Annotated in this window: 56 protein-coding genes (2 of these 56 only partly in view); 23 read left to right on the top strand and 33 right to left on the bottom strand. The window is 60.2% G+C overall.

Annotated features, from left to right (window positions below; translation table 11 throughout):
• The 8 genes from hscA to trmJ all read right to left on the bottom strand — a co-directional run.
• A protein-coding gene (gene hscA / locus PSH64_RS05280) for a Fe-S protein assembly chaperone HscA (RefSeq protein ID WP_105340221.1) crosses the window boundary here: on the bottom strand, positions 1-834 show its start. The gene continues 1032 nt to the left of window position 1, outside the view; the window shows 834 of its 1866 coding nt (coding positions 1-834); the start codon lies at positions 832-834; its stop codon lies off the left edge, out of view.
• Between the two features lie 51 nt (positions 835-885).
• On the bottom strand, positions 886-1407 hold the full coding sequence (hscB, locus tag PSH64_RS05275) for a co-chaperone HscB (RefSeq protein WP_018927068.1): 522 nt from the start codon (positions 1405-1407) through the stop codon (positions 886-888).
• 8 nt (positions 1408-1415) lie between these two features.
• Positions 1416-1739 (bottom strand): iron-sulfur cluster assembly protein IscA, encoded by a 324-nt coding sequence (gene iscA, locus PSH64_RS05270; RefSeq protein ID WP_007941391.1) that lies wholly within the window; start codon positions 1737-1739, stop codon positions 1416-1418.
• 34 nt (positions 1740-1773) lie between these two features.
• Positions 1774-2160 (bottom strand): Fe-S cluster assembly scaffold IscU, encoded by a 387-nt coding sequence (gene iscU, locus PSH64_RS05265; RefSeq protein ID WP_003443374.1) that lies wholly within the window; start codon positions 2158-2160, stop codon positions 1774-1776.
• Between the two features lie 85 nt (positions 2161-2245).
• Positions 2246-3460 carry an IscS subfamily cysteine desulfurase gene (locus PSH64_RS05260; protein WP_007941393.1) on the bottom strand — a complete coding sequence of 405 codons (1215 nt, stop codon included), beginning with the start codon at positions 3458-3460 and terminating at the stop codon, positions 2246-2248.
• 50 nt (positions 3461-3510) lie between these two features.
• Complete coding sequence (gene iscR, locus PSH64_RS05255; protein ID WP_003227911.1) at positions 3511-4002, bottom strand: Fe-S cluster assembly transcriptional regulator IscR; 492 nt, start codon at positions 4000-4002, stop codon at positions 3511-3513.
• A 184-nt stretch (positions 4003-4186) separates the two neighbouring features.
• Positions 4187-4963, bottom strand: a complete 777-nt coding sequence (gene cysE, locus PSH64_RS05250) for a serine O-acetyltransferase (RefSeq protein WP_105340220.1) — start codon at positions 4961-4963, stop codon at positions 4187-4189.
• Positions 4964-4965: 2 nt separating this feature from the next.
• The gene (gene trmJ / locus PSH64_RS05245) at positions 4966-5736 is read right to left on the bottom strand and encodes a tRNA (cytosine(32)/uridine(32)-2'-O)-methyltransferase TrmJ (protein ID WP_305480156.1); all 771 of its coding nucleotides are present in this window, start codon (positions 5734-5736) and stop codon (positions 4966-4968) included.
• A gap of 146 nt (positions 5737-5882) precedes the next feature.
• Here trmJ and suhB point away from each other — a divergent pair, with 146 nt between their 5' ends.
• A complete protein-coding gene (gene suhB / locus PSH64_RS05240) occupies positions 5883-6701 on the top strand; it encodes an inositol-phosphate phosphatase (protein ID WP_019693473.1) in 819 nt (272 codons plus the stop codon).
• 314 nt (positions 6702-7015) lie between these two features.
• Here suhB and rplS read toward each other — a convergent pair whose 3' ends face one another.
• The 5 genes from rplS to ffh all read right to left on the bottom strand — a co-directional run bounded on the left by rplS (position 7016) and on the right by ffh (position 10587).
• Positions 7016-7366, bottom strand: a complete 351-nt coding sequence (gene rplS / locus PSH64_RS05235) for a 50S ribosomal protein L19 (RefSeq protein ID WP_003175895.1) — start codon at positions 7364-7366, stop codon at positions 7016-7018.
• 45 nt (positions 7367-7411) lie between these two features.
• Complete coding sequence (gene trmD / locus PSH64_RS05230; protein WP_181150624.1) at positions 7412-8185, bottom strand: tRNA (guanosine(37)-N1)-methyltransferase TrmD; 774 nt, start codon at positions 8183-8185, stop codon at positions 7412-7414.
• Positions 8167-8703 carry a ribosome maturation factor RimM gene (gene rimM / locus PSH64_RS05225; RefSeq protein WP_105340217.1) on the bottom strand — a complete coding sequence of 179 codons (537 nt, stop codon included), beginning with the start codon at positions 8701-8703 and terminating at the stop codon, positions 8167-8169. The genes trmD and rimM overlap by 19 nt, the downstream gene beginning before the upstream one ends.
• Before the next feature lie 5 nt (positions 8704-8708).
• Positions 8709-8960, bottom strand: coding sequence for a 30S ribosomal protein S16 (gene rpsP, locus PSH64_RS05220; protein ID WP_003198088.1), 252 nt, complete (start codon positions 8958-8960; stop codon positions 8709-8711).
• Between the two features lie 250 nt (positions 8961-9210).
• The gene (ffh, locus tag PSH64_RS05215) at positions 9211-10587 is read right to left on the bottom strand and encodes a signal recognition particle protein (protein WP_018927073.1); all 1377 of its coding nucleotides are present in this window, start codon (positions 10585-10587) and stop codon (positions 9211-9213) included.
• A 210-nt stretch (positions 10588-10797) separates the two neighbouring features.
• Between ffh and PSH64_RS05210 the strand changes: the two genes are divergently transcribed.
• From PSH64_RS05210 to PSH64_RS05200, 3 genes are all read left to right on the top strand, one after another.
• Positions 10798-11610 (top strand): inner membrane protein YpjD, encoded by an 813-nt coding sequence (locus tag PSH64_RS05210; RefSeq protein WP_305480155.1) that lies wholly within the window; start codon positions 10798-10800, stop codon positions 11608-11610.
• 12 nt (positions 11611-11622) lie between these two features.
• A complete protein-coding gene (locus tag PSH64_RS05205) occupies positions 11623-12855 on the top strand; it encodes an HlyC/CorC family transporter (protein WP_105340215.1) in 1233 nt (410 codons plus the stop codon).
• Positions 12856-13107: 252 nt separating this feature from the next.
• Positions 13108-14424, top strand: coding sequence for an MFS transporter (locus tag PSH64_RS05200; RefSeq protein ID WP_105340213.1), 1317 nt, complete (start codon positions 13108-13110; stop codon positions 14422-14424).
• Positions 14425-14535: 111 nt separating this feature from the next.
• Here the strand turns inward: PSH64_RS05200 and purT are convergent, their stop codons facing one another.
• The 5 genes from purT to PSH64_RS05175 form a co-directional block, all read right to left on the bottom strand.
• The gene (gene purT / locus PSH64_RS05195) at positions 14536-15717 is read right to left on the bottom strand and encodes a formate-dependent phosphoribosylglycinamide formyltransferase (RefSeq protein WP_305480153.1); all 1182 of its coding nucleotides are present in this window, start codon (positions 15715-15717) and stop codon (positions 14536-14538) included.
• Between the two features lie 89 nt (positions 15718-15806).
• The gene (locus PSH64_RS05190) at positions 15807-16274 is read right to left on the bottom strand and encodes a VUT family protein (protein WP_305480152.1); all 468 of its coding nucleotides are present in this window, start codon (positions 16272-16274) and stop codon (positions 15807-15809) included.
• Positions 16275-16490: 216 nt separating this feature from the next.
• Entirely contained in the window at positions 16491-16712 is a 222-nt protein-coding gene (locus PSH64_RS05185; RefSeq protein WP_105340210.1) for a DUF1289 domain-containing protein, read from the bottom strand.
• Positions 16709-17233: a gamma carbonic anhydrase family protein gene (locus tag PSH64_RS05180; RefSeq protein ID WP_047601386.1), complete on the bottom strand. Its 525-nt coding sequence runs from the start codon at positions 17231-17233 to the stop codon at positions 16709-16711. Before PSH64_RS05180 ends, PSH64_RS05185 begins: the two co-directional genes overlap by 4 nt.
• A gap of 67 nt (positions 17234-17300) precedes the next feature.
• Complete coding sequence (locus tag PSH64_RS05175) at positions 17301-17900, bottom strand: CoA pyrophosphatase (RefSeq protein ID WP_105340209.1); 600 nt, start codon at positions 17898-17900, stop codon at positions 17301-17303.
• A gap of 146 nt (positions 17901-18046) precedes the next feature.
• On the opposite strand from PSH64_RS05175, the gene PSH64_RS05170 reads away from it, so the two are divergent.
• The 7 genes from PSH64_RS05170 (at position 18047) to nagE (ending at position 26798) form a co-directional block, all read left to right on the top strand.
• Complete coding sequence (locus PSH64_RS05170; RefSeq protein WP_105340207.1) at positions 18047-18598, top strand: NUDIX hydrolase; 552 nt, start codon at positions 18047-18049, stop codon at positions 18596-18598.
• Between the two features lie 56 nt (positions 18599-18654).
• Complete coding sequence (locus PSH64_RS05165; RefSeq protein WP_305480149.1) at positions 18655-19158, top strand: murein L,D-transpeptidase family protein; 504 nt, start codon at positions 18655-18657, stop codon at positions 19156-19158.
• Between the two features lie 484 nt (positions 19159-19642).
• On the top strand, positions 19643-20374 hold the full coding sequence (locus PSH64_RS05160) for a GntR family transcriptional regulator (protein ID WP_105340205.1): 732 nt from the start codon (positions 19643-19645) through the stop codon (positions 20372-20374).
• Between the two features lie 15 nt (positions 20375-20389).
• The gene (gene nagA / locus PSH64_RS05155; RefSeq protein ID WP_105340204.1) at positions 20390-21496 is read left to right on the top strand and encodes an N-acetylglucosamine-6-phosphate deacetylase; all 1107 of its coding nucleotides are present in this window, start codon (positions 20390-20392) and stop codon (positions 21494-21496) included.
• Positions 21477-22499 carry an SIS domain-containing protein gene (locus PSH64_RS05150; protein ID WP_105340203.1) on the top strand — a complete coding sequence of 341 codons (1023 nt, stop codon included), beginning with the start codon at positions 21477-21479 and terminating at the stop codon, positions 22497-22499. Before nagA ends, PSH64_RS05150 begins: the two co-directional genes overlap by 20 nt.
• A 34-nt stretch (positions 22500-22533) precedes the next feature.
• Complete coding sequence (ptsP, locus tag PSH64_RS05145) at positions 22534-25050, top strand: phosphoenolpyruvate--protein phosphotransferase (protein ID WP_305480148.1); 2517 nt, start codon at positions 22534-22536, stop codon at positions 25048-25050.
• Between the two features lie 32 nt (positions 25051-25082).
• The gene (gene nagE, locus PSH64_RS05140) at positions 25083-26798 is read left to right on the top strand and encodes an N-acetylglucosamine-specific PTS transporter subunit IIBC (RefSeq protein ID WP_105340201.1); all 1716 of its coding nucleotides are present in this window, start codon (positions 25083-25085) and stop codon (positions 26796-26798) included.
• Positions 26799-26987: 189 nt separating this feature from the next.
• Here the strand turns inward: nagE and PSH64_RS05135 are convergent, their stop codons facing one another.
• Complete coding sequence (locus PSH64_RS05135; RefSeq protein WP_105340200.1) at positions 26988-27299, bottom strand: YqfO family protein; 312 nt, start codon at positions 27297-27299, stop codon at positions 26988-26990.
• Positions 27300-27318: 19 nt separating this feature from the next.
• Positions 27319-31215, bottom strand: coding sequence for a phosphoribosylformylglycinamidine synthase (gene purL / locus PSH64_RS05130; protein WP_305480147.1), 3897 nt, complete (start codon positions 31213-31215; stop codon positions 27319-27321).
• A 274-nt stretch (positions 31216-31489) separates the two neighbouring features.
• Between purL and mltF the strand changes: the two genes are divergently transcribed.
• Positions 31490-32950, top strand: a complete 1461-nt coding sequence (mltF, locus tag PSH64_RS05125) for a membrane-bound lytic murein transglycosylase MltF (RefSeq protein WP_305480146.1) — start codon at positions 31490-31492, stop codon at positions 32948-32950.
• A 126-nt stretch (positions 32951-33076) separates the two neighbouring features.
• Here the strand turns inward: mltF and pdxJ are convergent, their stop codons facing one another.
• The 8 genes from pdxJ to lptF form a co-directional block, all read right to left on the bottom strand.
• The gene (pdxJ, locus tag PSH64_RS05120; protein ID WP_105340197.1) at positions 33077-33820 is read right to left on the bottom strand and encodes a pyridoxine 5'-phosphate synthase; all 744 of its coding nucleotides are present in this window, start codon (positions 33818-33820) and stop codon (positions 33077-33079) included.
• A gap of 50 nt (positions 33821-33870) precedes the next feature.
• Entirely contained in the window at positions 33871-34560 is a 690-nt protein-coding gene (recO, locus tag PSH64_RS05115) for a DNA repair protein RecO (protein ID WP_105340196.1), read from the bottom strand.
• A gap of 175 nt (positions 34561-34735) precedes the next feature.
• Positions 34736-35638, bottom strand: a complete 903-nt coding sequence (gene era / locus PSH64_RS05110) for a GTPase Era (protein WP_007936226.1) — start codon at positions 35636-35638, stop codon at positions 34736-34738.
• A complete protein-coding gene (gene rnc / locus PSH64_RS05105; RefSeq protein WP_030129801.1) occupies positions 35631-36320 on the bottom strand; it encodes a ribonuclease III in 690 nt (229 codons plus the stop codon). Before rnc ends, era begins: the two co-directional genes overlap by 8 nt.
• Before the next feature lie 184 nt (positions 36321-36504).
• Complete coding sequence (gene lepB, locus PSH64_RS05100; RefSeq protein ID WP_305480145.1) at positions 36505-37359, bottom strand: signal peptidase I; 855 nt, start codon at positions 37357-37359, stop codon at positions 36505-36507.
• 5 nt (positions 37360-37364) lie between these two features.
• Positions 37365-39164: a translation elongation factor 4 gene (lepA, locus tag PSH64_RS05095; protein ID WP_105340194.1), complete on the bottom strand. Its 1800-nt coding sequence runs from the start codon at positions 39162-39164 to the stop codon at positions 37365-37367.
• Between the two features lie 171 nt (positions 39165-39335).
• Positions 39336-40397 (bottom strand): LPS export ABC transporter permease LptG, encoded by a 1062-nt coding sequence (gene lptG / locus PSH64_RS05090; protein ID WP_105340193.1) that lies wholly within the window; start codon positions 40395-40397, stop codon positions 39336-39338.
• Positions 40390-41505 (bottom strand): LPS export ABC transporter permease LptF, encoded by a 1116-nt coding sequence (lptF, locus tag PSH64_RS05085; protein ID WP_305480144.1) that lies wholly within the window; start codon positions 41503-41505, stop codon positions 40390-40392. The genes lptG and lptF overlap by 8 nt, the downstream gene beginning before the upstream one ends.
• Before the next feature lie 294 nt (positions 41506-41799).
• On the opposite strand from lptF, the gene PSH64_RS05080 reads away from it, so the two are divergent.
• From PSH64_RS05080 to rlmF, 5 genes are all read left to right on the top strand, one after another.
• Entirely contained in the window at positions 41800-43290 is a 1491-nt protein-coding gene (locus tag PSH64_RS05080) for a leucyl aminopeptidase (protein WP_105340191.1), read from the top strand.
• Between the two features lie 60 nt (positions 43291-43350).
• Positions 43351-43779 carry a DNA polymerase III subunit chi gene (locus PSH64_RS05075; RefSeq protein WP_105340190.1) on the top strand — a complete coding sequence of 143 codons (429 nt, stop codon included), beginning with the start codon at positions 43351-43353 and terminating at the stop codon, positions 43777-43779.
• Positions 43780-43787: 8 nt separating this feature from the next.
• Positions 43788-44171, top strand: coding sequence for a DNA polymerase III subunit chi (locus PSH64_RS05070; RefSeq protein ID WP_105340189.1), 384 nt, complete (start codon positions 43788-43790; stop codon positions 44169-44171).
• A 201-nt stretch (positions 44172-44372) separates the two neighbouring features.
• Positions 44373-47219, top strand: a complete 2847-nt coding sequence (locus PSH64_RS05065) for a valine--tRNA ligase (RefSeq protein WP_105340188.1) — start codon at positions 44373-44375, stop codon at positions 47217-47219.
• A 245-nt stretch (positions 47220-47464) separates the two neighbouring features.
• Complete coding sequence (gene rlmF, locus PSH64_RS05060) at positions 47465-48487, top strand: 23S rRNA (adenine(1618)-N(6))-methyltransferase RlmF (protein WP_305480143.1); 1023 nt, start codon at positions 47465-47467, stop codon at positions 48485-48487.
• 197 nt (positions 48488-48684) lie between these two features.
• On the opposite strand, the gene PSH64_RS05055 is transcribed toward rlmF, so the two are convergent.
• Entirely contained in the window at positions 48685-48966 is a 282-nt protein-coding gene (locus PSH64_RS05055) for an HU family DNA-binding protein (protein WP_007905514.1), read from the bottom strand.
• Between the two features lie 396 nt (positions 48967-49362).
• On the opposite strand from PSH64_RS05055, the gene yejK reads away from it, so the two are divergent.
• Together yejK and PSH64_RS05045 are read left to right on the top strand one after the other, a co-directional pair.
• On the top strand, positions 49363-50367 hold the full coding sequence (gene yejK, locus PSH64_RS05050) for a nucleoid-associated protein YejK (protein ID WP_105340185.1): 1005 nt from the start codon (positions 49363-49365) through the stop codon (positions 50365-50367).
• Positions 50367-50717, top strand: a complete 351-nt coding sequence (locus tag PSH64_RS05045; protein ID WP_105340184.1) for a glutaredoxin family protein — start codon at positions 50367-50369, stop codon at positions 50715-50717. Before yejK ends, PSH64_RS05045 begins: the two co-directional genes overlap by 1 nt.
• Before the next feature lie 100 nt (positions 50718-50817).
• Here the strand turns inward: PSH64_RS05045 and PSH64_RS05040 are convergent, their stop codons facing one another.
• The 4 genes from PSH64_RS05040 to PSH64_RS05025 form a co-directional block, all read right to left on the bottom strand.
• Positions 50818-51753 (bottom strand): glutathione S-transferase family protein, encoded by a 936-nt coding sequence (locus PSH64_RS05040; protein WP_305480142.1) that lies wholly within the window; start codon positions 51751-51753, stop codon positions 50818-50820.
• An 88-nt stretch (positions 51754-51841) separates the two neighbouring features.
• Positions 51842-52162: a GIY-YIG nuclease family protein gene (locus tag PSH64_RS05035; RefSeq protein ID WP_305480141.1), complete on the bottom strand. Its 321-nt coding sequence runs from the start codon at positions 52160-52162 to the stop codon at positions 51842-51844.
• A gap of 40 nt (positions 52163-52202) precedes the next feature.
• Positions 52203-52673: a nuclear transport factor 2 family protein gene (locus PSH64_RS05030; RefSeq protein ID WP_305480140.1), complete on the bottom strand. Its 471-nt coding sequence runs from the start codon at positions 52671-52673 to the stop codon at positions 52203-52205.
• A gap of 122 nt (positions 52674-52795) precedes the next feature.
• Positions 52796-53428: a response regulator gene (locus tag PSH64_RS05025; protein ID WP_305480139.1), complete on the bottom strand. Its 633-nt coding sequence runs from the start codon at positions 53426-53428 to the stop codon at positions 52796-52798.
• Between the two features lie 349 nt (positions 53429-53777).
• Here PSH64_RS05025 and PSH64_RS05020 point away from each other — a divergent pair, with 349 nt between their 5' ends.
• The 4 genes from PSH64_RS05020 to PSH64_RS05005 all read left to right on the top strand — a co-directional run.
• The gene (locus PSH64_RS05020) at positions 53778-54404 is read left to right on the top strand and encodes a DUF1120 domain-containing protein (RefSeq protein WP_105340179.1); all 627 of its coding nucleotides are present in this window, start codon (positions 53778-53780) and stop codon (positions 54402-54404) included.
• A gap of 32 nt (positions 54405-54436) precedes the next feature.
• The gene (locus PSH64_RS05015) at positions 54437-55054 is read left to right on the top strand and encodes a DUF1120 domain-containing protein (RefSeq protein ID WP_305480137.1); all 618 of its coding nucleotides are present in this window, start codon (positions 54437-54439) and stop codon (positions 55052-55054) included.
• A gap of 92 nt (positions 55055-55146) precedes the next feature.
• Positions 55147-55863: a fimbria/pilus chaperone family protein gene (locus PSH64_RS05010; RefSeq protein WP_105340177.1), complete on the top strand. Its 717-nt coding sequence runs from the start codon at positions 55147-55149 to the stop codon at positions 55861-55863.
• Between the two features lie 134 nt (positions 55864-55997).
• On the top strand, positions 55998-57671 hold the 5' portion of the coding sequence (locus PSH64_RS05005; RefSeq protein ID WP_305480136.1) for a fimbria/pilus outer membrane usher protein. The gene runs 810 nt beyond the window's last position; the window shows 1674 of its 2484 coding nt (coding positions 1-1674); the start codon lies at positions 55998-56000; its stop codon lies off the right edge, out of view.

Below are 57671 nucleotides of genomic sequence, written 5' to 3'. Positions count from 1 at the left end.
CAGGGCTTCTTTGGCCGCACAAGCGGTTTGCAACAGATTGCGTTGCTCGCCCGGATCGAGGTCGGCCGACAGACCGGCACTCTCGATAATCCAGCCAGCAATGGCGTGATCGAAGTCATCGCCACCCAACGCACTGTCGCCGCCGGTAGCCAGCACTTCGAATACACCGCCGGTCAGGCGCAGAATCGAAATATCAAAGGTGCCGCCGCCCAGGTCATAAATGGCAACCAGGCCTTCAGCCTGTTGATCCAGTCCGTAAGCCACCGCAGCAGCGGTCGGTTCATTGAGCAAGCGCAGCACGTTCAGGCCGGCCAGCTTGGCCGCATCCTTGGTGGCTTGACGCTGAGCATCATCGAAATAGGCCGGAACGGTGATCACTGCGCCGACCAGTTCGCCACCCAAGGTCGCTTCAGCGCGCTGACGCAGCACCTTGAGGATATCGGCGGAGACTTCGACCGGGCTTTTCGGGCCTTGCACCGTGTCGATGAACGGCATGTGCGACTCGCCGTCGACAAAGCGGTACGGCAGCTGATCGCCCAATTGCTTGACGTCGGACAGACCACGACCCATCAAGCGCTTGACCGACAACACGGTATTCAAAGGATCGGTGGCGGCAGCCAGTTTCGCCGACTCGCCGACTTCGACGCGATCGGCGTGATAGCGCACGGCAGACGGCAGGATAACCCGCCCTTGCGCGTCGGCCAGAGGCTCGGAAAGACCACTGCGCAACGCAGCGACCAGCGAATTGGTAGTGCCCAAGTCGATCCCCACAGCCAGACGACGCTGGTGCGGTTGAGGACTTTGGCCGGGTTCGGCGATCTGCAGTAGGGCCATCGTGATCAGGACTTATCTGTATATCAGGCGTGCGACCGGAGCGGCACTGGGTTAATCGTCGAGGCGCTCTTCTAACTGGCGCACTTCGTAGGTGAGCTTGTCGAGGAACTGCATGCGCCGCATCAGGCGTTCGGCCCGTTCGCGTTGTGCCGCATCGTTCCAGCAAGCTGCGAAGCTTTGGTTCAGTTCATCCTGAGCTGCCTTGAGGCGGCGCTTGAACGTGGCGATACCCGCCATGTCGGCGCTGTCCTGCAGATCCTCAAGCTCTTCACGCAACTCCATCTGCTGCAGAAGAAACTCCGGATCATGCACCGTGACCTCCAGCGGCAACTCGCCACCACTCAATGCGAGCAAATATCGCGCGCGCTTGGGGGGGCTTTTGAGCGTCTGGTAGGCCTCGTTGAGGCTCGCGGATTGCTCGAGTGCCAGCCGCTGCTCGCGCTCGGAAGCGTCGGCAAAGCGGTCCGGATGAACGCCGCGCGCCAACTCACGGTAGCGCGTAGCCAGCTGATCGAGGTCCAGATTGAAACTCGGTTGCAGCTCAAATAGAGCGAAATGACAAGGAGTACCCACGAGTAGCCTCAGATGTTGAAGCTTTCGCCGCAGCCACATTCACCGCGTACGTTGGGGTTGTTGAACTTGAAGCCTTCGTTCAACCCTTCCTTGACGAAATCAAGCTCGGTGCCGTCCAGGTATGCCAGGCTTTTCGGGTCGATGATCACTTTCTCGCCGTGACTTTCGAACACCTGATCGTCCGCGCCCACCTCGTCGACAAACTCCAGCACATAGGCAAGGCCGGAACAGCCCGTGGTGCGAACACCCAGACGAATCCCATCACCCTTGCCGCGCCCGTTGAGGGAGCGTCGCACGTGTTGAGCAGCCGCTTCTGTCATGCTGATAGCCATCGGTGACTCCTTACTCGTCGCCAAATCTTGAAAGTCAGATCAAGCCTTTCTTCTGCTTGTAGTCGCGAACGGCCGCTTTGATAGCGTCTTCGGCGAGTACGGAGCAGTGAATTTTCACTGGCGGCAGGGCCAGTTCTTCGGCCAGCTGAGTGTTCTTGATGGTCTCTGCTTCATCCAGAGTCTTGCCTTTCATCCACTCGGTCGCCAGGGAGCTGGAGGCGATTGCCGAACCGCAACCGTAAGTCTTGAACTTGGCGTCTTCGATGATGCCTTGTTCGTTGACCTTGATCTGCAGACGCATCACGTCACCGCACGCCGGAGCGCCGACCATGCCGGTGCCGACATCAGGATCTTCCGCGTCCATCTTGCCGACGTTGCGCGGGTTCTCGTAGTGGTCGATGACCTTTTCGCTGTAAGCCATGATTCTTAATCCTCACTCATCAGGAGTCGCTCTTGAAACCCTGCAAATCGTGGATTCGCAGGGCCCGGTTGCGGCGACTTGAATATCAGTGTGCCGCCCACTCGATTTTCGAAATGTCGACGCCGTCTTTGTACATGTCCCACAGCGGCGACAGAGTGCGCAGCTTGGTGACGGCCTCGCAGACTTTCTGCGCGGCGTAGTCGATTTCTTCTTCGGTGGTGAAGCGACCGAAGGTGAAGCGAATCGAGCTGTGTGCCAGTTCGTCATTGCGGCCCAGGGCGCGCAGAACGTACGAAGGCTCAAGCGATGCCGAGGTGCAGGCCGAACCGGACGAAACCGCCAGATCCTTGAGCGCCATGATCAGCGACTCGCCTTCGACGTAGTTGAAGCTCAGGTTCAGGTTGTGCGGTACGCGGGCGGTCATGCTGCCGTTGACGTACAGCTCTTCCAGGCCTTCGACCTGTTTGAAGAAACGGTCGCTCAGGGCTTTGATGCGTGCATTCTCGGCAGCCATGTCTTCCTTGGCCACACGGAACGCTTCGCCCATGCCGACGATCTGGTGAGTCGCCAGGGTGCCGGAACGCATGCCACGCTCATGACCGCCGCCGTGCATGGTCGCTTCGATGCGCACACGCGGCTTGCGGCTGACGTACAGCGCGCCGATGCCTTTAGGGCCATAGGTTTTGTGGGCAGAGAACGACATCAGGTCGACTTTCAGCTTCGACAGGTCGATCTCGACCTTGCCGGTGGACTGAGCAGCGTCGACGTGGAACAGGATGCCCCGGGAACGGGTCAGCTCACCGATGGCGGCGATGTCGTTGATGGTGCCGATTTCGTTGTTCACGTGCATGACCGAGACCAGGATGGTGTCGTCACGCAGGGCAGCTTCGACCATTTCCGGAGTGACCAGACCATCTTCGCGAGGATCGAGGTAGGTCACTTCGAAACCCTCACGCTCCAGTTGGCGCATGGTGTCGAGGACAGCCTTGTGCTCAATCTTGGTGGTGATCAGGTGCTTGCCTTTGGTGGAGTAGAAATGCGCCGCACCCTTGATTGCCAGGTTGTCGGACTCGGTGGCACCGGAGGTCCAGACGATTTCGCGCGGGTCGGCGTTAACCAGGTCAGCGACCTGACGACGAGCGTTCTCGACGGACTCTTCGGCTTTCCAGCCGAACACGTGGGAACGGGACGCCGGGTTACCGAAGTTTCCGTCGACCAGCAGGCATTCACTCATCTTTTGCGCGACACGCGGATCAACCGGGGTGGTCGCAGAGTAATCAAGGTAAATCGGCAATTTCATGGACTATCTCCTAAATCAGGCTGGCTGGCGTGCCGCTAGCTCTTTGGCTGTCATTCGACGGCGGACGCTTCAATCTTGTCCAGGCGTGGCGCCTTGCTGTTGCAACGGCGCTGGTCCTGACGCTGGGCTACTTCTTGCACCTCACGGCGAGTTACAAGGTCAGCCAAGCTGATACCGCTCAGAAATTCGTGAATCTGCAGGCTCAGATCGCACCACAAGTGGTGGGTCAGACAGGTGTCGCCGGAATGGCAATCACCCTGTCCCTGGCATTTGGTTGCATCGACCGATTCGTTGACCGCATCGATCACCTGGGCGACCTGGATGCCCTGCATGTCGCGGGACAGTTGGTAACCACCGCCCGGGCCACGAACACTGGACACCAGATTGCTGCGGCGCAATTTGGCGAAAAGCTGCTCGAGGTAGGACAGGGAGATGCCTTGGCGCTCGGAGATATCGGCCAGGGACACCGGCCCGTGCTGCGCGTGCAACGCCAGGTCAAGCATGGCGGTCACGGCGTATCGGCCTTTTGTAGTCAGTCGCATGGACAATTACCACGGAGTTCGGAATGGGGCGAGTATGCAATTCCCGAGTATTTAAGTCAACTATAAGTCCTAGTGCTTTACTCGGGTTTACCCGCAAAAGAGCGCGCGCATCATAGCAGGGTCTGTGGCGTAATGGCACACCAACCAGCGCGGTGCAAATGCCTGAATGCGACCCTGCAGCGAATCAGCCGGCCTTGCTTTCGTCCTTGTCTTTCACACAAGCAAAGTCTTCTTCACGCAGTTCAGGCAGATCCTTGGCACAGTAATTACTGCCCAGATCCTTCAGCGCCCCGCACATCCCTTCCAGACGCCCATCGACCGCCTGCAGGTGATCGAGCAACTGACCGATCGCGCGAGCCACCGGGTCCGGCATGTCTTCACCGACACCGTAGGCATCGAAACCGATCTTCTCGGCCATCGCCTTACGCTTGGCATCCTGCTCGTCGTCGGACTTGACGATGATCCGCCCAGGAATCCCGACAACAGTCGCCCCAGCAGGAACAGCCTTGGTGACCACGGCATTGGAGCCGACCTTGGCGCCAGCACCGACCGTGAACGGGCCGAGCACCTTGGCACCCGCGCCGACCACCACGCCATCCTCCAGAGTCGGGTGACGCTTGCCTTTGTTCCAGCTGGTACCGCCAAGCGTCACGCCTTGATAGAGGGTGACATCGTTGCCGATTTCAGCGGTTTCACCGATGACGATGCCCATGCCATGATCGATAAAGAAACGACGACCCACTTTGGCGCCCGGATGAATCTCGATCCCGGTCAACCAGCGACCGAAGTTCGACACCAGCCGCGCCAGCCATTTCAGCTCGGCGCGCCACAGGACCGACGACAGGCGATGGATCCAGATGGCATGCATCCCCGGATAGCAGGTCAGGACTTCAAAAGCATTACGCGCCGCCGGGTCACGATGAAAAACACTCTGAATATCTTCACGCAAACGCTCGAACATCATTAATCCTTCCGCTTTAGAAGCTCACCACGGGCCGCTTTCTGGGTTTCCGTGAGGATGCCACGCAATATATTCATTTCCGCCCGACTGACCGAGCTGCGTCCGTACAACCGACGCAGGCGCGCCATCAAGTGCCGAGGCTTTTCCGGGTCGAGAAACTCGATAGCCACCAGGGTCTGCTCCAGGTGCTCATAGAATCGCTCCAGCTCATCCATGGTCGCCAGCTCACCACTCTTGGTGGACGCCACTTCTTCCTTCTCGACCTTGCTCGGCTGACCCTGGGCCGCCAGCCAGGACATGCGCACTTCATAGCTCAACACCTGCACCGCCGCCCCGAGGTTCAACGAACTGAACTCAGGGTCTGAGGGGATGTGCACATGATAATGACATCGCTGCAGCTCTTCATTGGTCAGGCCGGAGTCTTCACGACCAAACACCAGCGCAATCTCGGCACCCCGCCCCGCTTCCTCGACCACCTTCACACCGCACTCACGGGGATCGAGCAACGGCCAGGGAATGCGACGATCACGGGCACTGGTACCCAGCACCAGATTGCAGCCGACCAAGGCATCTTCCAAGGTGGCGACGACTTGCGCATTTTCAAGGATATCGCCGGCACCGGACGCACGCGCATCGGCCTCGTGGTGCGGGAACAACCGCGGCTCGACCAGCACCAGCCGCGACAGGCCCATGTTCTTCATGGCACGCGCAGCACCGCCGATATTTCCGGGGTGACTGGTATTGACCAGGACGACACGAATGTTTTGCAGCAAGGGAGGCGCTCTCGAACACGATAATCGGGAGCAGAATCTTACAGAGCATCCTACCGTTAAGCTATGAAAGCGAACGTCGACCTTCTCCTGTAGAAACTTTCTGATAGAATGCCCGGCTTTCTTTAACAACCTTAGGTGACACATCCATGCAGCCCATGCTGAATATCGCGCTGCGCGCCGCCCGCAGCGCCAGTGAATTGATCTTCCGCTCCATCGAGCGCCTGGATACCATCAAGGTCGACGAAAAAGACGCCAAGGATTACGTATCCGAGGTAGATCGCGCTGCCGAACAGAAAATCATCGACGCACTGCGCAAGGCCTACCCGAATCACTCGATCATGGGTGAAGAAACCGGCATGCACGCCGGCACCGGCATCGAAGGCGAAGAATACCTGTGGATCATCGATCCACTGGACGGCACCACCAACTTCCTGCGCGGCATTCCTCACTTCGCTGTCAGCATCGCCTGCAAATACCGCGGCCGCCTGGAACACGCTGTTGTTCTGGACCCGGTTCGCCAGGAAGAATTCACCGCCAGCCGTGGTCGCGGCGCTCAACTGAACGGTCGTCGCCTGCGCGTCAGCGGCCGTACCAGCCTGGACGGCGCCCTGCTGGGTACCGGCTTCCCGTTCCGTGACGACCAGATGGACAACCTCGACAACTACCTGGGCATGTTCCGCGCCCTGGTTGGCCAGACCGCCGGCATCCGCCGCGCTGGCGCAGCCAGCCTGGACCTGGCCTACGTGGCCGCCGGCCGTTTCGACGCATTCTGGGAATCAGGCCTGTCCGAGTGGGACATGGCTGCGGGCGCCCTGCTGATCCAGGAAGCTGGCGGCCTGGTGAGCGACTTCACCGGCGGTCACGACTTCCTCGAGAAAGGCCACGTCGTCGCCGGCAATACCAAGTGCTTCAAAGCAGTATTGACGGCGATTCAGCCGCACCTGCCAGCTTCGCTGAAGCGCTAAGCACCCAGACACAAAACGCCGAAACACCTCAAGCAAACGCCCCGACTGGTTCGGGGCGTTTGCTTTTGTGCAGCCCACCCCTAACGCCGCGACCCATGTGGGAGCGAGCTTGCTCACGAAGGCGGCGTGTCAGTCGACATCAATGTTGCCTGGCGCACCGCCTTCGCGAGCAAGCCCGCCCCCACAAGCTACGCACCCCAACTGAACAGCATTAAATACAGCCATAACGAAAAATGCCCCGCATCTTTCGATACGAGGCATTTTCTTGAAGAGCCAGCCCGGAGAGGCCAGCTTTTCGGCATCGGAAGCCGGACTTAAGCCAGTTTTTCCTTGATGCGAGCTGCTTTACCGGACAGGTCACGCAGGTAGTACAGCTTGGCTTTACGTACGTCACCGCGACGCTTAACGGCCATGCTGTCGATTTGCGGGCTGTAGGTCTGGAAAGTACGCTCTACACCAACACCGTTGGAGATTTTACGAACGGTGAAAGCACTGTTTACGCCGCGGTTACGCTTGGCGATAACTACGCCTTCGAACGCTTGCAGACGCGAACGATCGCCTTCCTTCACTTTCACCTGAACGACAATGGTGTCGCCCGGGGCAAAGGTAGGGATCTCTTTAGTCATCTGCTCTGCTTCGAGTGCAAGGATGATTTTGTTAGTCATGCTGTGCTCCTAAGGTAAATCGTCGGATCTACCATCGATACGTTGTTAACTATCGTCCCGCTCGCGGATGTATTCCTCGAGCAGCTTCTTCTCTTCTCCAGAAAGCGAGCGGCTTTCCAGAAGATCGGCGCGTCGTTCATAGGTCCGACCAAGGGACTGCTGTAAACGCCAACGCCGGATGTGCGCGTGATTGCCACTTAGCAATACGTCGGGAACACGCTGATCCGCATACACCTCCGGTCGGGTGTAGTGCGGGCAATCCAGCAAACCATCCGTAAAGGAATCTTCCTCGGCGGAGTCCGCATGCCCTAAAGCTCCAGGCAGCAGTCGTGTAACCGCATCGATCAGGACCATCGCCGGCAGCTCGCCGCCAGACAGTACATAGTCGCCAATCGACCACTCTTCATCGACATGAGCTTCAATAAAACGCTCGTCAATGCCTTCATAGCGGCCGGCAATCAGGATCAATGCATCCAGATTCGCCAACTCGCGCACCGCCGACTGAGTCAGTTGACGGCCTTGGGGGGACAGGTAAATTACCTTCGCCGCCTCCCCGGCTGCTGCCTTGGCGTGAACCAGAGCATCTTCCAGGGGCTTGATCTTCATCACCATGCCCGGACCACCGCCAAATGGGCGATCGTCCACAGTGTGATGTCGATCCGTCGTGTAATCTCGCGGGTTCCAACAGGTAAGCTGCAACAACCCCTGTTTCACCGCACGACTGGTGATGCCGTACTCGCTGATGGCGGAGAACATCTCGGGAAACAAACTGATCACTTCTACGCGCAGGTTAGCCACGTTTAGAAGTCCGCATCCCATTCCACCTTCATCTCGCCTGCAGCAAGGTCGACGGCCAATACGCATTGCTCGGTATAGGGCAACAGGCGTTCGCGATCATCCAGGCTGCCAGCGCAAGGCTTGACCACCATTACATCATTGGCGCCGGTTTCCAGAAGATGATCGATTTTCCCGAACAATTGCCCGTGAGTATCAATGACCTTCAGACCTTCCAGCTGGTACCAGTAGTACTCGCCGTCGGTCAATTCAGGGAACAGGTTGCGCGGCACGCAGATCTCATAACCAGCCAGAAGACGAGCTTCTTCACGATCATCAAGACCCTTGAGCTTTGCGACCAGGAACTTGTCGTTCCCACGTCCACTGACCAGCTCGACCTGCTTTACGTTACCTTCGCGCTTGAGCGTCCAGGTTTTATAGTCCAACAGGTTTTTAATCGGATCAGTAAAGGAATACACCTTCACTTCGCCGCGAACGCCGTGAACAGAATAAATCTTGCCGATAACGATCAAATCATCAGCAACAGCTGGCGTCGCGTTCATATTGCTCAGGCCGCAGCCTTAGCAGATTCCTTCAACAACTGAGCAACGCGCTCAGAAGGTTGTGCACCAACGCTCAGCCAGTAGGCTACGCGCTCTTGGTTCACGGACAGACGAACTTCTTGACCACGAGCAACAGGGTTGAAGAAACCAACCTGTTCCTTGTGCGAACCGTCACGCGGGTTGCGGCTGTCGGTTACGGTCAAGTGGTAAAACGGGCGCTTTTTGGAGCCGCCAAGGGCAAGACGGATTGTTAGCATGTGAACATCGTTCCTGTAGTCGGTGCTGCAAATCTAAATGCACAGCGGGCATAGGTGCCCGAAAGGCCGCATATTCTAAGGAATATCCGGACTTTTGCAAATGTCTTTTTCCGGCGCCTATCGGCGTGCCATCCAGATTTGCTATAGAGCCATCGTTGAAGATGGCCAGTCAGCTCCCGCCAAGCGCGGGTTTGCTGGAGATCCCACGTCCGTGTGGGTCGGCGCAGGAGCAAGCTCCCGCGCGAATTCTTTACATCTTGGGCATGCCACCGCCGGGCAACATACCGCCCATGCCGCGCATCATTTTGGCCATTCCGCCTTTGGCGGAGAATTTCTTCATCATCTTCTGCATCTGCTTGTGCTGCTTGATCAAGCGACCGATGTCCTGCACCTGAGTGCCGGAGCCCATGGCGATCCGGCGCTTGCGCGAACCGCTGATCAGCTCAGGGTCGCGGCGCTCGGCCGGGGTCATGGAATTGATGATGGCTTCCATCTGCTTGAATTGTTTCTCTGCCGCACCCTGGGCATTGCCCATCTGCGCCAGGTTCACGCCACCGATGTTCGGCAGTTTATCCATGAGGCCGCCGAGGCCGCCCATGTTCTTCATCTGTTGCAGCTGATCGCGGAAGTCTTCGAGGTCGAAGCCCTTGCCCTTCTTCAGCTTCTTGGCCAGTTTGTCGGCCTTGTCCTTGTCGAGGGTCGCTTCGGCCTGTTCGATCAGGCTGAGCACGTCGCCCATGCCGAGGATGCGCGATGCGATACGCTCAGGGTGGAACGGTTCGAGCGCTTCGCTCTTCTCGCCCATACCGATGAACTTGATCGGCTTGCCGGTAATGGCACGCACCGACAGCGCGGCACCGCCACGGGCATCGCCGTCGACCTTGGTCAGGATCACACCGGTCAGCGGCAGTGCGTCGCCGAAGGCCTTGGCCGTATTGGCGGCGTCCTGGCCGGTCATGGCATCGACCACGAACAGGGTTTCGACCGGATTGATCGCGGCGTGCAGCGCCTTGATCTCGCCCATCATCTCCTCATCGATGTGCAGACGACCGGCGGTATCGACGATGACCACGTCGATGAATTTCAGCTTGGCTTCTTTAATAGCCGCTTGCGCGATGTCGACCGGCTTCTGGCTCAGGTCGGACGGGAAGAACGTCACGCCGATGTCGCTGGCCAGGGTTTCCAGCTGCTTGATCGCCGCCGGACGGTAAACGTCCGCGGACACGACCATGACCGACTTCTTCTTGCGCTCCTTAAGGAAGCGAGCGAGTTTGCCGGCGGTGGTGGTTTTACCCGCGCCCTGCAAACCGGCCATCAGCACCACGGCTGGCGGAACGGCGCTGAGGTTCAGATCTTCGTTGGCCGCGCCCATCAGGCTTTCGAGTTCGGCCTGGACGATCTTCACGAAGGCCTGGCCCGGCGTCAGGCTGCGCGACACCTCGGTGCCGACAGCGCGCTCCTTGACCGAATTGACGAAGTCTTTGACCACCGGCAAGGCGACGTCGGCTTCGAGCAACGCCATGCGCACTTCACGCAGGGTGTCTTTGATGTTGTCTTCGGTCAGCTTGGCCTTGCCGGTGACATGGCGCAGCGTCTGCGAGAGACGGTCGGTTAAGTTTTCAAACATTGCGCGATCCTTTCAGGCCCTGTGTAGACCGGGATAATGGCGGCCCAGACCGGAATCAACATGTGCTCGGCGAGCCTGCGGCGTGGGCAGGTCGCGGATTATAGCGAAGACTGCGTCTGGCGGACACCTCGCCGTCAGCTTGCATGGTCTTTCGTGCCACATGGGTTCTATGCCAAACTCAACGCCTTTCGGGCTTGCCTAACAGGATTTATGCTCCCCTTGTCACCCAGTTTGCTTACCACCCTCGCCGCCGCCTGCTTATATGCCGCTGCGACCTTCTATCAAGGCACTCGCCTGGCCTCCGGCGCCAAGGCGAACAAACGCCTGCTGGTCACGCTCGGCGTGCTGGCCGTGCTGGCCCACAGCGCCAGCCTGATCACCTATCTGCTGACCCCGGTCGGCCTGGCGCTGGACTTTTTCAGCGCCGCCAGCCTGATTGCCGCGGCGGTCATCGCCCTGACCCTGCTGGCCTGCTCACGGATACCGGTGGAAAACCTCCTTGTATTGCTGTTCCCGCTGGGCGCCGCAACGGTGTTGCTGGCACAGTTCGCCCCCGCCGGCACGGTACAGGTCATCGACGAAGAACCCGGCATTCTCGCCCACATTCTCCTGTCGATCCTCGCTTACGGCATGTTCACCATTGCGGTGTTCCAGGCCTTGCTGCTGCTGGTTCAGGACCATCAGCTCAAGCACAAGCACCCATCCGGACTGATCAAGAACTTCCCGCCACTGCAAACCATGGAAAGCCTGCTGTTCGGCTTCCTCTGGGCCGGCTGGAGCCTGCTGTCGCTGTCGTTGATCTCCGGCTGGCTATTCGTCGAGAACCTGTTCGCCCAGCATCTGGTGCATAAAACCCTGCTGGCGTGCCTGGCCTGGATCGTGTTCAGCGTGCTGCTCTGGGGGCGCAATCGCCTGGGCTGGCGCGGGCACAAAGCCATCCGCTGGACCCTTGCCGGTTTCTGCCTGCTGATGCTGGCGTATTTCGGCAGCAAGCTGGTCCGCGAATACATTCTGCATATCTGACGGGCGGCATTAATGGACGACTTGCCCATAGGGCCGATGCTCGCGGTGCTGGCCCTGCTGATTTTATGGTCGGGGCTGTTTACCGCCATCGAAGCTGCACAACAGCAATTGCTGGCCCAACGCACGGCCTCGCGCTCCAGCGACAAACCCGTGGCGAAGCTGAGTTTTCCACTCAACAGTCTGATCCTGTGCAACACCCTGTGCCGCGCGCTGGTGGTGGTCATCAGCACCCTGCTGGCGATTTTCACCTGGGCGCAAAACGGCCCATGGATTGCCTGCCTCGGTGCCGGTGCGATATTGCTGGTGTTCGCTGACTACCTGCCACGCACCCTCGCCGCCCGCTATCCGGATGCCGTCCTGACCCTGGGCAACACACTGCTCGGCATACCGTTGAAAATTGTCTACCCGGCCGCATGGCTACTCAATGGCATCAGCCAGCTGCTGATGCGGCCTTTCGCCCGCAAAGCCAGTGTGGTGCAGCAAAGCGAAGATGAGGTTCCGGCAGATCGGCACGACGATCATGAACACGGAGCCTATCGGCCGCTGTCAGGCATCCACGCGCTGGATAACATCACAGTCAACGATATCCTGGTGCCACGCAGCGACGTTGACGGGATCAACCTGGATGACTCCCTCGAAGAAATCATCGAGCAACTGCGCCACAACAGGCGCACCCGCCTGCCGGTATTCCACAGCGACATCAATCAGGTCGAAGCGGTGCTCAACACCCGGCAGATCCGTCATTTGCTGCCCGATTCAAGCCTGACCCGTGAGGCGCTGCTGGCGGCCAGCCACGAACCGTACTTCGTACCGGAAAGTACGCCGTTGCAGCTGCAATTGCTGAACTTCCACAAGCAGCAACGGCGCCTGGGCATGGTGGTCGACGAGTACGGCGAAGTGCTGGGCATCGTGACCCTGGAAGACATTCTCGAAGAAATCGTCGGCGAGTTCGAAAGCCAGCACAGCCTGGATAACCCGCATATTCATCCGCAGGCCGATGGCCGACTGGTGATTGATGGCGCGGCATCCATCCGCGAGCTGAACAAGAGCCTTGGTTGGCACCTGCCCTGCGATGGTCCGAAAACCCTCAACGGGCTGGTGACCGAGGCACTGGAGACGATTCCGGACAGTGCGGTTTGCCTGAAGATCGGCCGATACCGGCTGGAGATTCTGGAGACGGAAGAGAATCGCGTCACACGCGTGCTGATCTGGCATACCAGCTCAGTGCCCGCCCTCGTCCGTTAGTTCGCCTTACTCAATATCTATGCCCTTGTTCGATCGTTAGCGACCTTCCTATAATCGAACCGCTTACCCAAGCCCCGCCGCACCACGTGCTTACCCCGCACGGAGCAGGTTCCGGCCAGATCAGCGACAACATCCGCATCACTGCGGCGACTGTTCCTACCTTGAACAGCGACCGTGTCTCAACCCACATCCCTGGGTATTCGACCATAATAATTCGCTCCACTGGGGCACATGACTGTCAGGGATAACCGCATGACGACCAGCACAACGTTCAGCGACACCGCACCTACCCAACCGACCAACTCTGCCACCCGGGTGGCCACTGCGAGTTTCATCGGCACCGCCATCGAGTTCTACGACTTCTACGTCTACGCCACTGCCGCGGCGCTGGTGATCGGCCCGGTGTTCTTTCCGCAAACCTCCGGCACCGCTCAAATGTTGTCGGCGTTCCTCACCTTCGGTATCGCCTTCCTTGCCCGGCCATTGGGTTCGGCGCTGTTCGGCCACTTCGGTGACCGCATCGGGCGCAAATCGACACTGGTTGCATCCTTGCTGCTGATGGGCGTGTGCACCACGCTGATCGGCGTGCTACCGGGTTACGACAGCATTGGCGCCTGGGCGCCGATCCTGCTTTGCGTACTGCGCTTCGGCCAGGGCCTGGGGCTGGGTGGTGAATGGGGCGGCGCCGCATTGCTGGCCACGGAGAACGCGCCCAAAGGCAAGCGCGCGTGGTTCGGCATGTTTCCGCAACTCGGCCCATCGATCGGGTTTCTGGCGGCCAACGGCCTGTTCCTGACCCTGGCCATGAGCCTGAACGACGAGCAGTTCCGTTCGTGGGGCTGGCGGATTCCGTTCCTGCTCAGTGCCGCGCTGGTGATGGTGGGCTTGTACGTACGCCTCAAGCTCCACGAAACCCCGGTGTTCGCCAACGCCGTGGCCCGCCAGGAGCGGGTGAAGATCCCGCTGGTCGAACTGTTCAGCCAATATTGGGCGCCGATGCTGCTGGGCGCCGGGTCGATGGTGGTGTGCTACGCGCTGTTCTACATCTCGACGGTGTTTTCCCTGAGTTACGGTGTGTCGACGCTCGGCTACACCCGGGAAACCTTTCTCGCTCTGCTGTGTTTCGCGGTGCTGTTCATGGCGGCCGCGACACCGCTGTCGGCCTGGGCCAGCGACCGTTTCGGGCGTAAACCGGTGCTGATCATCGGTGGCGTGCTGGCAATTCTATCCGGATTCCTGATGGAACCGCTGCTGACCCATGGCTCGACCTGGGGCGTGGCATTGTTCCTGTGCATCGAACTGTTTTTGATGGGCGTGACGTTTGCGCCAATGGGCGCGCTGCTGCCGGAGCTGTTTCCGACGCATGTGCGCTATACCGGCGCATCGGCCGCTTACAACCTGGGCGGGATTGTCGGAGCCTCGGCGGCGCCGTTCTTTGCGCAGAAACTGGTGGCGATGGGTGGTTTGAGCTATGTCGGCGGGTATGTGTCAGGGGCGGCAGTGCTGAGCTTGATAGCGGTGCTGTGCCTGAAGGAGACGCGCAATAACGATTTGAATCGGGTTGCCTGAAGAAAAAGCAAAAGCTTCGCGAGCAAGCCCGCTCCCACATTAGATTTTGGATGTATACAAAACACCGATCAAGTGTGGGAGCGGGCTTGCTCGCGAATGGCGCGCCTCGGTTTAGAGCTCTACAACAACAGCCTGAGCAGCACGGGTCGCTTTGGCCCGTGCGGCCTCGATCGACTCATCACGGGCCAACGCCACACCCATCCGCCGCTGGCCATTGACCTCAGGCTTGCCGAACAGACGCAACGCAGTATCCGGCTCGCTCAACGCTGCACCCAGATTGGCGAAAGCGGTTTGAGTCGACTGCCCTTCCACCAGAATCACCGCCGACGCCGATGGGCCGAACTGACGAATCAATGGAATCGGCAAGCCCAGGATCGCCCGTGCGTGCAGCGCGAACTGCGACAGGTCCTGGGAGATCAGGGTTACCAGGCCAGTGTCATGCGGGCGCGGCGAGACTTCGCTGAACCACACCTGATCACCCTTGATGAACAATTCGACGCCAAACAGACCACGGCCACCCAAGGCTTCGGTCACCGCTTTGGCAACACGCTCGGACTCAGCCAGAGCAACCGGGCTCATGGCTTGTGGCTGCCAAGACTCCTGATAGTCGCCCTTCTCCTGACGATGCCCCACCGGCGCGCAGAACGTAGTGCCGCCGACGTGACGCACGGTCAGCAGGGTAATTTCATAGTCGAAATCGATGAAGCCTTCGATGATCACGCGGCCTTTGCCGGCGCGACCGCCTTCTTGAGCGTAATCCCAGGCCTTCTGCACGTCATCGACGCTGCGCAGCAGGCTCTGGCCTTTGCCCGAGGAGCTCATGACCGGCTTGACTACGCACGGGAAGCCCAGGTCTTCGACGGCCTTGCGGTAATCCTCGAAGGTGTCGGCGAAGTGGTACGGCGATGTCGGCAGGTCCAGCTCTTCGGCGGCCAGGCGACGGATGCCTTCGCGGTTCATGGTCAGCTGTGCAGCACGGGCAGTCGGGATCACGGTGAAGCCTTCGGATTCCAGCTCCACCAGAGTCGCGGTGGCGATGGCTTCGATTTCCGGCACGATGAAGTGCGGCTTCTCGGCTTCGATCACCGCACGCAGGGCGGCGCCGTCGAGCATGTTGATCACATGGCTGCGATGGGCGACCTGCATGGCTGGCGCGTTGGCGTAACGATCCACGGCAATCACTTCAACACCCAGGCGTTGCAGCTCGATCACCACTTCCTTGCCCAGCTCACCACAGCCACACAGCAATACGCGGGTCGCGGTTGGCGACAATGGAGTTCCGATACGGGTCATCTCAGGTCCTCAAGGAGCGGATCATCGAGGGAAGCGTGCTTCCCATGGGGAGAAAGCGCGGCATTTTACATGAACCTGAGGGTTTGGCTTCAGCTGACGACGGCCTGTTTGCGCAGACGCCAGGCCATGGCCAACCAGACAACGGTGACGCCCGCGAACTTCGAGCCCAGCGCAGTGAGGATCACGCCCGGCGTGAGCGCATCGATCATGCCGAAGAAGATGAAGGTGTCCAGCGGGATGCTCAAGGCCGAACTTATCCACAGGCGGTCATGCAACGGGCGCCGGGTAAGGCTGAAAACCAGCCAGTCGATGCACTCGGACACGGCGAACGCCGTGGCACTGGCGAGAGCAATTGAGGGATCGGAGGTGACGTAAGACAGCCCCAGCGCCACTAGCATCGCCGCGATCGTGCCATGGCCGAAGCGGGTTTGCACCATGTCGCGCAGCACGAACACCAGGCCACCCCAGGCCGACCAGATGATGTCCAGGTGCGGGGCGGTGGAAAAGGCGTAATTGATCAGCACGACGCTGCTGATGTAGGCGATCAGGAAGAGCATGGGACGGGGAACACCTGTCAATTTTGTGTACAGGGTACTTCATCTTCAGCGCACAGATAACCTGTGGCGAGGGGGCTCGCCCCCGTTCGGCTGCGCAGCAGTCATGAAATCAGCAAACGCCGTACGCCTGAAAGAATGAAGTCGCAGGTTTAGCGCCGCTTCGCAACGCAAAGGGGGCAAGCCCCCTCGCCACAAAAGCCGCGCTACCACAAAAAATCAGGAGTCGGATTTGGAAGGCAACATCCAGATCAACCCACTCGACTTCGCCCGCTCATGACACAACCCCAACACCTTGCGTCGTTCCTCGTTGTCCATCCGGCTCCAGCGGGTGATTTCTTCCACCGTGCGCTGACACCCGGTGCAAATGTCATCCTCATCCAGTGCACAAATGCTCACGCACGGCGACGGGACCGGACGCTCACGTTCAGGGGTGCTCATTGTTCCTGCTCGACCAGATCACGGGCATAACGCTGCGAGTTATGCACATAGTGGGCGGCGCTGGCTTCGAGCATCTTTTTCTGCGGCTCGGTCAACTCGCGTACCACCTTGCCCGGCGAGCCCATGACCAGCGAACCGTCCGGAATTTCCTTGCCCTCGCCGATCAACGAGTTGGCGCCGATGATGCAGTTCTTGCCGATTTTTGCGCCATTGAGGATTACCGCATTGATGCCGATCAGGCTGTAATCGCCCACCGTGCAGCCGTGAAGCATGGCGTTGTGGCCAATGGTCACGCCAGTGCCGATGGTCAGCGGATAACCCATGTCGGTGTGCATCACGGTACCGTCCTGCACGTTGCTGTTCTTGCCGATCAGGATCAATTCGTTGTCGCCACGCAACACGGCGTTGAACCAGACGTTGGCGCCCTCTTCCAGTTTGACCTTGCCCACCAGCACGGCATTGGGAGCGACCCAGCTCTGCGGATGAGTGTCGACGCGGGCGTCACCCAGGCGGTATTTCATTTTTGTTTCCTCAAGGCTCAGGCCGGCTCACGTGCAAGAACAGATTCACGCCATACGAACGATGGCTTCAGGTGTTGGTAAAACTCTTGGGCGGTTCATGCAGGCTGATTTTCGCGTCATAGAGCAAGTTGATCAACTCGACGATCATGATCGCCGTCAGCCCCCAGATCTTGTACTCGCCATAACGGTAGCTCGGCACGTACCAACTGTGGCCCTGGTAGTCGATGCGATGAGTGTGCTCGCGCGGATCCTTGCGGAAGAACTCCAGGGGCACGCTGAACACCGCGGCGATCTCGGCATCGTTGGCCAGGTACTCGACGAAATCCGGAATCACGCCGACATAGGGCGTGACCTTGATCCCGTGCAGGGAGATCAGCGGGCTCAGCGGGCCGATCACTTCGACCAGCCCCGGTGGCAGGCCGATTTCCTCTTCGGCTTCGCGCAGGGCGGTGAAGATCAGATCAGGGTCTTCGGGGTCGCGACGACCGCCGGGAAAAGCGACTTCACCGCCATGGGTCGAGAGCCCGCTGGCGCGAAGGGTCAGGACCAGTTCAGGTTCGTCACTGCGCGTGATGGGCACCAATACCGCGGCTTCGGGGAAACGTCGGTCGGTTTCCAGCGTACGCGGCGTGTGATTGCTTACCCGGTGCAGTAGCTCGTCCAGCATGAGTCTTCTCGATCTGTGCCTTACCCTGCATCATGCACCAATCGCACCGGCCGCCCAACCCCCGAAAAGCCTCATGTCGCGAAACGACAACTTGCCGACCGACACCGCTGCACGCCAAGATAGGCGCAGCATTCAGGAACCCAAGCATGAAATTTTGCAGTCAATGCGGCAACCCGGTGACCCAGCGCATTCCCGAAGGCGATTCGCGCCTGCGTTTTGTCTGCGACAGCTGTCACACCATTCATTACCAGAACCCCAATATCGTCGCCGGTTGCGTGCCGACCTGGGGCTCGAAGGTGTTGCTGTGCCGCCGCGCCATCGAGCCACGGCTCGGTTACTGGACCTTGCCGGCCGGCTTCATGGAAAACGGTGAGACCATCGAACAGGCCGCCATTCGCGAGACCGCCGAAGAAGCCTGTGCCCGGGTGCGCAACCTGAGCATCTATACCCTGATCGATGTGCCGCACATCAGCCAGGTGCATGTGTTCTTTCGCGCCGAGCTGGTGGATCTGGATTTTTGCGCGGGCCCCGAGAGCCTGGAAGTGCAGCTGTTCGAAGAGGCCGATATTCCTTGGGGCGAACTGGCTTTCCGCACGGTGGGCCGTACATTAGAATGCTTCTTCGCTGACCGGCGGGCAGAGGTCTACCCCGTGCGGTCCGAATCGATCCCGCCGCTTGCTCAGCCTGCCATCATCTAAACTATTGTTAATTAAAAACCAAAATAGTCGCGACACCTCTTAGGGATATCGTTTCAATGCGCTGGTTGCTTGCCCTGTTTTGCTTATCGTTCGTCGCAGTCTCCCAGGCTTCCGTCGCGGCCGCCCCGGACGGCAAAGTCATCGAAAAAGTTCTGGTCCTCAAATCTGCCCATCAGTTGCAGTTGATCAACGACGGCAAGCCATTCAAGACCTATCGCATTTCATTGGGCAAACGCCCCATCGGCCCAAAACTGATGGAAGGTGATAAACGCACCCCCGAAGGCCTTTACTGGCTGGACTGGCGCAAGACCAGTGACCGTTTCAACCTGGCGATGCACATCTCCTACCCCAACGTCAGCGACTCCGCCCGCGCCCGGCGCGAAGGCGTCGAGCCTGGCGGCATGATCATGATCCACGGTACCCCGGACACCGAAGACAACCCCGAAGACCTGTTCCACACCCTGGACTGGACCGACGGCTGCATCGCCATGCGCAACATGGACATGCGCGAAGTCTGGGGCCTGGTGCCTGACGGCACGATGATCGAAATCCGCCCGTAACGGCTACCTTCAAGGCTGGCGACGAGCTTTTGTGGCGAGGGGGCTTGCCCCCGTTCGGCTGCGAAGCAGTCGTAAAATCAGCAAGCGCGGTGATTCAGTTGGAACGAGGTGGCAGTTTTTGGCGCCGCTTCGCAACGCAACAGGGGCAAGCCCCCTCACCACAAGCGATCGAGCGAACTCCAATAAGTTCTGGCCGCTACCTTCGGTCGGCATCGAAAAATAATTTCAAAAGATCGCAGCCTTCGTCAGCGCCTAGCGGGTAGATACCAATTCGCTCTGTAGGCGCTATCAAAGGCTGCGATCTTTGCTTTCAATACCCCCTCCTCTAATACCACTTCAAACCAACCCCTCTAGGCCCTATCAATCAGGGCTGGCTTTAACGCGTCAACAGCAAAGTAGCGGCATTGACATGGTATTTAAGTGGTATTAGTTTCGCCGCATTACCGGGCGACAACACTCCAATATCCGCATCGGACAAACGCACATGAACGACCTCCAGGCCCTACGTCCTGACGACACCCAGCCCACGCCCCTGTACCTGCAACTGGCGCGCAATCTGGAAGCGGCAATCCACGCCGGCCAGTGGAAAGCCGAACAGGCAATGCCGTCGGAACGCAACCTCAGCGAAATGCTCGGCATCTCCCGCGTCACCGCCCGCAAAGCACTGGAAGTACTGTTCGAGCAAGGCCTGATCCGCCGCAACCAGGGTTCAGGCACATTTATCACGCCACGCCTGGAACAACCGCTGTCGCGCCTCTCGGGGTTCAGCGAAATGCTCCGCCTCAAGGGTTTCGTCCCCGGCTCGCAATGGCTGGAACGGGAAATCACCCCGCCGACCCACGAAGAACTGATCCGCCTCGGCCTGTCGCCCAACGACAAGGTCGCGCGGCTCAAACGCTTGCGCAAAGCCGACGACACCGTGATGGCGATCGAGATGAGCACCTTGCCCGCGTCAATCATTCCCAGGCCGCAAGCGGTGGGCGATTCCCTCTACGAGTACCTCGACGGCATTGGCAAACCGGTGGTCCGCGCCCTGCAACACATTCAGGCGATCAACGCCTCGGACGAATTCGCCGCGCTGGTGGGCATCGCCCCCGGCACCGCCATGCTGCTGATGACCCGGGTCGGCTATCTGGAAGACAACACGCCGATCGAAGTCACCGACACCTATTGCCGCAACGACTACTACGACTTTGTCGCAGAGCTTCGCCGCTAAATCAGAGAGCCGATCATGTCCGAAGACAACATCCTCACCGCTCACGGCTGGGTTCGCGGCCGGCTGATCCATGAACACGGCAAGGTCGTATCCATCGAAGGCCAGCCGTGCGATCCGGCAGACAACAACCTGCCTTACTTGCTGCCGGGCTTCATCGACCTGCATGTTCACGGTGGCGGCGGCAAAGACATCATGGAAGGCGCGCCGGCCTTCGAAACCATCACCAGAACCCACGTGCGTTTCGGCACCACATCGCTGCTGGCGACCACCATGACTGCGCCGAGCGCAGAGATTTCCAGCGTGCTCAAAGCGCTCGGCGAGTTCTGCGAGCAGCGCCCCAAAGGCAGCGCCCGGGTGCTCGGCGTGCATCTGGAAGGTCCCTACATCAATCCTGGCAAACTCGGCGCCCAACCGAATTTCGCCCATACCGCGTTGATGGCCGAAGTCGAGGAATACCTGGCGCTCGCGCCGATCCGGGTGATCACCATCGCTCCGGAAATCGCCGGCCACGACGGTTTGATCCGCGCCCTCAGCACCCGCGGCGTGCGCATGCAAATCGGCCACACGCTGGGCAGTTACGAGGAAGGCGTCGCCGCGTTGGCCGCCGGCGCCAGCAGTTTCACCCACCTCTACAACGCCATGAGCCCGCTGCATCATCGCGAGCCCGGCATCGTCGGCGCCGCGCTGGCCCACGCCAAGTACGCCGAGCTGATTCCGGACTTGCTGCACGTACACCCCGGCGCGATCCGCGTGGCCTTGCGCTCGATCCCGTGCCTGTATTGCGTCACCGATTCCACCGCCGCCGCCGGCATGCCCGACGGCGAATACAAGCTTGGCAGCCACACCGTGACCAAATGTCTGGGCGGCGTGCGTCTGCCCGACGGCACGCTGGCCGGCAGCACCCTGACCATGGATCAGGCCCTGCGCAACCTGGTGAAGATCGGTCTGCCAATCAGCGAAGCCTCGCAACGCCTTTCGCAATTCCCCGCCGACTACCTCGGCCTTCAAGAACGCGGGCGCCTGCAACCCGGCGCCTGGGCCGACTGCGTGCGGCTGGATCGCTCACTCACACTGACCGCCGTCATGGTCGAAGGAGAAGACATTGACTTCAAAAATGCTTGAAGAGGCGCTGTCCTCGTTCGAGGCCGTGCACGCCCAGTTGCAGCAACTCGACCCGCAGATGATCGAGATCGCCGGGCGCTTGCGCCGTCAGCCGCCGCAAGTGGCGATGACTGTAGCGCGCGGCAGCTCCGACCATGCGGCGAGCTACTTCGCCTACCTGACCATGCAGCAATTGGGCATTCCGGTGGCGTCGTTGCCAATGTCAGTGGTGACCATGCAACAGGCCCCCTTGAAGGTCAGCGGCCAGGTCGCGTTCGCCTTCTCGCAGTCGGGGCAGAGCCCGGACCTGGTGAACAGCCTGCGCCTGCTGCGCAAGCGCGGCGCCCTGAGCATTTCCATGGTCAACGCCGAGAGCTCGCCTTTGGAGGCGGCCTGTGAATTCAGCCTGCCACTGTGCGCCGGCACCGAAAGCAGCGTCGCCGCGACCAAGAGTTTTATCGCCACCCTCACCGCCAGCGCCCGCCTGATCGCTCACTGGAAAGAAGACGGGGAGTTGCTGGAGGCCGGTCTTGCCCTGCCGGAAGGTTTGCGCGAAGCAGCGCAGCAGGACTGGAGCCTGGCCATCGAGGCATTGCGTGGTTGTCAGCGCTTGATGGTGATCGGCCGTGGTGCCGGCTTCGCCATCGCCCAGGAAGCCGCGCTGAAGTTCAAGGAAACCTCGGCGATCCAGGCCGAAGCCTTCAGCAGCGCCGAAGTGCGGCACGGCCCCATGGCATTGATCGACGAGAACTACCACCTGCTGATCTTCGCCCCGCGCGGTGCCGAGCAGGCCGGTTTGTTGAGCCTGGCCGCCGACATGCGTCAACGCGGCGCCCGCGTGCTGCTGGCCGCGCCGGATGACGTTGCCGAACGCGACCTGACCCTGACCCGCGCCGAACACCCGGCCCTGGACCCGATTCTGGCGATCCAGAGTTTCTACGTCATGGCCGCCGGCTTGGCCGTCGCCCGTGGCATGGACCCGGACCAACCGCGCCATTTGAGCAAAGTGACGCGCACGCATTGAGTCCGACTTGAAGTTTTCCTGATGAGACCGAGCCATGCACAACAACAATAAAGAGCTGACCCTCAGCGCCCCGCTCAGCGGCCCGGTGCTCACACTCGCGAGAGTCCCGGACCCGGTGTTCGCCAGCGGTGCCATGGGCGACGGCATCGCCATCGATCCGCTGAACGACACCCTGTATTCGCCCTGTGAAGGTGTCGTGATTCACGTCGCCCGCACTGGCCACGCCGTGACATTGCGCGCCGATAACGGTGCCGAGTTACTGCTGCACCTGGGCCTCGATACGGTCGAGTTGCAGGGCGTCGGCTTCTCGATGCTGGTCAAGGAAGGGGCACGGGTCAGCAATGGCCAGCCGCTGTTGCGCTATGACCTGGACCAGGTCGCACAGCAGTGCAAAAGCCTGGTCAGCCTGATGATCCTGACCAACAGCCAGGACTTTCAAGCACGACCGATCACGCTGAAATCGGTGAAGGTGGGCGATCCGCTGCTGCACATCGTGCCGAAAATAACCAACGGCGTGCAGATCGATATTGAGGTCGTTGGCATCGAGGTTCAGGGACACGTTCATGTCGCCCATCGTGGTGGCCTGCACGCCCGGCCTGCGGCGCTGATTCGCCAGACCGCCCAACAGTTCAAGAGCAAATCCCGGCTGCACTTCGCCGGTAAATCGGCGGCCTGCGACAGTTTGATCGGCCTGATGGGGCTGGCTGTCGGTGAACGGGATGAAATCCGGGTCAGTTGCCAGGGGCCGGATGCCGAAGCGGCGCTGCAAGCCCTGTTGGCCGCGTTATCCACAGCCCTGGCCGAAGACAACCACGCTGCCGCACCAACGCCAATAGCCCAACGCAATCGCCCCGCCGAAGCGGGTGTGCTGCACGGTGTGTGCGCAGCTCCAGGCCTGGTGGGCGGGCCGTTGTTTCGTCTGAACTCGATCAGCCTGCCAATAGATGCTGGTAATCATGAGCCGAAGCAACAACGTCACGCGCTGGACACCGCGCTGACTCAAGTACGCAGCGAAATCGACGGCACACTGGCCCAAGCGAAGAAGCACAAGAACACCGATGAAGAAGCGATCTTCGCCGCGCACCTGGCGTTGCTCGAAGACCCGGCGCTGCTCGATGCGGCTCATCAATCCATCGACCAAGGCATCGCCGCAACTCACGCCTGGAGTCAATCCATCGACGTGCAATGCGAGGTGCTGCTGCAACTCGGCAGCCCGTTGCTGGCCGAACGCGCCAACGACCTGCGCGACCTCAAGCAACGGGTGCTGCGTGCCCTGCTCGGCGAAGCCTGGCATTACGACGTGCCGGCCGGCGCTATCGTCGCGGCCCATGAACTGACCCCGTCCGATTTGCTGCAACTGAGCCAACAAGGGGTGGCCGGGTTGTGCATGGCCGAAGGTGGCGCGACGTCCCATGTGGCGATTCTCGCTCGCGGCAAAGGCTTGCCGTGCATGGTGGCGTTGGGGTCGGCGCTGCTCGATCAAGTGCAAGGTCAAGCGGTGGTGCTGGACGCCGACGGCGGTCGTCTTGAACTGATGCCAACTGCCGAGCGCCTGGCCGAGGTGCATCAGGCGCAACTCGATCATCGACAACGTCGTGCGCTTCAACAGTCTCAGGCTCACATCCCGGCGCAGACACTTGATGGTTTGCCAATCGAAGTCGCCGCCAATGTCGCTTCCAGTGCCGAGGCAGCTGATGCCCTGGCCAACGGTGCCGACGGCGTCGGCCTGTTGCGTACCGAATTCCTCTTCGTCGACCGCCAAACCGCCCCCGACGAACAGGAACAACGCGTCGCCTATCAAGCCGTGCTCGACGCCATGGGCGACAAGTCGGTGATCATCCGCACCATCGATGTCGGTGGCGATAAACAGCTCGACTATTTACCGCTCCCTGTCGAAGCGAACCCGGTGCTTGGTTTGCGCGGCATTCGTCTGGCTCAGGTGCGCCCGGAACTGCTGGATCAGCAACTGCGCGCCCTGCTGCAGGTCAGCCCGCTGTCGCGCTGCCGGATCCTGTTGCCGATGGTCACCGAAGTCGATGAATTGCTGCACATCCGCCAGCGTCTCGATGCGTTGTGCATTGAACTCAATGTGAGTGAGCGCCCGCAGCTGGGCGTGATGATCGAGGTTCCGGCCGCCGCATTGCTGGCCGAGCAACTGGCCGAGCACGCGGACTTCCTGTCCATCGGCACCAACGACTTGTCGCAATACACCCTGGCCATGGACCGCGACCACGCCGGCCTCGCCTCCCGCGTCGATGCGATGCACCCGGCGCTGCTGCGGCTGATCGCCCAGACCTGCGCCGGTGCGGCGGTGCATAACCGTTGGGTCGGGGTCTGCGGCGCCCTCGCCTCCGATCCGTTGGCCACGCCGGTATTGGTTGGCCTGGGGGTCAGCGAGTTGTCGGTCAGCCCGGTGCAAATCGGTGAAATCAAGGACCGCGTACGCTACCTCGACGCCACCGAATGCCGACGCATCAGCCAGGACCTGCTCAAGCTGAGCAGCGCCGGAGCGGTGCGTCACGCCTGTCACCAGCAATGGCCTCTGAGCTGAACAACAACGATAAGAATCCAGGGAGATCCGCCATGTACCAATACTTCATCGAAGGCCTGCAGCGCCTCGGTCGCGCGCTGATGCTGCCGATCGCGATCCTGCCGATTGCCGGGTTACTGCTGCGTCTGGGCGACACTGACCTGCTGGACATCGCGATCATCCACGACGCCGGCCAGGTGATCTTCGCCAACCTGGCGCTGATCTTCGCCATCGGCATCGCGGTCGGCTTTGCCAAGGACAACAACGGCACCGCAGGCCTGGCCGGGGTCATCGGCTATCTGGTGATGGTCTCCACCCTCAAGGTGCTCGACTCGAGCATCAACATGGGCATGCTCGCCGGGATCGTCAGCGGCCTGATGGCGGGCGCGCTGTACAACCGCTTCAAAGACATCAAGCTGCCGGAATACCTGGCGTTCTTCGGCGGTCGACGTTTTGTGCCGATTGTCACCGGGTTCGCGGCGGTTGGCCTCGGCGTGGTGTTCGGCTACATCTGGCCGCCGATCCAGCACGGCATCAACAGCTTCGGCACGTTAATGATGGAGAGCGGCAGCTTCGGCGCGTTCGTCTTCGGTGTGTTCAACCGCCTGCTGATCGTCACCGGCCTGCACCACATCCTCAACAACATGGCGTGGTTCGTGTTCGGCAACTTCACCGACCCGACCACGGGCGCACTGGTGACCGGCGACCTGTCGCGCTACTTTGCCGGCGACCCGAAGGGCGGCCAGTTCATGACCGGCATGTTCCCGATGATGATCTTCGGCCTGCCCGCCGCCTGCCTGGCGATGTACCGCAACGCCCTGCCGGAACGACGCAAAGTCATGGGCGGGATCTTCCTGTCCATGGCCCTGACCTCGTTTTTGACCGGCGTCACCGAACCGATCGAATTTGCCTTCATGTTCCTCGCACCGCTACTGTTTTTGCTTCATGCGCTGCTAACGGGACTGTCGATGGCCGTCACCAACCTGCTGAACATTCACCTGGGGTTTACCTTTTCCGGCGGTTTCATCGACATGATTCTGGGCTGGGGTGAATCCACCAACGGCTGGCGCGTGCTTCCCGTGGGTCTGGCGTATGCAGTGATCTACTACGTGGTGTTTGATTTCTGTATCCGCCGCTTCAACCTGAAGACGCCGGGGCGTGAGGATGTTCAGGCTGGCGACAAAGTTGTGGTCACCGAGAATGAACGCGCCGGGGCATATATCAAGGCGCTGGGCGGTACGGAGAATTTGATCACGGTCGGCGCTTGCACCACGCGACTGCGGTTGGACATGGTTGATCGCAACAAGGCCTCGGATGCGGACTTGAAAGCATTGGGTGCAATGGCGGTAGTGCGCCCGGGCAAGGGCGGCAGTTTGCAAGTCGTGGTCGGGCCGATGGCGGACAGCATTGCCGATGAGATCCGCTTGGCGCTGCCTGCTTTGGGTCGCGCGGTTATCGCTTCCCCTGCCGCTGATATCGATGAGCCAAAACCTGTGGTGGTGACGAACACTGAAGCCCAGCAATGGTTGAAGGCGCTGGGCGGCGGCGAGAATGTGCTACAGATGGACTGCATCGCCATGACCCGGATTCGGTTGCAACTGGCGGATGGCACAGGGCTGTCGGAAGGCCAGTTGAAAACGCTCGGTTGCCAGGGTGTCAGCCAACTTGAGGGTGGCGTTTGGCATCTGTTGATTGGTGAGAAGGCAGCGAGTTTAAGTGGTGCGCTGGAGGTGTTGATCAATCGCAATGAGGTGAGTGCCAGGGTTTAGATCGTTGGCGGCTGCCAGTCAATCATCGCGGGCAAGCCTCGCTCCTACAAGTAGGGAGGCGTACGGCTGGAGGATCGGCTGTCGGGCCGCCAAGTCAAAAGATCGCGGATCAGATTCAACAGTCAAATCCAGGGCAATAAAAAACCCGCTGACGAATCAGCGGGTTTCTCATTTCAGCAGACCAGAAGATCAAAAATCCTCCAGTCGCCACACTTCATAAGCCGGCGTCTCATAGGGATGACTCTCTTTCAGAGCCACCACCACCGCCCGAATCAACTCATCGCTGACCACCAGCTCAACCTTCCATTCCTCAACCTGCTCGACCTGCCCAGGCTCACCCATGAACGGCTGACTGCCCTCCAGTGGACGAAACTGACCCAGGCCAAACACTTGCCATGCACAGTGGTCATAAGCCCCGATCCGCCCGCCACCGGCGGCAAATACAGCGCTTTTGACTACTTCGACATGACTGGCCGGAACAAAAAAGCAGAGCTTGTACACGGCAATCAGCTCCCCGCTCTTAGTTAACCCAGACGCGAGCGTTACGGAACATACGCATCCAAGGTGCGTCTTCGTTCCAGTCTTCCGAACGCCACGAGTTCTGCACCGCGCGGAACACACGCTCCGGGTGCGGCATCATGATGGTCACGCGACCGTCGCGGCTGGTCAAACCGGTGATCCCGCGCGGCGAGCCGTTCGGGTTGGCCGGGTATTTCTCGGTGACCTTGCCGTGGTTGTCGACGAAACGCATCGCCACGCAACCCGACAGATCGGCTTGCAGCAACGCTTCTTCGCTGGCGAATTCGGCATGGCCTTCACCGTGAGCGATGGCGATCGGCATGCGCGAACCGGCCATGCCCTGCAGGAAGATCGAGTTCGATTCCTGGATCTGAACCATGGCCACGCGGGCTTCGAACTGCTCGGAACGGTTACGCACGAAGTGCGGCCAGAACTCGCTGCCCGGGATCAGCTCGTGCAGGTTGGACATCATCTGGCAACCGTTGCACACGCCGAGGGTGAAGCTGTCGGTACGTTCGAAGAAGCCCTGGAAGGCATCGCGAGCGCGGCTGTTGAACAGCGCGGACTTGGCCCAGCCTTCACCGGCACCCAATACGTCGCCGTAGGAGAAACCGCCGCAAGCAACCATGCCCTTGAAGTCGTTCAGGTCGACACGGCCGGCCAGAATGTCGCTCATGTGCACGTCGATCGCGTTGAAACCGGCACGGTCGAACGCTGCCGCCATTTCCACCTGACCGTTGACGCCCTGCTCACGCAGCACGGCAACCTGTGGGCGAATGCCTTTCTTGATGTAAGGCGCGGCGACGTCCTGGTTGACGTCATAGCTGAGCTTGACGCTCAGGCCCGGGTTGTCTTCTTCCAGCAGCACGTCGAACTCTTGTTCGGCGCAATCGGCGTTATCACGCAGACGCTGGATCTGGTAGCTGGTTTCAGCCCACTGACGTTGCAGCAGACGACGCTGACCTTCGAATACGGTATCGCCGTTGAACGTGATGCTGATCTCGCCGTTGTTCATCGGCTGACCGATCACCGATACGCAGTCGCCCAGGCCAGCAGCGCTGAACTGCGCGAGGATGTCCGCGGTGGCGTCCTGGCGAACCTGGATCACAGCGCCCAGTTCTTCGTTGAACAGGATCGCGGCGATATCGGCGGAAGTCTCTGCCAGACCGTCGAGGTTCAGGCTCAGGCCGCAGTGGCCAGCAAACGCCATTTCCACCACGCTGGTCAGCAGACCACCATCGGAACGGTCGTGGTAAGCCAGCAGGTGACCGTCGGCGTTGAGGCCCTGGATCACCGCGAAGAAGGCTTTCAGGTCTTCGGCGTCATCAACGTCCGGGGCTTGTTTGCCGAGCTTGCCGTGAACCTGCGCGAGGATCGAGGCACCCATGCGGTTCTGGCCGCGACCGAGGTCGATCAGGATCAGGTCGGTGGTGCCCTTGTCCATGCGCAGTTGCGGGGTCAGGGTCTGACGGATGTCAGCCACTGGCGCGAAACCGGTCACGATCAGCGACATCGGCGAAGTGACCGCCTTATCGACACCTTCGTCGTTCCAGCGAGTGGCCATGGACATGGAGTCCTTGCCCACCGGAATGGTGATGCCCAGCTCAGGGCACAGTTCCATGCCGACCGCTTTCACGGTGTCGTACAGACGTGCGTCTTCACCTGGGTGACCGGCAGCGGACATCCAGTTCGCCGACAGTTTGATGTCGGAGATCTTGGCGATGCGCGAGGCGGCGATGTTGGTCAGGGTTTCGCCGATGGCCATGCGGCCCGACGCCGGAGCGTCCAGCAGGGCCAGCGGAGTGCGCTCGCCCATGGCCATGGCTTCACCGGTGTAAACGTCGAAGCTGGTGGCGGTGACGGCAACGTCGGCCACCGGAACCTGCCACGGGCCGACCATCTGATCACGGGCCACAAGGCCGGTGATGGTGCGGTCGCCGATGGTGATCAGGAAGCTCTTGCTGGCCACGGCCGGGTGATGCAGGACGCGCTCGACGCAGTTGGCGATGTCGAGGGTCGACGGATCGAAATCGTCGCCCAGCTCGTTTTCACGAACCACCGAACGGTGCATGCGCGGGGCTTTGCCCAGCAGCACTTCGAGCGGCATGTCCACCGGGCTATTGCCGAAGTGGCTGTCGGTCACGGTCAGTTGCGGCTCGGCAGTGGCTTCGCCGACTACCGCGAATGGGCAACGCTCACGTTCACAGATTGCCTTGAAGCGTTCGAAGTCCGCCGGGCCGACGGCCAGAACGTAGCGTTCCTGGGATTCGTTGCTCCAGATTTCGTGCGGGGCCATGCCCGGTTCGTCGTTTGGAATGTTGCGCAGTTCGAAACGGCCACCACGGTCGCCATCGTTGACCAGTTCCGGGAAGGCGTTGGACAGACCGCCCGCGCCGACGTCGTGGATGAAGCTGATCGGGTTTTTGTCGCCCAGTTGCCAGCAACGGTCGATGACTTCCTGGCAACGACGCTCCATCTCGGGGTTTTCACGTTGTACGGAAGCGAAGTCCAGGTCTGCCGAGCTGGTGCCGGTGGCCATGGAGGAAGCCGCGCCGCCACCCAGACCGATCAGCATCGCCGGGCCGCCAAGCACGATCAGCTTGGAGCCAACGACGATTTCGCCTTTCTTGACGTGTTCTTCACGGATGTTGCCCATGCCGCCAGCCAGCATGATCGGCTTGTGGTAACCGCGAACTTCGTCACCATGAGGGGTGGTGATCGACTGTTCGAAGGTACGGAAGTAGCCGGTCAGGGCCGGACGGCCGAATTCATTGTTGAATGCAGCGCCGCCCAACGGGCCTTCGATCATGATGTCCAGCGCGGTAACGATGCGCTCGGGTTTGCCGTACGGCACTTCCCACGGCTGTTCGAAGCCCGGGATCTGCAGGTTCGACACGGTGAAACCGGTCAGGCCAGCCTTTGGCTTGGCGCCGCGACCGGTGGCGCCTTCGTCGCGGATCTCGCCGCCGCTACCGGTGGATGCGCCCGGGAACGGGGCAATCGCGGTCGGGTGGTTGTGCGTTTCGACTTTCATCAGGATGTGCACCGGTTCCTGCACCGCGCCGTACTGGCGGGTTTCAGGGTCCGGGAAGAAACGACCGGCCACGGAGCCGACGATCACCGATGCGTTGTCCTTATAAGCCGACAGAACACCTTCGCTGTGCATCTGATAGGTGTTCTTGATCATGCCGAACAGGCTTTTTTCCTGGCTCTGACCGTCGATATCCCAACTGGCGTTGAAGATCTTGTGGCGGCAGTGCTCGGAGTTCGCCTGGGCGAACATCATCAATTCGATGTCATGCGGGTTGCGCTTCAAACCAACGAAGGCGTTGACCAGATAGTCGATCTCGTCTTCGGCCAGGGCCAGGCCCAGCTCGGTGTTGGCTGTTTCCAGCGCGGCGCGGCCGCCACCCAGCACGTCGATCGCGGTCAGGGGCTTGGGTTCGGCGTGGCTGAACAGGCCGGCGGCTTGTTCGAGGTTGCCCAGCACGATCTGGGTCATGCGGTCGTGCAGCGCGTCTGCGATCAGTTGCGCTTCAGCGTCGCTGAACTGGCCGGCGACGTAGAACGCGATGCCGCGTTCCAGGCGCTGGATCTTGGTCAGGCCGCAGTTGCGAGCGATATCGCTGGCTTTACTGGACCACGGCGAGATGGTGCCGAAACGCGGCAACACCAGGAACAGACGACCGGTCGGCTCTTGTACCGGAACGCTAGGGCCGTACTTCAGAAGGCGCGCGAGCACCTGCTGTTCGTCGCCGGTCAGGACGCCGGTAACTTCGGCGAAGTGAGCGAATTCAGCATACAAGCCGCTGACAGCTGGAACCTTCTGGCTCAGTTGCTCAAGGAGTTTGCTGTGGCGAAAGGCAGAAAGGGCAGGAGCGCCGCGCAGGATCAACATCTTCGGGACAGCCTCGGGAAGGGGTGTGCTTTGAGGCCGTGCATTCTAGCCTAAACCGCCCGCGACATCACCCGAAACGGTACGCGCGGTTGCACCCGAACGTCGGGCCGGGTATTCGGGCCTCGAACAGGCGCGCGCCGGTGGTTATTTTTTCTGTCACAAAATGCTGCCTGGGCCCGTTCCTGCGGGCTCCAAGCCGGTTTTTGACGCTCTAGCAGACAAGCCCTTCGCTGTCGAGATATGGCGCTCGTGGTCCTTTGCGTATACTGCGCAGATGTTTTCCCCAACGGCTTTGCGTCCGCGGTACGCCAAATGGCTGATCGCAACCGGACTCTTCCTGATGCTCGGTGGCTGTGTTGATAAACCCAACACGCTGGAGCGCGTAAAGGAGGATGGCGTGCTGCGGGTGGTTACCCGTAACAGCCCCGCCACCTACTTCCAGGATCGCAACGGTGAAACCGGCTTCGAATACGAGCTGGTGAAGCGCTTCGCCGACGATCTGGGGGTCGAACTCAAGATCGAAACCGCCGACAACCTCGACGACCTGTTCAATCAGGTGGGCAAGCCGAATGGCCCGGTGCTGGCGGCTGCCGGCCTGGTCAGCAGCGAGGACCGCAAAAAGCAGGTGCGGTTTTCCCACCCCTACCTCGAAGTCACCCCACAGATCATCTACCGCAACGGCCAGTCGCGGCCGACCGACGCAGGCGATCTGGTGGGCAAGAAGATCATGGTGCTCAAGGGCAGCACCCACGCCGAGCAATTGGCAGAGCTGAAAAAGAAATACCCCGGCATTGAATACGAAGAGTCCGACGCGGTTGAAGTCGTCGACCTGCTGCGCATGGTGGATGACGGTCAGATCGACCTGACCCTGGTCGATTCCAACGAAGTGGCGATGAACCAGGTCTACTTCCCCAATGTGCGGGTAGCTTTCGACCTCGGGGACTCCAGCAATCAGAGTTGGGCCGTGGCCGCCGGTGAAGACAACAGCCTGCTCAACGAGATCAACACCTACCTCGACAAGGTGAAGAAAAACGGCACCTTGCAACGCTTGAAAGATCGTTACTACGGCCACGTCGATGTACTCGGCTACATGGGCGCCACCACCTTCGCCCAGCACTTGCAGCAACGACTGCCCAAATACGAACAGCACTTCAAGGCGTCCGCCAAGCAGGAAAAAGTCGACTGGCGCCTGCTGGCGGCGATCGGTTATCAGGAATCGCTGTGGCAAGCGGCGGTTACGTCCAAGACCGGCGTGCGCGGGTTGATGATGCTGACCCAGAACACGGCGCAAGCCATGGGCGTGTCCAATCGCCTTGACCCCAAGCAGAGCATCATGGGGGGGGCGAAGTATCTGGCCTACATGAAGGATCAACTGGACGAGTCGATCCAGGAGCCGGATCGCACGTGGTTCGCGCTGGCAGCCTACAACGTGGGCAGCGGTCATCTGGATGACGCGCGCAAACTGGCGGCCAAGGAAGGGTTGAATCCGGACAAGTGGCTGGACGTGAAGAAGATCCTGCCGCGCCTGTCGCAGAAACAGTGGTACAGCAAGACCCGTTACGGCTACGCCCGAGGCGGCGAGCCCGTGCATTTCGTGGCGAACATCCGTCGCTACTACGACATCCTGACATGGGTCACGCAGCCGCAGCTTGAAGGCACCCAGGTTGCCGAGGGCAACCTGCACGTGCCGGGGGTCGACAAGACCAAGCCGAGCCAGGAAACCCCGCCGCTCTAACAGCCATCACCAATCAAATGTGGGAGCAGGCTTGCTCGCGAAGGCGGCGTGACAGTCAACAAAGATGCTGAATGTTGAACCGCCTTCGCGAGCAAGCCCGCTCCCACAGTGTTTTGTGATTGGCTTTTAAGCTTTGGCGGCAGCCAGAATCAGCGCCTTCATTTCCGACACCGCCGACTTGAACCCGACGAACAGCGCATGGGCCACCAGTGCATGGCCGATGTTCAGTTCGTTGATGCCCTTGATCGCCGCAACAGCCTCGACGTTGTGATAGTGCAAACCGTGGCCGGCGTTGACGATCAGACCCTGGGCCAGACCGAATGCCACGCCATCGGCCACGCGCTTGAGCTCTTCAGCGACTTCAGTTGGTGTCTCGGCATCCGCGTAACGCCCGGTGTGCAACTCAATGGCCGGCGCCCCGACACGACGGGACGCTGCGATCTGCCGCTCGTCGGCGTCAATGAATAGGGACACTTCACAGCCGATCTTCGCCAGGCGATCCACCGCCGCCTTGATCCGCGCTTCCTGCCCCGCCACGTCCAGACCGCCTTCGGTGGTCAACTCCTGACGGGTTTCCGGGACTAGGCAAATGTGCGCCGGGCGGATCCGCTCGGCAAACGCCATCATTTCTTCGGTGACACCCATTTCGAAGTTCATGCGGGTTTGCAGCACATCCTTGAGCAGCAGTACGTCGCGCTCCTGGATGTGCCGGCGGTCTTCACGCAAGTGCACGGTGATACCGTCAGCGCCCGCCTCTTCCGCGTCCAGCGCTGCCTTGACCGGATCCGGGTAACGAGTGCCCCGGGCCTGACGCAGGGTGGCAACGTGGTCGATGTTCACGCCAAGAAGAATGCGATTGCTGGTGGTCACGGAAACGCTCCTGAAGAGGGGGAAGATTCGGTGCACAGCATACGGGGAGACTACGGCTTTCGAAACAACTCGCGACTGACGAGAGGACGACCGCCCAGATGAACGGCCAGCGCCTGACGCATCAAGCGCTTGGCGGCGGACAACGCACCGGGCGCGGTCCAGTCGGCATCGGCCATGGCCAACAGTTCGACGCCGTTGAACAGGCCCGGCTGCAGCAGGTAAACCCGTTCCAGCCCCGCATCCACTTGCAAGCGATAGAGGCCGTCCGGTGCGATGGGGCCGCCATGGATGTCGGTATTCAGCGCGAAGCCATAACCGAGATCATCGAGCAGTCGCCATTCGAAGGAGCGCAGCAACGGCTCCAGCGCACGCCCCTCCGCCAGCGCGAGCAAGGTTGCCGCGTAGTGATCGAAGACGGCGGGATGGGGATCTTCTGCCGGAAGCAGGCGAATCAGTAATTCGTTGAGGTAGAGGCCGCTGAACAGCGCTTCGCCATTGAGCCAGGTGGAAACACCGGCGCTTTCCATGCGGCCGACATTTTTCAGCTCGCCGCGGCCACGGAACTCGACTTCCAGCGGTACGAAGGGCCGCGCCAACGTCCCTGCCTTGCCCCGTGCACTGCGCAACACTGCCCGCAGCCGACCTTGCGGCGTGAGGAAATCCACCAATGCGCTGGTTTCGCGGTAGGCGCGGGAGTGGAGTACGTAGGCGGGTTGGCCGATGGGCTGGGTTGGGGACATGGGCGTCGAGTATCTCTAAAGGGAGAATACAGCCAGTGAAATTGCACTCGCCCCAATGTGGGAGCGGGCTTGCTCGCGAAGAGGCCCTTCCAGTCAATATTGATGGTGACTGTCAGATCGCCTTCGCGAGCAAGCCCGCTCCCACAGTGGATCGTTGTGTATCTGGAACTAAGCGTTACAAGTCGCCATAACCCAGCGAACGCAAGGCGCGCTCGTCGTCGGACCAGCCGCCTTTCACCTTGACCCACAGGTTGAGCATGATCTTGGAGTCGAACAGCAGCTCCATGTCCTTGCGCGCTTCGGTGCCGATACGCTTGATGCGCTCGCCCTTGTCGCCAATGATGATTTTCTTCTGGCCGTCACGTTCGACGAGGATCAAGGCATGGATGTGCAGGGTTTTGCCCTGCTGCTTGAACTCTTCGATTTCCACGGTGATCTGGTACGGCAGCTCGGCACCCAACTGGCGCATGATTTTTTCGCGTACCAGCTCAGCCGCAAGGAAGCGGCTGCTGCGGTCGGTGATCTGATCTTCCGGGAAGAAGTGATCGTTTTCCGGCAGGTGCTCGGCGATCACTCGCTCCAGCGTATCGAGGTTGTGCCCGTGCTGGGCCGAGATCGGCATGATTTGCGCGTTCGGCAGCTGTTCCTGCAACCAGGTCAGGTGCGGCATCAGCTCGGATTTGTCTTCGATACGGTCAGTCTTGTTCAACGCCACGATCAGTGGGCCGGTCACGTACTGAACGCGCTCGAGGACCATTTGGTCTTCGTCGGTCCACTTGGTGCGGTCAACCACGAAGATCACCACGTCGACGTCTTTCAACGCCGCCGAAGCGGTCTTGTTCATGTAACGGTTCAGGGCCTTTTCGCCGCCCTTGTGCATGCCCGGGGTATCGACGTAGATCGCCTGCACGTCGCCTTCGGTCTTGATGCCGAGCATGTTGTGGCGAGTGGTCTGCGGCTTGCGCGAGGTGATCGCCAGCTTCTGACCCAGAATGTGGTTCAGCAGCGTTGACTTGCCCACGTTGGGACGGCCGACGATGGCAACATAGCCACAGCGAGTTGCAGTTGAATCAGTCATTGCCATTCTCCACACCCAGGGCAATCAGTGCTGCGGCGGCCGCTACCTGTTCGGCAATACGACGACTCACACCCTGACCTCGGCTTTTTTCATTCAGTAAGATGATTTCACATTCGACGAAGAACGTCCGGCAATGTGGTTCACCCTGGATATCCACCACTTCGTAACGCGGCAGCTCACAACCACGGGATTGCAGGAATTCCTGCAGGCGGGTTTTCGGATCTTTATTGGTGTCGACCAGCGTCAGCCCTTCGAACTCTCCGGCCAGCCAGGCCAGTACGCGCTCGCGCGCCACGTCCATGCCGGCGTCCAGGTAGATCGCACCGATCAGCGCTTCGAGGGCATCGGCCAGAATCGACTCGCGACGGAAACCGCCGCTTTTCAATTCACCGGAGCCCAGGCGCAGGTATTCGCCCAGGTCAAAACCACGGGCCAATACGGCCAGGGTCTCACCTTTCACCAGGCGTGCGCGCAAACGCGACAACTGGCCTTCGCGGGCCAGCGGGAAGCGATCGAACAGCGCCTCGCCAGCGACGAAGTTGAGAATGGCATCGCCGAGGAATTCCAGGCGTTCGTTGTTGCGCCCGGCAAAACTGCGGTGAGTCAGGGCCAGGACCATCAGTTCCTGATCCTTGAAGGTGTAGCCGAGCTGACGCTCTAGACGGCTTAAAGAGACGCTCACGGTTTACCCACGCTGAGTTCGTGGCTGGATTCCACCGCCAGGGCCTTGATAGGGCGCAGACTTGGGACAATTAACGCTGTGTTCAAAAATAACGTCCTGAATATCGTTGTTTTCATGCTTCCATCGCCGATTGTGCCGACTCCAGAAATGCATTCGGCGCTGTGTTCAACAGCGCCGTGTGTGATTACTTGATCAGGCCAACCCGCGAGAAATTCGGCAGGTGACTGAGTTTGGGTTCCGGCCAGCTCATCCAGACCGCGAAGGCCTTGCCGACGATATTCTTGTCGGGAACCATGCCCAGCAGATCCTTGGGAATGCTCGGATCATCCCAGTAGCGACTGTCGTTCGAGTTGTCGCGGTTGTCGCCCATCATGAAGTAGTGCCCGGCAGGCACGGTCCACGAATGATCCGGCGTTGCGCGGTAGCGGCTCATTTCCTTGCGGATAAGATGCTCGGCCGCGCCGAGCTTTTCCTTGTAGAGCTCCGAACTGCCCAACGTGCCCGGCTCGGAGCCGACCAGTTGTTCGGCAATCGACTCACCGTTGACGAACAGACGCTTGTCGGCGGTATAGCGAATCTGGTCACCCGGCAAGCCCACCACGCGCTTGATGTAGTTGACGTTCGGGTCGCTCGGGTAGCGGAACACCATCACATCGCCGCGCTGCGGATCACCGACTTCGATGACTTTCTTGTCGATCACCGGCAGGCGGATCCCGTAAGAAAACTTGTTCACCAGAATGAAGTCGCCGACGTCCAGAGTCGGTTTCATCGAGCCGGAAGGAATCTGGAACGGTTCCACCAGGAACGAACGCAGCACCAGCACGATGAACAACACCGGGAAGAACGACTTGCCGTATTCGACCAGCAGCGGCTCTTTGTTCAGTTTCTCGATCACCACCATGTCAGCCTGGCTGACGCTCCCCTGATAGGAGTTGATGGCAGCCCGGCGCCGTGGCGCCAGGAACAACAGATCGAGCAACGCCAACAGGCCGCAGACGAACACGGCGATGACCAGCAACAGCGGGAAATTTAGTGACATAGGACCTAACTATCCAACCTGAGCACGGCAAGGAAGGCTTCTTGTGGAATTTCCACGTTACCGACCTGCTTCATGCGTTTTTTACCGGCCTTTTGCTTTTCCAGCAGCTTTTTCTTACGGCTGACGTCACCACCGTAGCATTTGGCCAATACGTTCTTTCTGAGTGCCTTGACGGTTGTACGCGCCACAATCTGACCGCCAATGGCGGCCTGGATTGCCACGTCGAACATCTGCCGCGGAATCAGTTCTTTCATCTTTTCGGTCAACTGGCGACCTTTGTAGTGCGCATTGTCACGGTGCACGATCAGCGCCAGGGCGTCGACTTTGTCACCGTTGATCAGTACATCCAGTTTCACCAGATTAGCCGATTGATAACGATCGAAATGGTAATCCAGCGAAGCATAGCCGCGGCTGGTGGATTTCAGACGGTCAAAGAAGTCGAGGACCACTTCGTTCATCGGCAGATCGTAGGTCACCTGGACCTGAGTGCCGAGGAACAGCATGTCGTGCTGAATGCCACGTTTCTCGATGCACAGGGTAATAACGTTGCCCAAGTGCTCTTGCGGCACAAGAATGTTGGCCCGCACGATCGGCTCGCGCATGTCTTCGATCGAAGAAATATCCGGCAGCTTCGACGGGTTATCGACGTAGATCGTCTCGCCCGTCTTGAGCAGCAGCTCGAAGATTACCGTCGGCGCCGTGGTGATCAGGTCCAGGTCGTACTCGCGCTCCAGGCGCTCCTGGATGATTTCCATGTGCAGCATGCCGAGGAACCCGCAACGGAAGCCGAAGCCCAGGGCGTCGGAGCTTTCCGGGGTGTACTGCAAGGACGAGTCGTTCAGCGTGAGCTTTTGCAGGGCTTCGCGGAAATCTTCGAAATCGTCGGAGCTGACCGGGAACAGACCGGCGTAGACCTGCGGCTGGATGCGTTTGAAGCCTGGCAGCACGTCGACGTCCGGCGTGGAACTCAAGGTCAGGGTGTCACCCACCGGCGCACCGTGAATATCCTTGATGCCGGCAATGATGAAGCCCACTTCGCCGGCCTTCAGGTCAACGGTGGCGGTGTGTTTCGGGTTGAAGACTCCGACGCTGTCCACCAGGTGGATCTTGCCGGTGGACTTGACCAGAATCTTGTCGCCCTTCTTCACCCGACCATGGCGCACACGAACCAGGGAAACGACGCCCAGGTAGTTGTCGAACCAGGAGTCGATGATCAACGCTTGCAGCGGATCTTCGATGTTGCCGGTCGGCGCGGGAATGGTGTGAACCAGGCGCTCGAGCACTTCATCGACGCCCAGACCGGTCTTGGCACTGCACTCGACCGCATCGGTGGCATCGATGCCGATGATTTTTTCGATTTCTTCCTTGACGCGCTCCGGATCGGCCTGTGGCAGGTCGATCTTGTTCAGGACCGGCATGACTTCCAGGCCCTGCTCGATCGCCGTGTAGCAGTTGGCAACCGATTGAGCTTCTACGCCCTGACCGGCATCGACCACCAGCAATGCACCTTCACAGGCCGCCAGCGACCGGCTGACTTCATAGGTGAAGTCGACGTGGCCCGGAGTGTCAATGAAGTTCAACTGGTAGGTAATGCCATCGCGGGCTTTGTAATACAGGGTGACGCTGTGGGCCTTGATGGTGATCCCGCGTTCACGTTCCAGGTCCATGGAGTCCAGTACCTGGGCTTCCATTTCGCGCTCGGCAAGGCCGCCGCACATCTGGATGAAGCGATCGGCCAGCGTCGACTTGCCATGGTCAATGTGGGCGATGATGGAGAAATTGCGGATATGACTCAAATCACTCACGGATCAACACTCAAAAAGGCTGCAGGCATAGCCCGCCGAAAAATAGCCGGGAATTGTACCTGATCCACGACACAAGCGTCACGTTTGCAGGTCGGACGGCGCCTACAAAAAACGCCCCGGTCTTGCGACAGGGGCGTTTCGAGTAACAGGCAAGACCAGGGAAACCGGCGATCAACCAGCCCGGCGCAACAACCAGACACCGGCCAGGGCGCAGACACCGGCCGGTATCAGCACCGCAAACAGCGGCGAGAAACCGAATACCAGGCTCGAAGGCCCCAGCAAATCCTGGACGATGCGGAAGGTGAAGCCCACCAGCACGCCGGTAAAGACTCGCTGACCGAGGGTTACCGAGCGCAACGGACCGAAGATGAAAGAGATCGCCATCAGCACCAATGCCGCAGTCACCAACGGCTGCAACACCTTGACCCAAAATGCCAGCCAGTAACGACCGTTGCTCAGGCCCTGGTCAGCCAGGTAGTGGATATAACTCCACAGACCGCTGATCGACAGCGACTCGGGCGCCATTACCACGGTGCTCAGCAGTTGTGGGCTCAAGGCTACTTCCCAGCGCTCCACCGGGGCCGTCACCACTTCGGTGCTCTTGTCATGAAACAGCGTGGTCGTGACATCGGTGAGCTGCCAGTGATCCGTATCGAACTCCGCCCGCTTGGCGAAACTTGAAGACAGCATGTGGCGCTGGTCATCGAAGCGATAACGGGTCACGCCATACAGCAAACCATTGGGCTGCACGGAGTTGACGTGAATGAACTCGTCACCCTGACGATGCCACAGACCGTGCTTGGCACTTTGCGCATCGCCACTGCCCTGGGCCAGCGAGCGATTGGCCTGAGCGGTGACTTCCGTGGCCGGCGCGACATATTCACCAATCACCAACCCCACCGCCATCAAGAGCAGCATTGGCTTCATGACGGCCCAGACGATCCGCCCGAGCGACACGCCCGCAGCACGCATGATGGTCAGCTCACTGTGACTGGCCAGACTGCCGAGGCCGATCAGGCAACCGATCAGCGCCGCCATCGGCAACATGTCGTAAAGACGGCGCGGCGCAGTCAGCAAGACGTAGCTCAAAACGTCCATCAAAGTGTAGGTATCGCTGACTTCGCTCATCTCATCGATGAAAGCGAACAGCGTGGCCAGACCGAGGATGATGCCCAGTACCGCCAGAATCGCAACAAACACGCTGCTACCGATGTAGCGGTCGAGCTTATCCACGGGTCACCTCCAACGCGCGGCGGCTGGCCATCTTCAAGCGCAGCGGTTCCCAATACAGTAAGCCCAGGCCGATCGCCAGGAAGAGCGTGTGCACCCACCACAAACCCAATACCGCCGGAATCTTGCCCTTTTCGAGGGCGCCGCGAGCGGCAATCAGGATGGTCAGGTAAGCCATATAAAGAAGAATCGCCGGCAGCAACTTGAGGAAACGGCCCTGGCGCGGATTGACCCGCGACAGCGGCACCGCCATCAGGGTCACGATGAAGACCAGCAACGGCAAGGACAAACGCCATTGCAGCTCGGTACGCGAACGGAGGTCATCGTTGTTCAACAAGGAACTGGTGCTCATCGCATCGCGGTCAGTCACTTCGTCGCTGACATCCGGCTTGGCCAGCAATACGCCGTACTCGTCGTACTTGATGGCGCGGTAGTCGGCCTGCCCCGGATTACCGTCGTAGCGGTAGCCGTTGTCGAGGATCAGGTAGCGGTTGCCGTCGGGGCGAATTTCCTGGCGCCCCTTCTCGGCCACCAACACGGAGATTCCACGATCCTTATTATCGGAACTGACGTTCTTCTGCGAAATGAATACGCCACCGAGGTTGATGCGGTCATCCGACAATGTTTCGGTGTAAGTCACCCGAGTTCCATCACGCAGAGCCTGGAAGCGGCCCGGTTCGAGGGTGTCGAATTCGGTCAGCGCATCCTGCTTGTTCAGCAGCAACTGGAACTGATTGGCACCTTGCGGCGCCAGGCTCAGGCTCAGCCACGCCACCACCAGTGCAACCAGAGTGGCCGGGAACAGCGTCATGACGAACAGGCGTTGCTGGCTCATGCCCGTGGCAGACAACACGGTCATTTCGCTTTCGAGATACAGACGACCGTAGGCCAGCAGAATCCCGAGAAACAAACCCAAGGGCAGAATCAGTTGCAGGAAGCCCGGCAGGCGGAAACCCATGATCAGGAATAACGAACCCGGATCCAGGAGCCCGGAGGCCGCCTGGGCGAGGTATTTGATGAAGCGTCCGCTCATGATGATGACCAGCAGCACGGCGCTGACGGCGCTCAAGGTCAACAGGACTTCGCGGGATAGATAACGGAAGACAATCAAACCAGACACTCCAGGGTTGTCAGGCTAAGCGGCCAAACAAGCAAACATATCAGCCGGCCCGCAGGGCAGAGCCGCCGAAAAAGATGCGCATTATCCTGTGATTGGGTGCGCCTGTCACTGCGCACGCTCAAGCAGGTGCCTGAACCACGGCAGTTCGCGTAACCGAGGGTTGTCAGGCGCAGGCAGCGAGGTTCAAACTGCGGCCTTTGTCGCTGGCAATACACCGGCGTCTTTCTACTTATAAGCAAGCCTCTGCGCGTCGCGCAGTTTGACCATTAATTCAGGGACCCGGACATGGAACTGGTTGTAAAAAGCGTTAGCCCGGAAACGTTGAAGACCGCCACGCTGGTGGTCTCCGTCCGCGAAGGCCGCAAGCTCGGCGCCGTCGCCAAACAACTCGACGAACTGAGCGGCGGCACCATCAGCGCGGTGCTCAAGCGCGGCGACCTGGCCGGCAAAGTCGGCCAAAGCCTGTTGCTGCACAGCCTGCCTAACCTCAAGGCCGAGCGCGTGCTGCTGGTGGGCGTGGGCAAGGATGAAGAGCTGGGCGATCGCCCATTCCGCAAAATCATCGCCGGCATCCTCAATACCCTTAAAGGCTTGGGCGGCAGCGATGCAGTGCTGGCCCTGGACGAAGTCGTGGTCAAAGGCCGCGACAGCTACGGCAAGACCCGCCTGCTGGCCGAAACCCTGGTGGACGGCGAGTACACCTTCGACCAGTTCAAGAGCCAGAAAGCCGACCCGCTCTCCCTGAAGAAAATCACCCTGGTGACCATCAAGGCCGCACAGGCTGAAGTCGAACGCGCCGTGGCCCACGCTACCGCGATCGCCAATGGCATGGCCTTCACCCGCAATCTGGGCAACCTGCCGCCAAACATCTGCCATCCGACGTTCCTTGGCGAACAAGCCAAGAGCCTGGGTAAAGAATTCAAGAGCCTGAAAGTCGAAGTCCTCGATGAAAAGAAGATCAAGGACCTGGGCATGGGCGCGTTCTACGCTGTCGGCCAGGGCAGCGCCCAGCCACCGCGACTGATCGTCATGCAATACAACGGCGGCAAGAAATCCGAGAAGCCGTACGCGCTGGTCGGCAAAGGCATCACCTTTGACACCGGCGGTATCAGCCTCAAGCCGGGTGCCGGCATGGATGAAATGAAGTACGACATGGGTGGCAGCGCCAGTGTATTCGGTACCCTGCGTGCCGTGCTTGAGCTGAAACTGCCGATCAACCTGGTGTGCATCCTGGCCTGCGCCGAGAACATGCCGAGTGGCAACGCTACGCGTCCGGGCGACATCGTCACCACCATGAGCGGCCAGACCGTGGAGATCCTCAACACCGACGCCGAAGGCCGTCTGGTGCTGTGCGATGCCCTGACCTACTCCGAACGCTTCAAGCCGCAAGCGGTGATCGACATCGCCACCCTGACCGGCGCTTGTGTCGTGGCTCTGGGCGCGCACACCTCGGGCCTGCTGGGCAACAACGACGAGCTGATCGGCCAACTGCTGAGCGCCGGCCAGTCCGCCGACGACCGCGCCTGGCAGTTGCCGCTGTTCGATGAGTACCAGGAACAGCTGGACAGCCCGTTCGCCGACATCGCCAATATCGGCGGTCCGAAAGCCGGCACCATCACCGCCGCCTGCTTCCTGTCGCGCTTCACCAAGAACCTCAACTGGGCGCACCTGGACATCGCCGGCACGGCCTGGACCAGCGGCGGCAAGGACAAGGGCGCCACTGGCCGTCCGGTTCCCCTGCTGACCCAATACCTGCTGGACCGCGCCAAAGCCTGAAACCAATGACCTCGGACGGCGTCACTTTCGAGTGACGCCGTTCGTGGCTCAGGAACCGCAATGACCAAAGTCGACTTCTATATCCTGCCCAGCGCCGATCCTTCGGCGCGGCTGGATTTCGCCTGCAAGCTCACCGAAAAAGCCTGGCGCATGGGCCACCGCATCTACCTGCATTGCAGCGATGCCGCCCAGCGTGACGCCCTCGATGCGCGATTGTGGGCGTTCAAGGGCGAAAGCTTCGTGCCCCATGGCCCCGCAGAAAACGAGCCGGAGGGTTTGATTGTGCTGGGGTTTGGCGATGACTGCGGCCAGCATCAGGATCTGCTGGTCAATCTCGACCTGAAAGTCCCGGCCTTTGCCAAACAGTTCGCCCGTGTGGCGGAAGTAGTGGTGGAAGATCCGACGATTCGTGCGGCTGCGCGGGAGAGTTTCCGTTTCTACCGCGAACAGGGCTATCCTCTGCAAGATCACCGTTTACAGCGACTCTGAGCATTCCGATGGACACTCCAAAACAGCCACAAAAGTCCGCGCAGCTGCTGGATGACCTCGAGTCGATCCGCCAACTGCTCGGCGATGACAACCTGCAACCACCCTTGCTGACCGACACGGTCATTGAAGGTGATCAGGAACAGATTCCCATGTTGTTCGATACTGTCGGCAACGCGCCGCAGGTCGAGCCACCATCACCCGCCCCTGCTGCTCAAGCGGCTCCTGCCGCCAGCAAAGGCCCCGACGCCCTGCTGCACCTGGACAGCGAACTTCGCGCCGCCGCGCAATTGATCATGCAAGACGTGATCGACGACTTCGCCCCGCACATCGAAACCGAAATCAAACGCCGCCTCGATGCGCGGATGGAACGGTTGCTCAGCCAGTACGAATAACCCCGGTCCCCCTGTGGGAGCGGGCTTGCTCGCGAAAGCGGTTTATCATCCAACATTGATGTCGACTGACACACTGTCTTCGCGAACAAGCCCACTTCCACATTTGATCTGCGCCCTGTCCGCACCTGCTCGCCCTTCGTCCCATGCCCCGCTATACTTCCCGGCTTTTCCTGAATAAATGCCAATAGGGTCCCGCCGCGCATGGATAAGACCTACCAGCCGCACGCCATTGAAACTTCCTGGTACAACACCTGGGAGTCTGAGAATTACTTCGCCCCGCAAGGCGCGGGCGAGTCCTACACCATCATGATCCCGCCGCCGAACGTCACCGGCAGCCTGCACATGGGGCACGGCTTCAACAACGCGATCATGGACGCCCTGATCCGTTTCCGCCGCATGCAGGGTCGCAACACCCTGTGGCAGCCAGGCACCGACCACGCCGGTATCGCCACGCAAATGCTGGTGGAGCGCCAACTCGAAGCCCAGGGCCAGAATCGCCACGATCTGGGCCGCGAGAAATTCCTCGAAAAAGTCTGGGAATGGAAAGATCAGTCCGGCGGCAACATCAGCCGTCAGATCCGCCGTCTCGGTTCGTCCGTGGACTGGAGCCGTGAGCGTTTCACCATGGACGACGGCCTCTCGGAAGCGGTTAAAGAAGCCTTCGTGCGTCTGCACGAAGACGGCCTGATCTATCGCGGCAAGCGTCTGGTCAACTGGGACACCAAGCTGCACACGGCGATCTCCGACCTCGAAGTGGAAAACCACGACGAGAAAGGTTTCCTGTGGAACCTGAAGTACCCGCTGGCCGATGGCGCCAAAACCGCCGAAGGCAAGGATTACCTGATCGTCGCGACCACACGCCCGGAAACCATGCTCGGCGACGCCGCCGTGGCGGTTAACCCGAACGATGAACGCTACAAAGCCCTGATCGGCAAATTCGTCGAGCTGCCGCTGGTCGGCCGCCGTATCCCGATCATTGCCGACGATTACTGCGACCCTGAATTCGGCACCGGTTGCGTGAAAATCACCCCGGCCCACGACTTCAACGACTACGAAGTCGGCAAGCGTCACAACCTGCCGCTGCTGAACATCTTCGACAAGAATGCTGATGTATTGCCGGCTGCCCAGGTGTTCAACCTCGATGGCACGGTCAACGAGCAGATCGACGGCACGTTGCCTGCCGAATTCGTCGGCCTCAACCGCTTCCAGGCCCGCAAGGAAATCGTCGCAGCGTTCGAAGCCGCCGGCCTGCTGGTCAGCGTCGACGATCACGCCCTGAAAGTGCCGAAAGGCGACCGCTCCGGCACCATCATCGAGCCGTGGCTGACCGACCAGTGGTACGTGTCCACCAAGCCATTGGCCGAGCCGGCCATCGCTGCGGTTGAAGACGGCCGCATTCAGTTCGTGCCAAAGCAGTACGAAAACATGTACTTCTCGTGGATGCGCGACATCCAGGACTGGTGCATCAGCCGTCAGCTGTGGTGGGGCCATCGCATTCCGGCCTGGTACGACGAGTCGGGCAAGGTCTACGTCGGTCGCGACGAAGCCGAAGTGCGTGCCAAGCACAACCTCGGCCCGGACGTTGCGCTGCAACAAGACAACGACGTTCTGGATACCTGGTTCAGTTCGGGCCTGTGGACCTTCTCCACACTCGGCTGGCCGGAGCAGACCGAGTTCCTGAAGAAATTCCATTCCACCGACGTGCTGGTGACCGGTTTCGACATCATTTTCTTCTGGGTTGCCCGGATGATCATGCTCACCATGCACTTGGTGAAAAACGAAGACGGCACGCCGCAGGTTCCGTTCAAGACCGTTTATGTGCATGGTCTGGTGCGTGATGGCCAGGGCCAGAAGATGTCCAAGTCCAAGGGCAACGTTCTGGACCCTCTGGACATCATCGACGGCATCGAGCTGGAAGCGCTGGTGCAAAAACGCACCTCCGGCCTGATGCAGCCGAAACTGGCGAAGAAGATCGAGAAGCAGACCCGCGACGAGTTCGCCGACGGTATCGCCAGCTATGGCACCGACGCCCTGCGCTTCACGTTCTGCTCGCTGGCGTCCACCGGTCGCGACATCAAGTTCGACATGGGCCGTGTCGAAGGCTATCGCAACTTCTGCAACAAGATCTGGAACGCCGCGCGTTATGTTCTGGACAAGGGCGAAGACTGCGGGCAGAACGGCGAAGCCTACGAGCTGTCCCTGGCGGATCGCTGGATCATCTCGCAACTGCAGCGTACCGAAGCCGAAGTGACTCGTCAGCTCGATCAGTTCCGTTTCGACCTGGCGGCACAAGCCTTGTACGAGTTCATCTGGAACCAGTATTGCGACTGGTACCTGGAACTGTCCAAGCCTGTGCTGTGGGACGAAAACGCCCCGGTTGAACGCCAGCGCGGCACCCGTCGCACACTGGTTCGGGTGCTGGAAGTCGCTTTGCGTCTGGCGCACCCGTTCATGCCGTTCATCACCGAAGAAATCTGGCAGCGCATCGCGCCGCTGGCCGGTATCGAAGGCAAGACGATCATGCTGCAACCTTGGCCAGTGGCCAACGATGCGCGCATCGATCAGGCCGCCGAAGACGATATCGAATGGCTCAAGGGCCTGATGCTCGGCACCCGCAACATCCGCGGTGAAATGAACATCGGTCCAGGCAAGCCGCTGAACCTGTTCCTGAAAAACGTCAGCGCCGAAGATCAGCGCCGTCTCACCGAGAACGAAGCCCTGCTGAAGAAGCTGGCGCGTCTGGAGTCGATCACCGTTCTGAAGGCTGGCGAAGAAGCACCGCTGTCCGCCACCGCGCTGGTTGGCGAGATGGAAGTGCTGGTGCCGATGGCCGGCCTGATCGACAAGGACGCCGAACTGGCGCGTCTGGACAAGGAAATCCTGCGTCTGCAGGGCGAAGTCCAGCGCGTGGGCGGCAAGCTGTCCAACGCCGGTTTCGTCGACAAGGCCCCGGCCGAAGTCATCGAGAAGGAACGCGCCAAACTGGCTGAAGCTGAACAGGCTTTGGGCAAGCTGGCCGAGCAACATGCGCGGATTGCCAGTTTGTAACGGCAAGTCGCAACGAAACAGGGAGGCCAGATGGCCTCCCTTTTTCATGCCCGCTGTGGGAGTGGGCTTGCTCGCGAAGGCATTCTTACATCCAACCTTCAGGTCGCCTGGCACACCTCTTTCGCGAGCAAGCCCGCTCCCACATTTGATCAGTGTGACCAGCACGATGGGCGATCGACACCACTCCCACACTGGATGTGGGACAATACCCGCCACTTTTAGCCATACCCGAATCGACAACGCCCATGAACGCCCCCCGCACACCAAGACCTGCGCGCAAGAAGCCTGACTCCGCGCCCCCGGCCAAAACCGTGGAACCGCGCGAAAAAGCCAGCCTGCACCCGCGCAATCGCCATCAGGGTCGTTACGACTTCCCGGCGCTGATCAAGAGCACGCCGGAACTGGCGAAGTTCGTGATCATCAACCCGTACGGCAAGGAAAGCATCGACTTCGCCAGCCCGGACGCGGTGCGAGTGTTCAACCGGGCGCTGCTCAAATCGTTCTACGGCATTGCCCATTGGGACATCCCGGCCGATTACCTGTGCCCGCCGGTTCCGGGCCGTGCCGATTACGTACACTTCCTGGCCGATCTGTTGGCCAGCGTCAACGACGGCGAGATTCCTCGCGGCGCGCCGGTCAAGGTGCTCGATATCGGCATGGGCGCCAACTGCGTCTATCCGTTGATCGGCTACAGCGACTATCGCTGGCACTTCCTCGGCTCGGAAATCGATCCGACGGCTGTGGCCTCCGCCAAAGCCATCGTGCAGTCCAATGGACTGAACAAAGCCATCCAGCTGCGCCAGCAGAGCAATCCCAAGCACATACTGCTGGGCTTGCTCGAACCCGGCGAACGCTTTGACCTGACCATGTGCAACCCGCCGTTCCATGCCTCGATGGCCGAGGCTACCCGGGGCAGCGAGCGTAAATGGCGCGCACTGGGCCGCGCCGACCCAAAACGCAAACTGCCGGTACTGAATTTCGGCGGCCAATCGGCCGAACTGTGGTGTGAAGGTGGCGAAGCACGGTTCGTGACGCAACTGATCGCCGAGAGCGCGCATTTCCAACACAAAGTGCTTTGGTTCAGCACCCTGGTCTCGAAAGCTTCAAACCTGCCGGCGATCCAGACAGCGCTGAAAAAGGCCGGCGTACTGGAAAGTCAGGTCGTGGAAATGTCTCAAGGGCAGAAGCAAAGCCGCTTCGTCGCATGGACGTTCCAGACTAAAAGCGAGCAGCAGGTCTGGCGCGAACGCTGGGCGCGTAAAAGCTGAGTAACTGACCGACGTAGATCAACTGTGGGAGCGGGCTTGCTCGCGAAGGCGGTGTGTCAGCCGAATTCAATGGTGACTGACACACCGCCTTCGCGAGCAAGCCCGCTCCCACATTGGTCATAGGGTGTTTGCGGGTAAATCGCAGACACAAAAAAACCGTGCCCGGATTGCTCCGGAGCACGGTTTTTTAACAAGTCTTACTTGTTGACAGCGTCGGTCAGGCCTTTGGCCACAACCAGCTTGATCACTTTCTTGGCAGCGATTTCGATGGCAGCGCCAGTCGAAGGGTTGCGGCCGGTACGGGCAGGACGCTCAGTCACTTTCAGCTTGCCGATACCTGGCAGAGTGATTTCGCCGCCGTTTTCCAGCTGATCGGCAACGATTTGGCCCAGTTGGTCCAGAGCGTTACGCGCGGTGGTTTTTGGCGCGTCGATAGCTTCAGCGATGTCGGCGATCAGTTGGTCTTTAGTAAGAGCCATTGTAGTGTTCCTTCCCTATCAAATTCATATGGATTGCAGAGTGCAGTGTCAGCCATCGAGCCCGATCTTCTGGATCTGGCACCCTCGGCCATAACCACGACGAGTCGGGGTTATAGATACCGAAATCAGGGTTTGGTTCGACCTGACAAATGCTGAATGCACGCTTAACGCAGTGACTTCGCGTAAGACCGGGCAAAACTAGCACAGAGACGGGGAAATATCCGCCTCTAGCTACCCATTTGGTCAGCTTTATTGCTCTAAATCGGTAAAAAACTGCATAAGGGCCATCGCACGGCTGCGAATTGCCCTTCGAGCCGCGCCAAAACCAGTGGTTGCGGTACACTTGGCACTTTTTGGGGGAGCACGCCCTCCTCTCTTCAATCAGCCGAGAAGCCTATGCCGATCCGTCATTGCATCGTCCACCTGATCGACAAAAAACCCGACGGCACACCCGCAGTTCTTCACGCCCGCGATTCCGAACTGGCAGAGTCCGCGGCCATCGAGAACATGCTCGCCGACCTCAACGAAAGCTATAACGCCAAACAGGGCAAAGCCTGGGGACTGTTCCATCCGGAGTCCGGCGCGTTTCCGTTCAGCGGCTGGCTGAAGGAATACTTCGACGGTGGTCGTGATTTCACGGCCTTCAGCCGTGTGGCGGTGGAACATCTGCAAAAGCTGATGGAAGAGTCGAACCTCTCCGTGGGCGGCCACGTGCTGTTTGCGCATTATCAGCAGGGCATGACCGACTACCTGGCGATCGCCCTGCTGCACCACAGTGAAGGCGTTGCAGTGACCGAGCAGCTGGACGTGACCCCTTCGCGGCATCTGGACCTTGGCCAGTTGCACCTGGCGGCGCGGATCAACGTCTCCGAGTGGCAGAACAACAAGCAGTCCAAGCAGTACATCTCGTTCATCAAAGGCAAGAACGGCAAAAAGGTTTCGGAGTATTTCCGCGACTTCATCGGCTGCCAGGAAGGCGTCGACGGCCCCGGCGAGACCCGCACCCTGCTCAAGGCTTTCAGCGATTTCGTCGAAAGCGAAGACCTGCCGGAAGAGTCCGCCCGCGAAAAGACCAAGACCCTGGTGGATTACGCCAGCAGCCAGGCAAAAATGGGCGAGCCCATGGGCCTGGAAGAATTGTCCGAGCTGATCGACGAAGAGCGCCCGAAAGCGTTTTACGATCACATCCGCAACAAGGACTACGGTCTGTCGCCGGAAATTCCGGCGGATAAACGCACCTTGAACCAGTTCCGCCGCTTCACCGGCCGCGCCGAGGGCTTGTCGATCAGCTTCGAAGCACACCTGCTGGGCTCGAAGATCGAATACGACGAAGAAGCCGGCACGCTGATCATCAAAGGCCTGCCGACCCAATTGACCGACCAGCTCAAGCGACGCAACTGATGCTCGGCGGCGTACTGAAGAAATGCCTGCTGATCCTGCTGGTGGTCGTGGTTTACCAGAACTGGGGCAAGATCGAGCGGGTGCTTCACCCCTCGCAGGTGGTGTCCGAACAGACCCAGGCCAAGGCCAACGTTGTGCTCTATGCCACCGACTGGTGTGGCTACTGCAAGCTGACCCGACGCTTTCTCGATCAGAAAGGCATTCCGTACAAGGAATTCGATATCGAGAAGGACGCCACGGCGCGCAAGGCCTATGAGGCGCTGGGGGGACGCGGGATTCCGCTGATCGATGTGAACGGAACGTTGATCCGCGGGTATGACCCGGAGCAGGTGCTTGCGGCGTTGAAATAACTGTGGGAGCGGGCTTGCTCGCGAAGGGGCCGTAACATTCAACATTGATGTTGACTGACAGATCGCTTTCGCGAGCAAGCCCGCTCCCACATTTCGTGCGTCAGCAAGCCTCTATGCGAAACCCGAACCGCGGAAAGTGCACATGCACCACGCCGGCCCGCTCGTCTTCACGACGCAAAATCAGTTCTTCACGGCCCGCAAACAGCAATTCCCCCACCACCGGATCAACGCCGTAATCAGTCGCAGCGATCACCACCTGCTGGCCCGCCTCGAAGCCGTTCGGCTCATCGAACTGCTCATCCGGCAACGGGGCCGGTGTGGCATTACGGGCAATTTCCAGCGCTTGCCCGGCCGTCATTTCGCTGGACGCGCCATGACCAAAGCCCATCACACGGCCAAACCACGCTGAAACGGCCGGATAACTATCCACCAACGGTGACGTCACGTGCGTCGCCTTGAGGAACCACAGCGAGTGAGCCAGGGCAAAGTCGGCAATCGACGGTTCGCCGAACAGGAAGTCACCCTGCTCACGCTCAAGCTGCTGCTCCAGACGCGCCATGATCGTTGGCCACTGATGCTTTGCCTGCCCGGCCGACAATCGAGTGGCGCTGCCACCGCTGAACAAGCCGGCGCGATCGGCCAGAAATGCCTTGATCGCTTCCGGCGACAATTTGCCGAAGCGCACCGCCACCGATTCCGGCTGGAACACCAGGCTCACCGCATGCTGGAACACCACCGAATCGGCCCATGCCGCGAAGGTCGCAGTCACCATTTCCTGACCTTCCGGGAAGAACGCAGGCAAGGCTTTTTCCTGCTCCAGACGACGAGCAATCAGCGCGGTATCGCAATAGACATCAGCGCCAATCTGCAATACCGGCGTCTTGCGGTAGCCGCCGGTCAGGGCCGTCAGATCGGGTTTGGGCATCACTGGCGAAATCATCACGGAGCGCCAGGACAACCCCTTGAAGCCCAGCAGCAAGCGGGCCTTTTCGGCGAAAGGGGACGTCGGGTAATGATGCAGAATCAACTCGGACATGCTCGGCTCCGCCGCTCGGATAAAGAGCCCGCAGCTTAACGCGCAATCGGCAGGCAGCCTACCCATCTGCCTGATGGGCACTTATCAGTCAGATTGATAAGCCCGCGGCCGCACTCGCCACCAGACATTCCTTGGCGCTTTTCTTGAGTTTCTTGATCAAACGCTCCTGGCGCAGCGCTTCGCTTTTATCGCGGCAGCGCTCGGTATAAACCAGCGCCACGGCCGGGCTGGACAGGAAGAAGCGCGCGCCCTTGCCACTCTGATGGGTGGCGAAGCGGCGCACGGGATCGTCGCTGATCCCGCAGTAGAGCGAACCATTGGCCGCGCGCACGAGGTAGACGAACCAGGGTTTGCTGACGGGCAGCGACGGTTCGGCGGCAGTGACGGAAGATTCGCTCGAGGTGCTCACGTGACAATCAAGGCTTGAAAGGAAACAAGCCGCGATCTTATCAGCGACTGGCCTGGAATGCCTTCAGGCCCTTCAAGGCCTGAGCACGCACGGCGTTTCTCACCGCCGGCGTCCAGCCCAGTATCAACCCCTTGAACCCCAGCGCGTGGCGCGCCCAGGTCCACATATCAAAGCTGTCGTGGTGTTCGCAGATCTTGCCGTCGCGAAAAACGAAGCGCGCCTGAATGTCGTTGACCACGGTGTTGCCGGTCTGGCTGAACAGGTACGTCGCCACCCAATGAGCTCCACCGGTGCGCTCATCGCTGCGCACGTTATCGAAGGTCAGGGAAAAATCCTTGGCCCGGGTAGTGAGCATGCGCCACATGTCGCCGGCGTCGCGGCCGCGCAGTTCGCCGAAGGCCGGATCACTGAACACCACGTCGTCGGTATAGCAGGCGCTCATCGCCTCGGCATCCAGCCGCTGAAAGGCTTGGTAGAACCGGGTGATCAAGGCGTTGTTGGCATCACTCATGGACAAGCTCCCTGGGTTGTAAAAAAGATCTCGCAAAATTGCCTGCACGATAATCTGCCACGACAGGGAACACCATCGGCATTCGTGGCGGGAATACCGTGACTGACTGGCACGCCGACCACCTAATGCACCATGCCGCTCTCCCGGGCATAAGCAAACAGATCCACATCGGTGGAGATGCCCAGCCTCTGCATGGCCATGCTTTTTTGTTTACTGATCGTCGACACGCTACGTTTGAAGTAGTCGGCGATTTCACTGACGGTCATGCCGCTGGCGAGCATTCTCACTACTTCATGTTCTTTGGCCGACAGTGCTGGTGGCGCAGATGAATCACCGGTGCCGGCCTCGGTCAGCTCGGCGCGGAAGGACTCGCTGATAAAGCGCCGCCCCTGACTCACCGATTTGATCGCGGTGGGCAACTCCGTCGCCGACGCCCCTTTGGCGACGATTGCCGTCACACCTTGAGCAAAAGCCGACCGCAGCGTCGCGACGTTGGCAAACATAGTGACCAGAATGATCGGCATCGACGGGTAGCGCCGTCGCACCACACTCAGCATTTTCAGACCATCGGCCTGCAAGTCGCCCGGCATGCAGAAATCCGTGATCAGCAGATCACAGGGGGTGGCGGAAAGCAGATCCAGCAGGCTGTCGGGGCCGTCGGCTTCACCGACGATCACACAGGTTCTGCTTGAATCGATGAGCATCCGCAAGCCGATACGAACGACAGGATGATCGTCAGCGATGATGACGCGCATGGTCGGATTTTTCCTGTGTAGTGACTGGAATGCGCGAAAACTAACGCTGTCCACAAGCCATCACAACGACCAATCTCGCCCGGAAAATAGCGACACCCAATGCCTTCGGGGCTTTGTCCTTTCTCCTATAAAACAAACAGAAGCCCCCTACATTTTTAAGCTACATCACCCGCGCAAAAGGATTACAGACAACACAGCGAAGGCCGACGATTTGTAGTCCCCCCCACCCTTTCGTACACCGAGGCGCGCGTTTTCGTATTAGTTGCATTCCTCCTGGCTACCCCGACCGATAGATTGCGTCCTGTCTGCATAGGGCAACTCTCCATCGACATCACGGAAGCACCGAACCATGAACAAACATTTACTCCTCCTGCCCGCCGTCTTGCTGCTGGCCGGTGCACCATCGGCTTTCGCCGCGCCCAGTACTGACCTGACGGTGACAGGCCTGATCACTCCAAGCGCGTGTACACCAAACCTGTCCAACGGCGGCATCGCCCATCACGGGGAGATTCCCGTAAAAGACCTCAATCCCGATAAGCCCACGTATTTGCCTCACGAAAACCTGCAAATGACGGTGAACTGCGATGCTCCGACCCGGTTTGCACTGGAGCCAATCGATAACCGTTCGGGCACGGGCATGGGCAATAGCTATTTTGGTATCGGGCTAGTCAACGGCGAGAAGCTGGGAAACTTTCGCGTGATCCCGACAAACGTGATAGCTGACGCTGTCAGAGCCCAGGCCATTGTCTCCAGCGATGGCGGTGCGACCTGGGGGAAGGTCGGGACCGACGGTTTCTGGGGGGCGAACAACATCTGGGGGGTAGGAGAGCTTGGAGCTGATAGCGCACCCATCCCTGTAAAAGAGCTGCTCATTGATCTTGACGTGCGCACTGGCATCGCCGCCACCGACGGCCTGACGCTGACCGATGAAGTCACCATCGACGGCTCCGCCACGCTCCAGATCAAGTACCTGTAATCCGGAGCCGCTCAATCAAAGGACGACCCATCATGGACAGATGCTCTTTGGCTCTATTGGCACCTCTGTTGATCGCCAGCACATGCACCCATGCCGCCGGCAGCACCGACTTGAGCGTCACCGGCCTGATCACCCCCGGCGCTTGCGAGCCCAGCCTCTCGAACGGCGGCGTCGTCGAGCACGGCAAGGTGGGGATGAAGGATCTGGATCCGGATCAGCCCACCCGACTGGAAAACGGCACGCTGTACCTCGACGTGAACTGCGAAGCGGCCACCCTGTTTACCCTGACCACGGTGGATAACCGTAGCGGATCTTCCGCCATCAACCCGACACAGCACGGATTGGGGATCGTCAATGATGACGAAAAACTGGGCAGCGTTGCCCTCGGTCTGTTTGACGCGATCGCCGACAGAACGGCGGTGAGAACAATCATGTCCCGGGACGACGGTGCCAGCTGGCGCGTGTCCTCCTATCTGGGGCATGCCGGCAGGACCGCATTCGCGGCGCCGAATGCCCCTGACACACCGATCGACATCAAAAAACTGCACGCCAGGCTGACCGCATTCACCACCATCGTGCGCGCCAGCGACCTGACACTGACCGATGAAATCCCCCTCGACGGGCATATCACTGTGCAACTGAACTACTGACCGACCGCATCCTGCGCAATCAGCCTGGCCCGTTGACACCGGCAAGCGGTGTCGGGCCAGCGGCCTTCTTTGAACATTCAACGAGACACGTCATGACGATGTTTTCTGTTTTCGTGCGCCCTCTGATCCACGCCGGCGCCGGTGTACTCACGCTCTTGATGACCGTGCACGTCCAGGCTGACGGGATGGTCCCGAACACCTCAGTGGTCATCGTCAACGAGGCCGACGGCGAGGCTTCCGTTTCAGTGACCAACACCGATAGCGCTCTTGCGTTGATGCACGTCACCCTCGAAAACATTGCCGAGGACCCTGAATCGCTGGTGTTCGTGACACCACCGCTGGCCCGGGTCGAAGCGTCGAAAACCCAGTTGGTACGCTTCATTCTTCAATCGGAAAAGCCCTTGCTCACCCAGCGTTTGAAGCGGGTGATCTTTGAAGGCATACCGCAAGGCAAACCCACGGCCGAAGCCGGGCAGGCCCGTGTAGGTGTGACGGTGCGCCAGAACCTGCCGGTGATACTTCATCCCAAGGGACTGGCACCCAATCGCACCCCGTGGACTGATCTGAAATGGTCGCTCAGCGAGGGGCGACTGACGGTGCGCAACGACACGCCCTACGTGGTACGCCTGGGCCAGGAGGTGCAGCTGCTGCCTTCGGCGGGCAGCGCGATGTTGCCCAAGACCTACGTGTTGCCCGGTGAGCACATCAGCGTTGTGGTGCCGGCCGGGGCCGCCACGCACGTGCGCTTCCAGCCGGCCACCCTCTACGGCTTCGCGGTACCGCTCTATGACGCGCCGATCAGATCCTGAAGATTGCAACGACCCACGGCCCCCATAAGGAACGGTGAGCACCCTGTTTGAGGTGGCGGTGTTTTATCTGTCACAAGCGTGCCGCAAACCACAGAGCAATCGGCCGGCACGCACGCATAAACCTAGTGAAACCCATGAACACAGTGATGATTTACCGTGACGGCGAAGCCCTGCCCGCGACTCGGCTGATCGCTCATCCGCACGCCTCCTGGCTGTGGATGAAAACAGCATTGCTGCTGGCCAACGTGCTGATGGTGCTGGACGCTCATGCCGAGGTTTCGGCGCCGGTATCGTTCGACAAAAACACCCTGCAGCAGCGCGGTATCGACCCGGCGCTGGCGACACTGTTGCTGGCGGCACCAAGCTTCCCCGCGGGGCGGCATCCGGTCACGCTGTCGGTCAATGGCCAGCCCCAGGGCCGGGTCGACGTGCGGTTCAATCGCGACGGTGCGTTGTGCTTTGATCGCGACTTGCTGGACGCGGCGAACCTGAATGTGCCTGAACCTCTGGCGGATACACAGGCTGCAAACGACACCCCGTGCCACGATGTGCTCGGCACCTGGCCGCAAACCGTCGTCGAACAGGACCCGGCCAACCTTGCCCTGTCATTGATTGTGCCCAACGATGCACTTCGCCCGGTTCTTCGGGATGTTTCCGGCTATCAAACCGGCGGCATCGCCGGTCTGCTCAATTACGAGGTGACCGGTCTGCACAGCCGTTACGGCGATGAGTCGAGCCGCTACGCCTCGGCCAACACCGAGCTGGGTTTCAATGCCGGTGACTGGATCGTGCGCAGCCGACAGATTCAAACCTGGCAGGACGATATCTCTCGCACGACGCATATTGCGGCGTATGCCCAGCGCACGTTCGCCAGCCAGGAGGCGGTGTTGCAGGCGGGGCAGATCAATCTCTACAACCCGGTGCTGGCCGGTGCGCAGATCACCGGCGCGCAAGTGCTGAACGAGCAGGCTCTGCAGGTCGAAGGACAAAGCACGGTCATCGAAGGCATTGCCAACAGTCAGGCGCAGGTCGAAGTCCGGCAGAACGGTGTGTTGATCCACTCCACGGTGGTGCCCGCCGGACCGTTCGCGTTGAACAATGTACGTCGCCTCAACAACCGCTCCGATGTGGAAGTCACGGTCAAGGAGGCCGATGGCAGCGAGCGCCGCTTCACCATTCCTGCCGCGATGCTCGGTATCGGTTTGCCGGCCCCCGGTTACTCGCTGGCGGCTGGCCAGGTGCGCAATACCGGCGACGAACAGGGTGACGATCCCTGGGTGATCAGTGGCGGCTGGAGCGGCGCAATCAATGCGCAGGCCCTGCTCAGCGCCGGCCTGACCGGTGCCGCCGACTACCGTGCGGCGGGCGCCGGCATCGCTCTGCTGCCCTCGCCTTTCACCCAGATACAAACCACGCTGACAGGTGCCGACGCCAGCGGCCGACAAGCGGGTAAAGGACTTCAGATCGACCTGAGCGCCTCGCACCGCTTGAGCGAGCAGTGGTCACTCGATGCCGGCAGTTCTTACCGGACCCCGGGTTACCGTGAACTGGAGGACGCGGTATTCGACAGCTCCACCGACCACAGTAAATCCCGTTACCGCGACCAGCAAAGCGCCGCCCTGTCGTGGTTCCACCCCAGCCTCGGCGCCTTCAGCGGCGGCTTCAGTCGCTCCAGCTCATTCGACGGCCGAAGCAGCAGCCGCGCGCTCGCCTCCTGGGGTACCAGCCTCGGCGGCGTGTCGGTCTCGGCGACGGCTGAATGGCAGGTCAGCGGAGCGAACCACACCGACGACAGCGTGTATTTGAAC

The sequence above is a fragment of the Pseudomonas sp. FP1742 genome (assembly GCF_030687145.1).
Taxonomy (GTDB): Bacteria; Pseudomonadota; Gammaproteobacteria; order Pseudomonadales; family Pseudomonadaceae; genus Aquipseudomonas; species Aquipseudomonas frederiksbergensis_D.
Note: the sequence above shows the minus strand (reverse complement) of the source record. Positions and strands in the feature narration are given on the sequence as shown.

What these genes read in the sequence shown, in the direction of transcription:
- iscA (WP_007941391.1), bottom strand. Translation starts at nt 1,739, where the DNA reads ATGGCTATCAGCATGACAGAAGCGGCTGCTCAACACGTGCGACGCTCC.
- iscU (WP_003443374.1), bottom strand. Translation starts at nt 2,160, where the DNA reads ATGGCTTACAGCGAAAAGGTCATCGACCACTACGAGAACCCGCGCAAC.
- PSH64_RS05260 (WP_007941393.1), bottom strand. Translation starts at nt 3,460, where the DNA reads ATGAAATTGCCGATTTACCTTGATTACTCTGCGACCACCCCGGTTGAT.
- iscR (WP_003227911.1), bottom strand. Translation starts at nt 4,002, where the DNA reads ATGCGACTGACTACAAAAGGCCGATACGCCGTGACCGCCATGCTTGAC.
- cysE (WP_105340220.1), bottom strand. Translation starts at nt 4,963, where the DNA reads ATGTTCGAGCGTTTGCGTGAAGATATTCAGAGTGTTTTTCATCGTGAC.
- suhB (WP_019693473.1), top strand. Translation starts at nt 5,883, where the DNA reads ATGCAGCCCATGCTGAATATCGCGCTGCGCGCCGCCCGCAGCGCCAGT.
- rplS (WP_003175895.1), bottom strand. Translation starts at nt 7,366, where the DNA reads ATGACTAACAAAATCATCCTTGCACTCGAAGCAGAGCAGATGACTAAA.
- trmD (WP_181150624.1), bottom strand. Translation starts at nt 8,185, where the DNA reads ATGGGATGCGGACTTCTAAACGTGGCTAACCTGCGCGTAGAAGTGATC.
- rimM (WP_105340217.1), bottom strand. Translation starts at nt 8,703, where the DNA reads ATGAACGCGACGCCAGCTGTTGCTGATGATTTGATCGTTATCGGCAAG.
- rpsP (WP_003198088.1), bottom strand. Translation starts at nt 8,960, where the DNA reads ATGCTAACAATCCGTCTTGCCCTTGGCGGCTCCAAAAAGCGCCCGTTT.
- ffh (WP_018927073.1), bottom strand. Translation starts at nt 10,587, where the DNA reads ATGTTTGAAAACTTAACCGACCGTCTCTCGCAGACGCTGCGCCATGTC.
- PSH64_RS05210 (WP_305480155.1), top strand. Translation starts at nt 10,798, where the DNA reads ATGCTCCCCTTGTCACCCAGTTTGCTTACCACCCTCGCCGCCGCCTGC.
- PSH64_RS05205 (WP_105340215.1), top strand. Translation starts at nt 11,623, where the DNA reads ATGGACGACTTGCCCATAGGGCCGATGCTCGCGGTGCTGGCCCTGCTG.
- PSH64_RS05200 (WP_105340213.1), top strand. Translation starts at nt 13,108, where the DNA reads ATGACGACCAGCACAACGTTCAGCGACACCGCACCTACCCAACCGACC.
- purT (WP_305480153.1), bottom strand. Translation starts at nt 15,717, where the DNA reads ATGACCCGTATCGGAACTCCATTGTCGCCAACCGCGACCCGCGTATTG.
- PSH64_RS05190 (WP_305480152.1), bottom strand. Translation starts at nt 16,274, where the DNA reads ATGCTCTTCCTGATCGCCTACATCAGCAGCGTCGTGCTGATCAATTAC.
- PSH64_RS05185 (WP_105340210.1), bottom strand. Translation starts at nt 16,712, where the DNA reads ATGAGCACCCCTGAACGTGAGCGTCCGGTCCCGTCGCCGTGCGTGAGC.
- PSH64_RS05180 (WP_047601386.1), bottom strand. Translation starts at nt 17,233, where the DNA reads ATGAAATACCGCCTGGGTGACGCCCGCGTCGACACTCATCCGCAGAGC.
- PSH64_RS05175 (WP_105340209.1), bottom strand. Translation starts at nt 17,900, where the DNA reads ATGCTGGACGAGCTACTGCACCGGGTAAGCAATCACACGCCGCGTACG.
- PSH64_RS05170 (WP_105340207.1), top strand. Translation starts at nt 18,047, where the DNA reads ATGAAATTTTGCAGTCAATGCGGCAACCCGGTGACCCAGCGCATTCCC.
- PSH64_RS05165 (WP_305480149.1), top strand. Translation starts at nt 18,655, where the DNA reads ATGCGCTGGTTGCTTGCCCTGTTTTGCTTATCGTTCGTCGCAGTCTCC.
- PSH64_RS05160 (WP_105340205.1), top strand. Translation starts at nt 19,643, where the DNA reads ATGAACGACCTCCAGGCCCTACGTCCTGACGACACCCAGCCCACGCCC.
- nagA (WP_105340204.1), top strand. Translation starts at nt 20,390, where the DNA reads ATGTCCGAAGACAACATCCTCACCGCTCACGGCTGGGTTCGCGGCCGG.
- ptsP (WP_305480148.1), top strand. Translation starts at nt 22,534, where the DNA reads ATGCACAACAACAATAAAGAGCTGACCCTCAGCGCCCCGCTCAGCGGC.
- nagE (WP_105340201.1), top strand. Translation starts at nt 25,083, where the DNA reads ATGTACCAATACTTCATCGAAGGCCTGCAGCGCCTCGGTCGCGCGCTG.
- purL (WP_305480147.1), bottom strand. Translation starts at nt 31,215, where the DNA reads ATGTTGATCCTGCGCGGCGCTCCTGCCCTTTCTGCCTTTCGCCACAGC.
- mltF (WP_305480146.1), top strand. Translation starts at nt 31,490, where the DNA reads ATGTTTTCCCCAACGGCTTTGCGTCCGCGGTACGCCAAATGGCTGATC.
- recO (WP_105340196.1), bottom strand. Translation starts at nt 34,560, where the DNA reads ATGTCCCCAACCCAGCCCATCGGCCAACCCGCCTACGTACTCCACTCC.
- era (WP_007936226.1), bottom strand. Translation starts at nt 35,638, where the DNA reads ATGACTGATTCAACTGCAACTCGCTGTGGCTATGTTGCCATCGTCGGC.
- lepB (WP_305480145.1), bottom strand. Translation starts at nt 37,359, where the DNA reads ATGTCACTAAATTTCCCGCTGTTGCTGGTCATCGCCGTGTTCGTCTGC.
- PSH64_RS05080 (WP_105340191.1), top strand. Translation starts at nt 41,800, where the DNA reads ATGGAACTGGTTGTAAAAAGCGTTAGCCCGGAAACGTTGAAGACCGCC.
- PSH64_RS05075 (WP_105340190.1), top strand. Translation starts at nt 43,351, where the DNA reads ATGACCAAAGTCGACTTCTATATCCTGCCCAGCGCCGATCCTTCGGCG.
- PSH64_RS05070 (WP_105340189.1), top strand. Translation starts at nt 43,788, where the DNA reads ATGGACACTCCAAAACAGCCACAAAAGTCCGCGCAGCTGCTGGATGAC.
- PSH64_RS05065 (WP_105340188.1), top strand. Translation starts at nt 44,373, where the DNA reads ATGGATAAGACCTACCAGCCGCACGCCATTGAAACTTCCTGGTACAAC.
- rlmF (WP_305480143.1), top strand. Translation starts at nt 47,465, where the DNA reads ATGAACGCCCCCCGCACACCAAGACCTGCGCGCAAGAAGCCTGACTCC.
- PSH64_RS05055 (WP_007905514.1), bottom strand. Translation starts at nt 48,966, where the DNA reads ATGGCTCTTACTAAAGACCAACTGATCGCCGACATCGCTGAAGCTATC.
- yejK (WP_105340185.1), top strand. Translation starts at nt 49,363, where the DNA reads ATGCCGATCCGTCATTGCATCGTCCACCTGATCGACAAAAAACCCGAC.
- PSH64_RS05045 (WP_105340184.1), top strand. Translation starts at nt 50,367, where the DNA reads ATGCTCGGCGGCGTACTGAAGAAATGCCTGCTGATCCTGCTGGTGGTC.
- PSH64_RS05040 (WP_305480142.1), bottom strand. Translation starts at nt 51,753, where the DNA reads ATGTCCGAGTTGATTCTGCATCATTACCCGACGTCCCCTTTCGCCGAA.
- PSH64_RS05030 (WP_305480140.1), bottom strand. Translation starts at nt 52,673, where the DNA reads ATGAGTGATGCCAACAACGCCTTGATCACCCGGTTCTACCAAGCCTTT.
- PSH64_RS05025 (WP_305480139.1), bottom strand. Translation starts at nt 53,428, where the DNA reads ATGCGCGTCATCATCGCTGACGATCATCCTGTCGTTCGTATCGGCTTG.
- PSH64_RS05020 (WP_105340179.1), top strand. Translation starts at nt 53,778, where the DNA reads ATGAACAAACATTTACTCCTCCTGCCCGCCGTCTTGCTGCTGGCCGGT.
- PSH64_RS05015 (WP_305480137.1), top strand. Translation starts at nt 54,437, where the DNA reads ATGGACAGATGCTCTTTGGCTCTATTGGCACCTCTGTTGATCGCCAGC.
- PSH64_RS05010 (WP_105340177.1), top strand. Translation starts at nt 55,147, where the DNA reads ATGACGATGTTTTCTGTTTTCGTGCGCCCTCTGATCCACGCCGGCGCC.